This is a genomic window from Hymenobacter taeanensis (assembly GCF_013137895.1).
Lineage (GTDB): Bacteria > Bacteroidota > Bacteroidia > Cytophagales > Hymenobacteraceae > Hymenobacter > Hymenobacter taeanensis.
The window spans coordinates 650,273-707,943 of record NZ_CP053538.1 but is presented as its reverse complement, the minus strand read 5'-3'; the positions used below and the strand labels follow the sequence as shown (position 1 = coordinate 707,943).

43 protein-coding genes (2 of these 43 running past the window's edge) are annotated in these 57,671 nt (G+C 54.8%); 17 read left to right on the top strand and 26 right to left on the bottom strand.

All coding sequences use genetic code 11. The annotated features are described in order from the left end of the window. Positions 1-481: the 3' portion of an SGNH/GDSL hydrolase family protein gene (locus HMJ29_RS02965; protein ID WP_244678738.1), read on the top strand. It extends 251 nt beyond the left edge of the window; the window shows 481 of its 732 coding nt (coding positions 252-732); its start codon lies beyond the left edge, outside the window; it ends in the stop codon at positions 479-481. Positions 482-716: 235 nt separating this feature from the next. Next, positions 717-2,867: a beta-galactosidase gene (locus HMJ29_RS02960; protein ID WP_171590089.1), complete on the top strand. Its 2,151-nt coding sequence runs from the start codon at positions 717-719 to the stop codon at positions 2,865-2,867. 33 nt (positions 2,868-2,900) lie between these two features. Here HMJ29_RS02960 and HMJ29_RS02955 read toward each other — a convergent pair whose 3' ends face one another. The 14 genes from HMJ29_RS02955 to HMJ29_RS02890 all read right to left on the bottom strand — a co-directional run bounded on the left by HMJ29_RS02955 (position 2,901) and on the right by HMJ29_RS02890 (position 20,299). Then, positions 2,901-4,262 (bottom strand): lipopolysaccharide biosynthesis protein, encoded by a 1,362-nt coding sequence (locus tag HMJ29_RS02955; RefSeq protein ID WP_171590088.1) that lies wholly within the window; start codon positions 4,260-4,262, stop codon positions 2,901-2,903. A gap of 123 nt (positions 4,263-4,385) precedes the next feature. Further along, a complete protein-coding gene (locus HMJ29_RS02950; protein WP_171590087.1) occupies positions 4,386-5,171 on the bottom strand; it encodes a glycosyltransferase in 786 nt (261 codons plus the stop codon). A 56-nt stretch (positions 5,172-5,227) separates the two neighbouring features. Continuing rightward, positions 5,228-6,409, bottom strand: a complete 1,182-nt coding sequence (locus HMJ29_RS02945) for a glycosyltransferase family 2 protein (RefSeq protein WP_171590086.1) — start codon at positions 6,407-6,409, stop codon at positions 5,228-5,230. A gap of 87 nt (positions 6,410-6,496) precedes the next feature. Next, the gene (locus HMJ29_RS02940; RefSeq protein ID WP_244678737.1) at positions 6,497-7,384 is read right to left on the bottom strand and encodes a glycosyltransferase family 2 protein; all 888 of its coding nucleotides are present in this window, start codon (positions 7,382-7,384) and stop codon (positions 6,497-6,499) included. 75 nt (positions 7,385-7,459) lie between these two features. Then, positions 7,460-8,455 (bottom strand): WaaS/CpsH family glycosyltransferase, encoded by a 996-nt coding sequence (locus HMJ29_RS02935; protein ID WP_171590085.1) that lies wholly within the window; start codon positions 8,453-8,455, stop codon positions 7,460-7,462. 97 nt (positions 8,456-8,552) lie between these two features. Next, a complete protein-coding gene (locus HMJ29_RS02930) occupies positions 8,553-9,755 on the bottom strand; it encodes a glycosyltransferase (RefSeq protein ID WP_171590084.1) in 1,203 nt (400 codons plus the stop codon). 120 nt (positions 9,756-9,875) lie between these two features. Beyond that, entirely contained in the window at positions 9,876-11,078 is a 1,203-nt protein-coding gene (locus HMJ29_RS02925) for a glycosyltransferase family 2 protein (protein WP_171590083.1), read from the bottom strand. After that, positions 11,075-11,983: a glycosyltransferase family 2 protein gene (locus tag HMJ29_RS02920; RefSeq protein WP_171590082.1), complete on the bottom strand. Its 909-nt coding sequence runs from the start codon at positions 11,981-11,983 to the stop codon at positions 11,075-11,077. The genes HMJ29_RS02925 and HMJ29_RS02920 overlap by 4 nt, the downstream gene beginning before the upstream one ends. Continuing rightward, on the bottom strand, positions 11,976-13,397 hold the full coding sequence (locus HMJ29_RS02915) for an O-antigen ligase family protein (protein WP_171590081.1): 1,422 nt from the start codon (positions 13,395-13,397) through the stop codon (positions 11,976-11,978). The genes HMJ29_RS02920 and HMJ29_RS02915 overlap by 8 nt, the downstream gene beginning before the upstream one ends. A 69-nt stretch (positions 13,398-13,466) precedes the next feature. Then, on the bottom strand, positions 13,467-15,596 hold the full coding sequence (locus tag HMJ29_RS02910) for a GumC family protein (RefSeq protein ID WP_171590080.1): 2,130 nt from the start codon (positions 15,594-15,596) through the stop codon (positions 13,467-13,469). After that, positions 15,593-16,333, bottom strand: coding sequence for a TolC family protein (locus HMJ29_RS02905; RefSeq protein ID WP_171590079.1), 741 nt, complete (start codon positions 16,331-16,333; stop codon positions 15,593-15,595). The genes HMJ29_RS02910 and HMJ29_RS02905 overlap by 4 nt, the downstream gene beginning before the upstream one ends. Then, the gene (locus tag HMJ29_RS02900) at positions 16,333-17,247 is read right to left on the bottom strand and encodes a sugar transferase (protein ID WP_171590078.1); all 915 of its coding nucleotides are present in this window, start codon (positions 17,245-17,247) and stop codon (positions 16,333-16,335) included. The genes HMJ29_RS02905 and HMJ29_RS02900 overlap by 1 nt, the downstream gene beginning before the upstream one ends. 79 nt (positions 17,248-17,326) lie before the next feature. Next, positions 17,327-17,704 (bottom strand): response regulator transcription factor, encoded by a 378-nt coding sequence (locus HMJ29_RS02895; RefSeq protein WP_171590077.1) that lies wholly within the window; start codon positions 17,702-17,704, stop codon positions 17,327-17,329. 540 nt (positions 17,705-18,244) lie between these two features. After that, on the bottom strand, positions 18,245-20,299 hold the full coding sequence (locus tag HMJ29_RS02890; RefSeq protein WP_171590076.1) for an ATP-binding protein: 2,055 nt from the start codon (positions 20,297-20,299) through the stop codon (positions 18,245-18,247). 204 nt (positions 20,300-20,503) lie between these two features. Here HMJ29_RS02890 and HMJ29_RS02885 point away from each other — a divergent pair, with 204 nt between their 5' ends. The 3 genes from HMJ29_RS02885 to HMJ29_RS02875 all read left to right on the top strand — a co-directional run bounded on the left by HMJ29_RS02885 (position 20,504) and on the right by HMJ29_RS02875 (position 27,962). Next, positions 20,504-21,508, top strand: coding sequence for an MBL fold metallo-hydrolase (locus HMJ29_RS02885; protein WP_171590075.1), 1,005 nt, complete (start codon positions 20,504-20,506; stop codon positions 21,506-21,508). Positions 21,509-22,022: 514 nt separating this feature from the next. After that, entirely contained in the window at positions 22,023-24,803 is a 2,781-nt protein-coding gene (locus HMJ29_RS02880; RefSeq protein WP_171590074.1) for a TonB-dependent receptor, read from the top strand. A gap of 315 nt (positions 24,804-25,118) precedes the next feature. Further along, on the top strand, positions 25,119-27,962 hold the full coding sequence (locus HMJ29_RS02875) for a TonB-dependent receptor (protein WP_171590073.1): 2,844 nt from the start codon (positions 25,119-25,121) through the stop codon (positions 27,960-27,962). A gap of 197 nt (positions 27,963-28,159) precedes the next feature. Here HMJ29_RS02875 and HMJ29_RS02870 read toward each other — a convergent pair whose 3' ends face one another. Further along, entirely contained in the window at positions 28,160-29,164 is a 1,005-nt protein-coding gene (locus HMJ29_RS02870; RefSeq protein ID WP_244678735.1) for an OmpA/MotB family protein, read from the bottom strand. A 334-nt stretch (positions 29,165-29,498) separates the two neighbouring features. Between HMJ29_RS02870 and accD the strand changes: the two genes are divergently transcribed. The 4 genes from accD (at position 29,499) to HMJ29_RS02850 (ending at position 33,377) form a co-directional block, all read left to right on the top strand. Then, on the top strand, positions 29,499-30,389 hold the full coding sequence (gene accD / locus HMJ29_RS02865) for an acetyl-CoA carboxylase, carboxyltransferase subunit beta (RefSeq protein WP_171590072.1): 891 nt from the start codon (positions 29,499-29,501) through the stop codon (positions 30,387-30,389). A 214-nt stretch (positions 30,390-30,603) separates the two neighbouring features. Then, positions 30,604-31,341, top strand: a complete 738-nt coding sequence (locus HMJ29_RS02860; RefSeq protein ID WP_171590071.1) for a YiaD family glycine zipper/OmpA-like lipoprotein — start codon at positions 30,604-30,606, stop codon at positions 31,339-31,341. A 444-nt stretch (positions 31,342-31,785) separates the two neighbouring features. After that, positions 31,786-32,493 carry a YiaD family glycine zipper/OmpA-like lipoprotein gene (locus HMJ29_RS02855; RefSeq protein WP_171590070.1) on the top strand — a complete coding sequence of 236 codons (708 nt, stop codon included), beginning with the start codon at positions 31,786-31,788 and terminating at the stop codon, positions 32,491-32,493. A gap of 122 nt (positions 32,494-32,615) precedes the next feature. Beyond that, a complete protein-coding gene (locus HMJ29_RS02850) occupies positions 32,616-33,377 on the top strand; it encodes an endonuclease III domain-containing protein (protein ID WP_171590069.1) in 762 nt (253 codons plus the stop codon). A gap of 9 nt (positions 33,378-33,386) precedes the next feature. Here HMJ29_RS02850 and HMJ29_RS02845 read toward each other — a convergent pair whose 3' ends face one another. Beyond that, entirely contained in the window at positions 33,387-33,881 is a 495-nt protein-coding gene (locus tag HMJ29_RS02845; RefSeq protein ID WP_171590068.1) for a hypothetical protein, read from the bottom strand. Between the two features lie 245 nt (positions 33,882-34,126). On the opposite strand from HMJ29_RS02845, the gene HMJ29_RS02840 reads away from it, so the two are divergent. The 3 genes from HMJ29_RS02840 to HMJ29_RS02830 all read left to right on the top strand — a co-directional run bounded on the left by HMJ29_RS02840 (position 34,127) and on the right by HMJ29_RS02830 (position 36,400). Further along, a complete protein-coding gene (locus HMJ29_RS02840; protein WP_171590067.1) occupies positions 34,127-35,110 on the top strand; it encodes a radical SAM protein in 984 nt (327 codons plus the stop codon). Between the two features lie 99 nt (positions 35,111-35,209). Continuing rightward, positions 35,210-35,734 carry a gamma carbonic anhydrase family protein gene (locus tag HMJ29_RS02835; RefSeq protein WP_171590066.1) on the top strand — a complete coding sequence of 175 codons (525 nt, stop codon included), beginning with the start codon at positions 35,210-35,212 and terminating at the stop codon, positions 35,732-35,734. Between the two features lie 144 nt (positions 35,735-35,878). Next, complete coding sequence (locus HMJ29_RS02830; protein ID WP_171590065.1) at positions 35,879-36,400, top strand: hypothetical protein; 522 nt, start codon at positions 35,879-35,881, stop codon at positions 36,398-36,400. A gap of 123 nt (positions 36,401-36,523) precedes the next feature. On the opposite strand, the gene HMJ29_RS02825 is transcribed toward HMJ29_RS02830, so the two are convergent. Continuing rightward, positions 36,524-37,855 (bottom strand): hemolysin family protein, encoded by a 1,332-nt coding sequence (locus HMJ29_RS02825; RefSeq protein WP_171590064.1) that lies wholly within the window; start codon positions 37,853-37,855, stop codon positions 36,524-36,526. 218 nt (positions 37,856-38,073) lie between these two features. Between HMJ29_RS02825 and HMJ29_RS02820 the strand changes: the two genes are divergently transcribed. Together HMJ29_RS02820 and HMJ29_RS02815 are read left to right on the top strand one after the other, a co-directional pair. Next, the gene (locus tag HMJ29_RS02820; RefSeq protein ID WP_171590063.1) at positions 38,074-40,299 is read left to right on the top strand and encodes a protein-disulfide reductase DsbD family protein; all 2,226 of its coding nucleotides are present in this window, start codon (positions 38,074-38,076) and stop codon (positions 40,297-40,299) included. Positions 40,300-40,906: 607 nt separating this feature from the next. Then, positions 40,907-41,371: an AsnC family transcriptional regulator gene (locus tag HMJ29_RS02815; protein ID WP_171590062.1), complete on the top strand. Its 465-nt coding sequence runs from the start codon at positions 40,907-40,909 to the stop codon at positions 41,369-41,371. Between the two features lie 77 nt (positions 41,372-41,448). Here HMJ29_RS02815 and HMJ29_RS02810 read toward each other — a convergent pair whose 3' ends face one another. Next, positions 41,449-41,757 (bottom strand): hypothetical protein, encoded by a 309-nt coding sequence (locus HMJ29_RS02810; RefSeq protein ID WP_171590061.1) that lies wholly within the window; start codon positions 41,755-41,757, stop codon positions 41,449-41,451. Positions 41,758-41,906: 149 nt separating this feature from the next. Here HMJ29_RS02810 and HMJ29_RS02805 point away from each other — a divergent pair, with 149 nt between their 5' ends. Next, on the top strand, positions 41,907-42,869 hold the full coding sequence (locus HMJ29_RS02805) for an energy transducer TonB (protein ID WP_171590060.1): 963 nt from the start codon (positions 41,907-41,909) through the stop codon (positions 42,867-42,869). Between the two features lie 90 nt (positions 42,870-42,959). On the opposite strand, the gene trxA is transcribed toward HMJ29_RS02805, so the two are convergent. From trxA to dnaE, 3 genes are all read right to left on the bottom strand, one after another. Next, positions 42,960-43,289 carry a thioredoxin gene (gene trxA / locus HMJ29_RS02800; protein ID WP_135431734.1) on the bottom strand — a complete coding sequence of 110 codons (330 nt, stop codon included), beginning with the start codon at positions 43,287-43,289 and terminating at the stop codon, positions 42,960-42,962. A 126-nt stretch (positions 43,290-43,415) separates the two neighbouring features. Further along, positions 43,416-43,886, bottom strand: coding sequence for a hypothetical protein (locus HMJ29_RS02795; RefSeq protein WP_171590059.1), 471 nt, complete (start codon positions 43,884-43,886; stop codon positions 43,416-43,418). A 56-nt stretch (positions 43,887-43,942) separates the two neighbouring features. Further along, positions 43,943-47,626 carry a DNA polymerase III subunit alpha gene (gene dnaE, locus HMJ29_RS02790; protein ID WP_171590058.1) on the bottom strand — a complete coding sequence of 1,228 codons (3,684 nt, stop codon included), beginning with the start codon at positions 47,624-47,626 and terminating at the stop codon, positions 43,943-43,945. Between the two features lie 210 nt (positions 47,627-47,836). Here dnaE and HMJ29_RS02785 point away from each other — a divergent pair, with 210 nt between their 5' ends. Further along, complete coding sequence (locus tag HMJ29_RS02785; protein WP_171590057.1) at positions 47,837-48,943, top strand: DUF4249 domain-containing protein; 1,107 nt, start codon at positions 47,837-47,839, stop codon at positions 48,941-48,943. 165 nt (positions 48,944-49,108) lie between these two features. Further along, positions 49,109-50,185: a DUF4249 domain-containing protein gene (locus HMJ29_RS02780; protein ID WP_244678733.1), complete on the top strand. Its 1,077-nt coding sequence runs from the start codon at positions 49,109-49,111 to the stop codon at positions 50,183-50,185. Between the two features lie 283 nt (positions 50,186-50,468). Here HMJ29_RS02780 and HMJ29_RS02775 read toward each other — a convergent pair whose 3' ends face one another. The 5 genes from HMJ29_RS02775 to HMJ29_RS02755 form a co-directional block, all read right to left on the bottom strand. Further along, complete coding sequence (locus tag HMJ29_RS02775) at positions 50,469-51,176, bottom strand: LysM peptidoglycan-binding domain-containing protein (RefSeq protein ID WP_171590055.1); 708 nt, start codon at positions 51,174-51,176, stop codon at positions 50,469-50,471. A 124-nt stretch (positions 51,177-51,300) separates the two neighbouring features. Then, entirely contained in the window at positions 51,301-53,457 is a 2,157-nt protein-coding gene (locus tag HMJ29_RS02770; RefSeq protein WP_171590054.1) for a LysM peptidoglycan-binding domain-containing protein, read from the bottom strand. A 270-nt stretch (positions 53,458-53,727) separates the two neighbouring features. Further along, positions 53,728-56,682, bottom strand: coding sequence for a TonB-dependent receptor (locus HMJ29_RS20590; protein WP_171590053.1), 2,955 nt, complete (start codon positions 56,680-56,682; stop codon positions 53,728-53,730). A gap of 125 nt (positions 56,683-56,807) precedes the next feature. Further along, positions 56,808-57,452 carry an O-methyltransferase gene (locus tag HMJ29_RS02760; RefSeq protein ID WP_171590052.1) on the bottom strand — a complete coding sequence of 215 codons (645 nt, stop codon included), beginning with the start codon at positions 57,450-57,452 and terminating at the stop codon, positions 56,808-56,810. A gap of 42 nt (positions 57,453-57,494) precedes the next feature. Next, positions 57,495-57,671, bottom strand: partial view of a YDG/SRA domain-containing protein gene (locus HMJ29_RS02755; protein ID WP_171590051.1) — the final stretch only. The gene runs 276 nt beyond the window's last position; the window shows 177 of its 453 coding nt (coding positions 277-453); the start codon falls outside the window, past its right edge; its stop codon occupies positions 57,495-57,497.

The window sequence follows — 57,671 nt, the reverse complement described above, 5'->3', positions numbered from 1 at the left end:
GCCGGATATCATTGCCCGCACCGGGTGGACCACGGCAGAGCTACAGGCTGCCATTAAAGCTGCCAACGTTCAGCAGACCTACGGCCTGGTTTCCTTGCTGATTGGGGTAAACAATCAGTTTCGAGGACAACCCCTGACGACGTACCGCACGGAGTTTCGGGAGCTGCTGCAAACGGCTATTCGCTTTGCTGGTAACCGCCCGGGCCGGGTACTGGTACTGTCCATCCCGGATTGGGGCCAGACGCCTTATGCCCGCGGTTACGACCAAGCCCGCATTGGCACCGAAATAGACCAGTTTAATGCCGTAGCGCAGCAGGAGTGCCAAGAAGCCAAAGTGGCCTACGTCAACATCACCGACCTTACCCGCGCCGCCGCTAACGACCCCACGCAGTTTGCCCCCGATGGCCTTCACTACTCCGGTAAACAAATGCAGCAGTGGGCTGATAGGGCGCTGCCTGTGGTGCGCACGTTGCTGCGCTAAGGTTGAGTAGCAGAAAGCCGCATACGCGAACAGTAGAACCCGCAGCGAGTGGCTGCCGGGCAAGAGGTGGGCACGGCCCCAGTCATATGCAGTAGCGCTAGGCCACTCGCCCGAGTGCCACGGGGCAGTGATGGTTGTGGGCACCGATGACGTGCCAGAACTGCGTGCGTTTGTAGTAGAGGGTGTACTTTGGTGCCGGCATGTGCTTACAAGCACAAAACGCTCATCCGCTCCCGTGAAACCCACCTCCTCGTTCACCCCGCCAGTAATGGGCAAAACCCTTCTGAAAATAGTTGTGCTCGTATGCCTTGCTGGGGGTGTGCTCTTTGCCGTAGTGCGCTGGGGGCGCCTGTTTGGGCAAGAGGCAAGTAGCGGCGTAGGAGCTCCGGCCACATTAACCAGCAACACCAACGAAGCCGTAGAGGGCGCCGGGAAAATTCCTATTGATCCGCAACGCTGGTACCAGCTCACAAATGCCCCCGACGGTATCCCGGCCCTGTTTGATGGCCTCACCAACGCCAATATCTCGCGGGGGTGGGGCAAGCTGCTTGATCAGTATGAAGCATATTACCCACTGCAGAAGGGGGAGTCGTTTGTAATTGAAAGCGTGAAGATGTACGATGGAGAAGGCACCGGCTCTGGGGCCCCCATGGTCTTATCTATTATTACCGAAGCCTGGGAGCAGATTCCAATTGCAACATTTACGGGCAGCGAGTACCAGCAGTGGGTAGGCCCCGACCCAAGTGAGCCATCAGCTTATGCGCTGGGGCAGCCTATTCGTAATGCGCGCTACCTGGTTATTACATCAGGCAGCATATATCCCACCGAGATTGAGCTGTATGGCTCCTACAAAGCCGCCAAAGTGCCGGCAGCCCCTAGCGCCAGCACGCTGGCTATGCAAAAAGGTGTGAAGCTGCGGCAAATGTTTGGGGTGAATGCGTTTGAGTGGAATCTGGAGGACGGTAATAACCCTTCGGTAGTAGACCCGGCCCGGCTGAAAGGGGTGAAATATTTCAGCGGCATTCGGCATTATCTCGATTGGGAAAAGCTAGAGCCCACGCCAGATAGCTACACGTTTAATCCCTCGCACAACGGCAGCTGGAACTATGATGCCATGTATAGCCGGCTCAAGCAGGAAGGCGTGGAGGTGTTGGTATGCCTGAAAACTCTGCCCAAGTGGCTGCAGGAAACCTACCCAGCTACTGAAAGAGACGCCGAAAATGTGCCTGCCTCATTCGGTAAAGACCGTAAGGCCCCCGCATCGTACGTGGAGCAGGCCAAGATGGCGTTTCAGTTTGCCGCCCGCTACGGCCGAAACCCGGCAGTGGCGCGCAAGCTGGTGAAGGTGAGTACCAGCCCGCCCCGCTGGACGGCCGACCCGGTAAACGAAGTCAAGACTGGCCTAGGCCTCATCCGCTACATGGAGTGCGACAACGAGCGCGACAAGTGGTGGAAGGGTCGCAAAGCCTACCAAACAGCCGCCGAATACGCCGCCAACCTCTCGGCGTTTTATGATGGACACAAGAACACGCTGGGCCCTGGAGTAGGCGTGAAAAATGCTGACCCCAAGATGCAGGTGGTGATGGGTGGCCTGGCCGCCCCTACCCCCGACTACGTGAAGGGCATGGTGGACTGGTGCCGGCAGCACCGCGGGTACAATGCCGATGGGAGCGTAAACCTCTGCTGGGACGTGATTAACTACCATCTCTACTCCAACGATGCGCGCACTTCCCAGGGAGGTGAGCCCACGCGCGGTGCAGCGCCCGAGGTAGCAGAAGCAGGAAAGGTGGCCCAGGCCTTTGTGCAGATGGCGCACCAGTACGCCGGCAATATGCCCGTCTGGATTACCGAAACTGGTTATGATCTGAACCAGGGTAGTCCCCTGAAGGCCATTGCCATCGGAAACAAATCAGTGCAGGAGACGCAGGCCGACTGGATACTGCGCACCTCACTGCTGTATGCCCGGTGGGGCGTGGAGCGGGTGTTTCTGTATCAGCTTTATGATGATAATGCCCAGAACCCAACGCGGTTTGGCTCAATGGGCCTGCTCAACGACGACAAAACGCCCCGGCCCGCGGCCCAGTACATCAGCCAGGCCAACAAGCTCCTGGGCAGCTACACCTATAAGCAAACCCTCCACTCCGACCCTATAGTGGACCGGTATGAGCTGCAGGGGCGCTCAGCCTATGTGCTGGTAGTGCCCGATGAGAAGGGGCGCACGGTGCCTTACACCCTCAACCTGGGTGAGGCCGCTTACGCTGAGGTGTACCGGCCGGCCCTCGGGAAAGAAACCATGGACAAACAGCGCGTACCGCTGACCAATGGCAAGCTGAGGTTGCAGGTGACGGAAACACCCGTATTTGTGCTGCTACCAGGCGCCAAATAGCATGAGCAAAAGAGGCCAGATATCCACCCTGGCCTAGGCGTTCTGGACGCGCTTAAAGGCCCCCAGGAACTTAGCAACTATGGCTTTGCTCTCAACTAGGCCCACCTTCATCATATCGGTTAAGGACAGTGAAAGGTCTTTGCGCAGCAGCAGATACCCGAATAAGAAGCCCGAAAGTATGGTGGGGAAGCTGGCAATGGCCACTCCGTAAATTCCCTTAAACAGGTAAATGCCTGCAAAGTCGCCGGCTACGTTTATGGCCAGCATCATGAACACCTTGATGAGGTTAAGGCGGGGCTTGTTGATTACCTCGAGCGTGATGCCGGTAAAACGGTCGATGGGGAACAGAATGGCCATGGCCATAAAAATGCGCAGCAGGTTGGCCGCCTCCGTCCCGATGTACTTGCTGCCGCCCAGAATGTAGATAGGAATTTCGGCCAGCAGAATAGTGCCTCCCACTATAGGCAGCAGCGCCCAGGTAAGAATGCCTACGTTCTTGGTCAGAATGCTTGTCAGTTCCGCTTTATCGTGCTTGTTGTAGGCCACTGAAAGCATAGGCATAGCCGTGGCAATAGAGCTGCCCACCAGCAGCTCAATGATAATCATGAAGCGCTGCGCCAGGTTATACACGGCCAGTGCCGCCGGCCCCAGCATGAAGTTGATGATAAACGTATCGGAGTTGCGGAACAGCGTGGCACCGATCTGGCTGCCTACGCTGTATTTGCCGAAGTGAGCTAGCTCTCTCATGCACTCTGCGCTGCGGTGCCTAATGTCGCCGAAGCGGGTATACCCCGCAATGAGGGTTACAAAGCTGGTGAAGGCGCCCGCGAATAAGTTGGTATAGACAACATTGGTAACATTTACTTTCTGCAGCAAAATCAGCCCAAACAAGCCCAGTACAGATATTCCCAGCTGCATAGACCGCAGATACAGCAGCTTATCAAAACGCTGCTCGGCCTGAAGCACACACATGCCCACAAAGGAGGGCAGCATGAACAGTAGCGTTAACCCCGACCATTTAATGAACAGATTCAGGCCCTCGTTGGCCAGTGGGTAGCTCAGCAGATAGGCCCCAATATTGAGCAGCCCAAACAGCAGGGTAATGGCAATGCTGATAACCCAGGTAGAGCCCATTACCTCGGCGGCGCGCTTGGCGGCGGCACCGCAGTACCAGCGCATAAACGCGGTAGTTACAAAGCCCGCGCGTAGAGAGTCGGCTAGGCCTAGAACGGAGTTAAAGAACACGTAGGCCCCCAGCTCCTCTACTTTCATGTAGCGAAAGAGCAGGCCGAAGTACACGATGTTAATTGCCTGTACCGTCATATTGCCCGTAAGCGACATCAGATGCTTGTTGCTCAGGAATGAGGCAATTTTATTGGTCAGGCTGTTTCCCATTGTATTGGTAGGGTGCCGCTTCAGGTGCTGGAAATGGTGAAGCGGCAGAAGAGTAAAAGGTCGGGTTAGATACGGGCGGCACCCGCTACACGGCTGAGCTGTTGCAACGCATACGCCGTGAGGTTAGGCACTTTTCACCTTAGCTCCCAGGTGCAGGTCGTAGTTGTACTTGATCTGCCGGAACACCATTCTGACGCAGGCAACTAGCAGGTTGTTGCTATTGCGCCAGTTGCTGCGCGTAACGGTGCTGGGTTCTTCCTCAGAGTTTTCCTGCGTGAATAAGTCGTTGAATTTATCGTAAAACAGCCCTTTGCCGTGGTTCTGAATGAACGATAGGCACATCAGGTACTCGGTTCGGTCGCTCTTGATGCCCTCTTTGTAGCGGCCAAACTTCTCCATAAAAGAGCTGCGCCGTAGGTGCGGATGGTCGCTGTAGTGGTAAATCTTGGTGGTATTGAGGTACCAAGGTTTATACAGCATCTCTGAGAACCCCTTGCCGTAGGGTTTCAGATAGGGGTAGGCGTAGTAGGCGTAGAACCGCACAATGTCAATATCCGCGGCCTGCTGCATTATGGCGTAGGCATCCTGGAAGTGCGGCGTAAACTCCGGGGAGGGCACAAAATCCTCCTGCACATACAGTGTGTAGGGGGTGGTAACGGCATCCTGCCCCTTATTGAGGTTATTGCCCAGGCCCTTATTAACGGGAGTGGTAATCAGCCGGAACTGGTACTGCTTCTGCAGCTCCTGCAGCGCCTGTTGGTGCACTGGCTTGCTGCCATCATCCGAGACAACTATATCCCCAAAGGCTACTCCTAGCTTAGTAAAGTTCCGTAACAGCCGCTCAATAGACTTGCTGCGGTTGTAGTGGGTAATCAGGAGTGTAACCTCAGGGAAGCTAGCCGTTGTCATCAGGGAAAGGGAGGAATAGGAGAAATCGAGGACGGAGAGAGTTGGGTAAGAGTGGCCTAGATGGTAATGGTAGGAACCGCTACGGCCCGCTGAGCCTTATCCCAGGCGGCAGGCTGCGCGTTGCGGATAAAGCGCCCGAAACCCCGGAAGGCTGCCACGTTCATCATCGTGAAATAGAGCGGTACCAGCGCCGCTCCGGCCTTGCGGCCTCGGGTAGCCATTAGCCAGCCAGCGCCACTGGCCACGTAAAACAGCACCTGCAGCGCCAGCAATACCGTGTAGATGCCCTGGTGCGTGTAGGCCAGGTAAGCATTAAGCGGCAATAAAAGCGCCAGCAAGGCCGGGGTCAGGCTCCAGCGCAACACCCGGTGCGAGATGTACAGGAACGTGACCAACGGCTGCCGGAGTGGGTTCAGCAGGAACGTGAGACGCGACATGGCTTGCCAGCCACCGGCGCAAATCCGCACTTTACGGCGCATCTCTTCCTTCAGCGAGGCCGATGGCGGCTCCATGGCGTAGGCCTTTGGCTCGTATACCACCTTATAACCCGCTCCCACAATGCGCATTGATTGAATGAAGTCGTCGAGGATCACGTCTTTCTCTAAGGGGTCAAACAGCTCCGTCCGGAAGGATACCAGCTCACCGGCCGCTCCCATGAGGCTATAGATTTCAGAATCGCAGCGCTTCAGCAACGACTCGTATTTCCAATATAGGCCTTCTCCTGAGCCGGAGGCGGTGCCGTCGTTGAGCACATGCTTTTCCCCGGAAACGGCTCCCACGCGTGGGTTCTGGTAGTGGGTAACCATGGCCCGCACGGCCTCGGGGTTTAGCAGCGTGTTGCAGTCAGTGAAGATGACGTAGGGCGTGGTAATGTGCTGAATAGCCCGGTTTTCGGCCAGCGACTTACCACCCCGCTCCGGAATGTGCAGGTGCTGCACCTCGGGGTAGGCCGCTAGCACCTCACCAGAATTATCATTGGAGCCATCCGTGATAAACATCAGCTGCAGCTTATTAGTGGGGTAGTCCAGCTCTTGGCAGTTGCGCACTTTGGCGGCCAGAATATCGGCCTCATTGTAAGCGGGCACCACCAGGGTAACCTCCGGCTCAAAAGTAGAGGAGAGGGGTTTGGGTGTGGCCGTTTTCCGAAGTACATAAGCCCAGGCGGCTACCAGCATACCGTACCCCACATAGGTGTAAAACACAATGCCCAGGAAAAGCCAAAAACAAAATACAAGCATGAGCAGGAAGCTAGAGGATGCAAAGCAAGGAGCGCACCTGTGAAATGCCACAGCAGCATTCCAGGGCATTTATCCCGATCTTAAAATTTAGTCTTGAACTTTAATTGCGGGCCCGGTAATGTATTCTGACATATACTTCGTGTGAAGCTTCAGGCGGTTAAAGAAGGCTTGCAAAATGCTGCCGTCCTGCAAAAGCTTTCGGTTAGAAGTAAAAACAATAGCTCTGGGGTCGGTTACCTGTTTTAGATTCCCCCTTGTTTTCAAACGGATAGCCATTCGGCCGTCCTCTGATTCTTCCACATTCTCGGCATTATTGAATGTGCGGGCGGTGTGGGTTTTGAATCCGCCGGTTTCACGGCCTATTTGAGTTATCAACCCCATATTAAACCCTAGCACATTAATAAACTCGCGGTGCTTTCTCCTTATTTCAATTAAAATATTGCCAATTGTTTCATACACAAATAGCCCCTTACGGCTTGCTCCCTCTGATGGTAAAAATGCATAGCGGCCATATACACCAGTAATTCCGGCTGAGTTGCGCATAGGCGCCGTCATAAGCTCAATCCAGTCTGGTGGATAAAAGGTATCGGCATCAGCACACAATAAATATTTGCCTTGCGCCTTATATAGGCCTAGCTGCCGGGCATACGTAATACCCTGCATAGATTCAAAATAACTGGTTACACCCAGCGTGTCTAATACTTCCTGGGTTGAATCGGTGGAGTTATTATTGATAACGATTATTTCTACTCGCAAAGAAGTTGTATTAGCTGCTAGCGTGGAGAGGGTGCGGTAAATATTATTGGCTTCGTTCCAAGCGGGTATTACCACCGATACGTCAGGGTTGGGATGCTTGAACTTGCTCAGGCGCGTGCGCAGGTCTTCTACTTCAGCCGGAGAAAGGTCGGCAAAGCCCTTGTCTAAGAACAAGTGCTGCTGAATCCAGTTGGGTACAGAAAAGGGCGGCATATTCATGGTAAGGCGTATTATGCCCGAGGCTCAGGCTAATTCCGGATTTGGCTTAGGAAGGAGAAGGGAGGCTAATCAGGATCAGGCGAAGATGTTCTCCAGCCACTTATCGAGGGAGTAATCAGCCGTGCTGGCTTCTATCTCTTTCTCCAGGAAAGAGGGCGGTAGCTCAATATTGTTTAAATCAATAATGGCTATCTGATCTGGGTTAAAGCTGGGCTCTTTTGTGACCCATTTATTGGTTGTCAGTACTTTTTTACCGGTGCCAATGGCATCAATAACGCGCATGGCCAGGCCAGTTTGCTTTGCGTTGCTGACATCAACAATGGCTTTCGACTTATTAAAAAGAGCCAGATATTCTTTGCGGCTCATGGGTTTAAAGCTGATTAAGCTTTTATCAAGCTGCGTGCCCTTCAATCGTTCGATCAAATAATATCGATACGACATATAAAAATGGCTGTGCAACGTGTAGCCATGCTGGGCGGCATAATCCCGAAACTTAATTAGCCCCTTGTAGCGCTCAGGCAAGTATGAGCCGAAAAAGAAAAAATCAATTTTCTTGGGCTCAGTCTTTGTTTTGTTAGCTAATTCTTTTACCTCGTCAATGTAAAAAGTAGGGCTGTATTTTATCCAGGGATTTTGTTCTACATCCTGAAAATCGAAAGACAATACTTTGTCGAATTCGCCCGTGATATTATATCCTTCTTCCAAGTCTAGGAATGGACTGTTAATATTAGCGTCCCACTGGTACATAATACAGGTAATTCCTGGGTTCATGGCCTTTACCGCTCTCACAAAAGAGGCAGGCATGCGTAGGCCACGTATTACCAATAAGTAGTCGTATTTCTGATTCGCTATTTTTTTAAGGATAGAAGTGTAATGTTTCTGCTGATACGCATCGAGGTAAGATGGAAATAAACGGTTTACAATGCCGTACTTGATAGAGGTGTCTCTTTCCGCGAAAAAAGTTACCTCGGCACCATACTGCTCCATTTTATTTTTTATCTCCAGGTGGTATTCATAGAACGCTACGCCAATAAATAATACTTTTTTGTTGTTGAAAACCTCCTTTAACATGAGCGCTCTGTATTTGAATGATGGTGCCTAGAGTGTCGTTAAACGGGGTGGGTAAAGTAGGCAGAGAGTAAACCAAGTGGGGCCGGCAGACGGGGGGCTAGGGAGTAGCCGGTTGAAGTGAGGGCTCTAGCGCATCATAGATCTTAGAAACCGTGGCTTCCCAGGTGTGGCTCTGGGCGCATCGGATGCGGGCTTTGGCGGCGGCGGTGTCTTTATCAGCTAAGGCAGTTTCTAGTTGCGTAACCCACTCTTCATGGGTGCTAGCCACTGCCACGTGCGGCAAGAACATCTCCATAGCCTGCGTCTCGGTGGCTACCACGGGCTTGCCCATAGCCAGGTACTCATCTATTTTTAGCGGGTAGTTGCCAATGGTAATATCATTAACAATCTGCGGGTTGATGCAAACATCAAAGTGATGCACGTAGGACGGAAGCTGATCGGGGGTTTTGGTACCCAGGAAGTATACGTTGGGCAGCTCGTGTAACGCGCTTTTCTCGAAGGCCTCATCCTCGGGGCCTACCAGCACCAGGTTCCAGTGTGGGCGTTGCTGGGCAATGTAGAGCAACAGGTCAATATCCAGACGTAGGTCGGTGAGGTAGCCCGTATACCCGATGATGGGGTGGGCTACGGCGGCCATGTCGTCGGGCATGTCGTAGGGCCCATCAGCCTGGTATAAGGAGAGTACACACCCCTGACCTACATCGTGGCTGTGGGGGTTAAACTGGCGGGCGTAGTCGCGCAGATATACTGAGTTGGCTGTTACCACATCTACTCGTTTGATCAATTCAGCTTCTAGCCAGGGGCCATGCCGCTTGAAATATGGCTGGGGCAGCACAAAATCTCGGATGTTGAAGATGTATTTAATCGGCTTAAGCAGGTTAGGCAGCTCCAGGCCCGGATAAATTAAGCCATCCTGCAAAAAGTAATAAGAATCAAAGCCCAGGAGTTTAGCCGCTTTTTGAATGCTATAGGCCAGCATGCGGGCATTTAGCAGGTTGGCGGCCTTAAACAGTGGCCTAGAAGCAATCCAGTTGGCCGACAAGAAGATTACCCCCGTGTTATACACCCATATATTGGGTTCTACCTGCTCCATGGCTTCCGCCTGCCCCAACACTACCCGCAGCCGCTTCTGCACCTCGGGCTGCTGATACGAGTGCAGCAGCGTGTTCAGGTCGAGGGGCAGGTTGATGAACAGCACCCGGTTGGTCTGGCTGAACTCCTTGGCCATATTGCGGGAGTTCATGCCTATGGTGGTGTCCCAGGGTTGTTGAGATATAATGATGATGTTCTGGTCGTTCATGGGGCACACGTGAGTAGGCTGCTACCTTTTAGAAAAAACCTTCAGGCCTTTCCGGAGGCCAACAACAAAGCAGATCAGGGCTGGTAGCGCAATGATTTCCCAAGGCATACAGGTGAGTGCTTACGGCTGCGCAGCTCCGGCGCCAGGGGCAGCGTGCGGAGTAGGCAGGAATGAGGTTTTGGCCTTTTTGGTTTGCAGCAAAGCCACAACCATGGCCCCAAGTGCAATGGGCAAATGCCAAATGGCTTGGCCCACCTGGCGGTTATACATACGAGCAGGCAGCGAAATGAGTAGTGCCATTCCGGTGCCCAGCAGCAAGCCCGCCCAAAACAGAGGTGGGGGACCAACCGGCCACCCTGGCAGTGAAAGCAGCAGGAACAGGCCTAGTACGCCCAGCAGCAGAATGCGGGGCACTAATAAGGTTTGTAGCACCTTATCAAAAAACTCGCCATTACCGCGCCAAAGCTGCACCGGGCCCTCCCAGAAATATTTTTTCAGGAACTCCAGCTGCGCCGCAATCCAGCGGGTGCGTTGTGTGGTGAAGGCCTTGGAGTTGGGTATCTTCTCATCGAAAACGTAGGAGTGGGAGAGGTAGCCAATCTTTACCCCATCCTTCACAATCCGGAAATCCATTTCCTTGTCCTCGCCGGGAGTATCGCCAATATCCTGGAGTAGCTGCTTGAAATACAAGTACTCAAACGCCATTCCCGAGCCAATCAGCGCTGCCGACATGCCCAGGCTGGCGTGGCCCTGCCGAAAAATGTGGTTGTTGATTTCCTCATTGCAGGCATCGAGCACGGCGAAGGGAGAATCTACGTTTTTGGCGGTGCGGTGGCCCTGCACTACCCGGTAGCCCGCGGCAAAGGCCCGATTTACTTCCTCCAGAAACCCAGTATCCATCACGTTATCCACGTCAAGCACCACGGCTACGTCGTAGCTCTCAGCCGGGAGCGTTTCAAGGGCTACGAGCAGAGCTTTGCCTTTGGTGCTTTTCTCGAAGGCCACTTCAATTACCCCAATGCCCTGGCTGCGCAGCTTGGCTACGGTAACCGGCTGGAGGCCATCGGCAATAACGTGCACCTGCATGTGGCCAGAATAGGCGTGGCGTTGGGCAGCAGGGGCTGTCTCCAGAATTACGGCATCGGCGTGGTATGCGGGAATAAGTACGCACATCCGGCGCAGCGAAGCCGGTTTCTCAATTGAGACAGGAATGGATTTCCAGTGCCCCGCCAACGCAAAAAACAAGAGGTAGAGTACGTTGAACAGCAAGAAGAGGCCTACCGCGTACAGAACCAATGAAAGCAGAGTAAGGAGTAGACTCATCGTAAGTAATGGTTTTGATGAACGTTTTGTGGCTGTAGGTGCCATTTAAGCCCTCGCCACAAAGCACCCAGATACTTTTGCTCTAGCCGTAGGGCGTGCACGGCCACTTGTTTGGGCACGGCTACGAACAGAAAAAACAGCATGCCGCTCCAGAACCGCATGCCCGTGGAGTTGCGCCGGATAAACAGCAGTCGGTTGCGGTACATGTAATACGTGCGCATAACGGAGCCTTGGCCTACCGAAACAGACTCTTTGTGGTAGACGGTTGAGTTGCCGATATAGTGACACTCATAACCGCCCCGCTTAATCATCTCGCACCAATCCAGCTCCTCGTAGTACAGGAAATAGAGTTCAGGCATCAGGCCCACCTCTTTTATAAGGCGCATGGGCACCATCATGGCCGCACCGTGCGCTAGGGCAGTGGGGGAGGAGATGTTATGCTGGCCGTGGTCTTTTTCCATCAGCCCGTATGTTACGCTGCGGCCGGTCCAGGGGTTTATGCCCCCGCAGCCGGCGTACTGAATAAGGTTGTCGGTGCCGTAGAAGATGAGCTTGGGCGAGGCAATGCCGGCTTTGGGGTTGGTTTCGAACAGCTCTACCAACGGCTCCAAAAAACCAGGCTCTACCTCGGTGTCATTATTCAGAAAGAGCAGGTACTTGCCCTTAGCGGCGGCAATACCCAGGTTGTTGCCGCCGGCAAAGCCCAGATTCTCGGCCGAGCGAATAAGCTGCACCTCCGGAAACTGCTCCTGAATGGGCGTAACCTCTTCCTCCGGCGACGCATTATCAACAATAATAACCTCCACCTGCGGGTAAGTCACCCGCTGCAACGACGCGAGCATCTCGCACGTCACGCGGGCTTGCTTATAGTTGACGGATATGATGGAGACAAGTGGCCTAGACATGAGGAACTACTGCAGTAGAAGGGAGAGTATCGAGCTCAGGACCCTGAAATACAAAAACCCAGGACAGGTAAATGATCATTGCCGAGGGAATCTGGTTCATTACCTCGTTGCCGTAGCTAGCCACCAGAATACCGCTGTAGCCGGCCGTTAGGGCCAGGAGCTTTTGCCGGAGCAGTGGGTCGCGGATGCGCCAGACGATGCCGCAACACTTGCCCAGGATGTACACCATCATCCCGAACCAGATGATGAAGCCCACAATCCCGTATTCAGCCCATATTTTCACATAGAGGCTATCAGGCTCGATGGTAGAGATGTATTTACCAGGGTTAAACTCGTGGCCCCAGCGGCCAATAGTACCCACTCCCTCGCCAAAGGGTTTGTCTTCCAGGAATTTACGCAATTTCATTTGGTTGGAAAGGCGTAATTGGAAAGACGGGTCCTCGGGATCAAGGGATGAGCGTAGGCGCACAATATCGGGGTTGCTGCTCCCGATGCTGGTGTACTTTAGTACTCCAAAGCCCATACCAGCTACTATGCACCCCAGAACCAAAACCTTGATCTGTTTGCTGAGGGCCAGGTAAACAAAAATGCCGGTAGCTAACACAAAGAGGGCGCCCCGGGTACCCGAGATCAGCATGCCATAGAACAGTAGGCCACTGGCCACCGCAAATAAGCCGCGCTTCCACCAGGTAAAGGGCCCTAGAGCCAGCACCAGGCAGATGAGGCCTACCTCCGCCTGCGAAGCGCCAAACTGAGCGGCCTCACTGTAGTAGGAGAATACCCGCAGCTTGCCCCAAATGAGGTGGGTGCGCGCTTGCCCGGAGTCTAGCCACTGCTGCTCAGCGGCATCAAGGCCAATGAACTTCTGCTTCATACCGTAGAGGGCTCCCAATACAGAAAGTCCAATGATCAGGATCAGAAACAGGCGCAGGTCTCGGCGGGTGTTGAATACGAGGAAGCCTAGGGGCACCGCCAGCACCCAATAAAGCGTGAGGCTGCGCATTTCATACACCCACCCCGTAACACTCGCATCGGTGGGGTTAGCCAGCTGCAGGATGTTGATACTAAACCAGAGTAGCGCCAGCAGGCAAATGTCGTTCTGAATGCGCTTCCACTGCACTTCCTCGGGGCGCATGATTACGGCTACCCACGTAAGCAGCAGTATTCCGTCCATGCCAAGGCCTAGTGGTATTCCTGTGTCAAAGTGACGCCCAATAAACCCCAGCAGGAAGCAATAGAGCACGTAGGCCACCATGCCCGTCCGGGGGCTACGGAAAACCAAGTACAGGAAGAAAAAAAGCAAAGGCAGCGCAAGCAAAATGCCCGGAACTACCGGACCCGCAATGCCTGCCAGCCAACCTGCTCCCAGTGCCCCAAGCACGGCCGTAGGCAACAGCCAACGGGAATGCAGCATGGATTGGGAAAGAGGAGGGGTAAGTTTCATAAGCGCGGCAACAATGCGGCAAGGAGGGAAACGCTGTGTTTAGCTTAGCGCTTCTTCGCCATCATGCAAGGCCACCCCAGAGAGTACTACTTCAACTGGGGCTGTTGTGGAGGCCCGCAGGCGCTCCACGGTTTCGTGGTCGGTCATCCGCCAGGCCCGGGTAGCAGGTACTGTTAGGAATACCAGGTTAAGCTGGCGCAGTACCCCAACAGGCAAGGCCTCTTCGCGCAAGGCCGGGAACTCAATGAGTACCACCTGCACATTAGGAGCACTCAGCTCGGTCATGCGCTTAGGCACGGCGTGCTGAATCAGCTGATCAAGAGGCCAGCCTTGTACGGCCGCAGCCTCCGAGGGGTAGAATAGCGTAGGTGCCTCCAGGGTTTCGTCGTTTTCGTTGCCATCGGGGTAGAGGGCCAGGGTTTGAACCCCCATTTCGTGGCACCGCTGAGCCAGCGCCTGGCACAACGTAGTTTTGCCCTCCTGGCGCTGCACACTAAACACCCCCACCACAAAGGGCGAGGTGATAGGCGTGGAGTTAGCCTTGAGCAGAATATGGCGCACCAGCTGGTCGAGGCTGCGTTGCTGTGAGGCCTGCAGGAGTTTCGGCGAGGCATGGGTATCCAGCATCATACCGGCCACCGGTAGGCCTATGCGGCGGGCAGCCACGGTTGGGTTTCTCAATGACTTGTCCAGCATCCCGAGGCCAATAACCAGGCCCGTAACGAATACGAAGCCACCCACGCCGCTGAGCAAAACTAGCAGCATAAGCTTGCTGGTTTTGGGACGGGCGGGCAGGTTTGGCGGGTCAATGATTTTCAGGTTGGCCGTAAGCTGCGTGTTCTGCTGCGAAGCTTTGCTGGCGTTCAGGCTATTGAGTACCGTCAGATAATTCTGTTCTGCTAACTCAATTTCGCGGCCAATGCGCTTGAGGGTAGCACCTAACGGGGCCATGCGCTGATACTCGCGCTCAAACTCCTGCTTGCGGCGGGTCATTACCTCCAGCTTAGCGCGGCTAGATTCTACCTGCACCATATCCTGCACCCATTCAGAGAGCAGGTCCTGATTGGGAACACCCTCCGTAGAGTTACTATGAGCGTAGTAGTTGTCTACGTTGGCCTGAATGGCCTGTGCGGTCTTGTCAGCCTCAGCTTGTAACTGTTTAACCTTGGTGGCTGAACCGGGCTCCTGCTGCTGGCTGTAAAGCTGCTGGTCAGCAATTGCAGCATTCAGGCGGGCAAGCTTCTGCCGCTGCTTGATTACATCACCGTTACCCGCTACCAGGGCCACCTGGCGGCCGCCCAGTTTTGCGTTAATGGCGCGCAAAGCTGCCTGCGCCCCCGCGTACTGCTGACTTACGTGAGACAGCTCAGTGGCCAGGGCTTCCTTCTCCGTGGCAATGTTTTTCGATTGCTCATCGTAATTGATGATGTTATTGTCGCGGTTAAAAGCCAGGTTCTCCCCTTCGGCTTTTGCCAATCGGGCTTTGGCCTGCTTTAGCTCTTCTTCGTAGTACGCAATTACTGAGGAGGTTTGTCCCTCCCGGAGGTTTTTTGACTGCTCCAGAAATACATTGGTAGCGAAGGCCAGGGTGCTCCGGCATAGTTCCGGGTTGTAGCTTTCAAACTGCAGCTTAATCAGGTCACTGCTTCCAATGCGGGCGGCCGTCAGTTGCGTTAGCGCATCAATAGAATAGGTAGCATTGGTAGAGTTAAGGAGCTTGTAGAGGGTATTAGTATTATTGGCTTGGGCGTAGCGCCGCACATTCTCCAGCGTAGCCTCTTTGGTGGGCCCCGTTAACTCCTGCCGCAGTTTAGTAGGCACGCTCTCCCGCAAGGCATCATAGGGTGGTACGCTCAGCAGGGAAGGCTGCTGACTAGCCTGCCAAATATGAGTAGCCAGCAACTGATAAATCACCTCCTCTTTGGTAGAGCGAGATGTAATCAGGTTAACCAGGTTATCAAAGGCGTTGGAGGTCTTGTTGTAGTCGGCTTCTGCGTTGCCAGTCAGGGAATAACCCGAGGCAATACCGGTATAAATAGTAGTATCAGAAGCGTATACTTTTGGCAGCTTACGCGCAAAATAATACGTTGAGGCACTGAGCACCAATGGCACCAGTACCAGCAGTGGCCATTTCCGCGCCAGCAAACGGAGCAAGTCAGAAAGGTTCATTGAGCGGTCATTAGGGAGGAAATCTTGGTTCCTACGATTTCCTCCAAGATCATAAAGGCAGTATCATACTGGCTACGGGCGCTTTCCTGAGAAACGGAGAGCTCAGTCAGTTGATTGCTAACGGCCGATAAAGCCGGTAGCGTAATCTGGCCCTGCCGGAACTGCTTCTCGGCCAGCTGGTAGTTGGTTTGCACCGTCACTAGTGCTTCCTGGCGCAGCGCTAGTGTTTTGCGGGCCAGCAATACATTTTGGTACAGCTGAATCACCTCCCGGCGAAGTATATTCTCCTGCTCTTGGCGCAGGGCTTCCATGCGCTGAAAGCTAAGTTCCTCCTTTTTAATTCGGTTACTCCGGTTAACTATCTGCCCAAGTGGCAACCCCACGCTTATACCCGTGTTATAGCGGGGGGCACTCGTGGTTCTGAACTGGTTTGGGTTATCAATATCGGCCGTGGTGATGCTGGCTAGGTTGCCATAAGTGTAGCTACCGCCCAATGCAACGCTTTCCAGCAGGTTCTTTTTGGCTAATTTGATATCCTGCTGCCCAATTGATTTTTCAATCTCCATGGACTTAAGCTGCGAGGAGTGCTTGATGGCAGCAGCTGTCAGGAGGGGCAGGGCCGTACCCGGCGAATCGAAGAAGGTGCTCTGCCAGGTATCAGTTGACGTGGTTTTGGCCTGGCCTAGGGCTAAGGTGGTGTGTAGAACCAATAGAAGGCCGCCCAATAGTTTTTTCATTACACGTTCTCTTTCTGAAATAAAGCCGGGATTGTCTTGCAGACAATTTGTAGATCTTTCAACAAAGAGTAGCTCTTAGCATATTCTACGTCAAGCATTTTGCGCTCTTCAGCCGACATGTTTTTGTTGCCGCGCTTGCTTACCTGCCATAGGCCAGTGATACCGGCGGGGGCCATGAAACGAGCTGCAAACTCATCTGTAGTGATTTTTTCAGCCTCATATAGTGGCAGTGGGCGGTTGCCCACAATAGACATGTCGCCGCGTAGCACGTTGAACAGCTGGGGCAGCTCATCAATGCTGGTATTGCGAATGAACTGGCCAATGCGGGTTACGCGCGGGTCGTTGGCTATCTTCACAAAAGCAGCTTCCGCTTCCAGCTTCTTGGCTAGCTGATACTGGCTTTCGCAAATCACTTCGCCTTTGCTGTCAATCAGCTGTTGGCGGCAGGACTGGCCCTGAGTGCGGCACTTGGGGCAAAGAGGAGAAATGTAGGTGGTTTCCTGGTCAGCGGACTGATACTGGTTTAGGCCCTTCATGGAAGCCAATAGCTTGTCAGCGTCAGGCCGCATAGAGCGGAACTTCCAAAACTTGAAAATACGGTAGCCTCTACCTACCCGATAAGAGTAGTAAAACACCGGTCCCTTCGATTCTAAGCGGATCAGAAGAGCAACTATCAGAAAAAGAGGCGCCAGGCAGATGAGCGCCATTGATGCAAACAGCACATCAAAAATTCTTTTGCCTATTAATGATCGGGTATAAATAGTTTGCTCAGTGGCAGTGGGCTTAGGCTTAGGTGGCTCTACTGAATTAGATGAACCAGTTACGGGGCTGTCGTTTGCGGGTATAGGAACATGAGGCCTAGGCCGTTCCTTTGTTGCTTCTTGAAACAACAGATTGGTGATGCTGGCATTCATAAGCTCTGGATTTTGAGTGTTGCACGGCTCAAGGAGTAGGTGGTGGGAGCAGAATAGTGCAGATATTTCTTAGCAAAAGTCAGGCCCGAACTCGGTCCAGCAACTTTTTTACGCGTAAATCAAGCTCTTCAGGGTTAAAAGGCTTCACCACGTAATCATCGGCGCCTTGCTTAAGGCACTTGATTTTGTTACTGGTTTCGTCTTTACCCGATAGCATTACCAGCGGAGTATGCTGGTGAGAATGATGTGCCCGAACTCGTTTAATAAAGTCAAGCCCGTCCATAACAGGCATGGAATAGTCGGCTACAATGGCGTCGGGACTGTTGCCTTCTTCCAGCCAAGCCATTGCTTCAGAGCCATTTGATTTCAAAATTACTTGATAATCAAAATTGAAGTAGTGCTCTAAAATCAAGCATATGGAAGGCTCATCATCAACTATTAGTAGAGTTTTTCTCATGGGAGTAGGGGAGTAGCACAAGCAGTGAGTATTGTATAGAAAGCATAGAGGAGTATAGCTTAGTAAGCAAGGGTAAAATCAATGTGGTAATAGTGATAAAAATAAGACTTCATAACGGAATATCAAAATATATTTATTCTACGAGAATCTTTGTGTTTTGCCTCGAATAAAACAATATGGGCTAAATATAAGAATATTTTTTAGCGAGAACGTTAGCATAACAAAATTGTAACTTTGAAAATACAGACTTGATACGATGCTTAGGCACTATGGTTCATTATTTCTGTGCTTTTTATAGCTGAAATAGGCTTTAAAAGCTCCTAAGCACAATTTTTTGTTATTTATACGGATTAATTTGTATTTGCTCTAGTACGACTCTGATTGACGATTTAATCAGGAGTTTTAGCGCATATATAACGAAATGAAGTAGTTGCAATCGATTGCGAGCTGCCTAACCCGTTATATCTCTATAACATAGCTAAAGTGTAGTCGGAGTCAGTGACGGTCGGCCTTAAAAACCGGGCGTCTCAACATATAGGATTAAGACAACTGGATTAGCTCTTGAGCAAAGAGCTCTACAAACTGTTGCGTAGCCTTACATACGGCATTGCTCAATGGCGAAAGCTCGTGTTTGGGGGCCTGAAGCTCAGCTAGCTCCTCTAGGCGGCGCAAGTGGCTGGTTTCGGGCTGAATGTTTAAGCTACCAAAGGTAGACTTGAGGGTATGGGCCTCCCGGGCTACTGCCTCCCAGTCTTCTTGCTCAACGGCCTGCTGCAACGTTTTAACCTGACCCGGCACGCGCTCAATGAAAAGCTCAAGCATCTTACGGATGAACTCTTTGTTGCTGGCCAGCTTACCCAACATGTAAAAGTCGTAGCGTAGGCCCTCGGGCTGGGAGGCTACCGGGGGTGGGGCGGGTAAGGGGGTTTGCTGGCGTTGGCTGGTTTGGGCAAGCAGGTTGTACAGCTCGGCTTCAGAATAGGGCTTAGTCAGAAAATCAGTGAACCCCAGGGCTTCGTAAGATTCTTCGCTGATGCGGATAGCATCGGCCGTTAAGGCAATGATGGGTGTTTCCTGGTTGGGGTTGGCTTCCTGGCGCAGCCTGACCGTAGCGGCCAGCCCATCAAGCTGGGGCATCTGCACGTCCATCAATATAATATCATACTTGCGCTGCTGAGCTTTCAGGATGGCTTCTTCACCATTCTGCGCTAAGTCAACCTGAATCTGCCACTGGCCCAGCATGGTTACGGCAATAAGCTGGTTAACAGAGTTATCTTCTGCCAGCAACACAGAGAGCCCTTCCAGCAGATCCAGGGGCTGCGTGGTAGCGGGTTTGTGGCTGATAGTGCCTGTGCTTTCCTGGTAAGGAACGGTGAAGTAAAAGCAACTGCCCTGGCCCAGCTCACTGCGCACCCCAATCTGGCCCCCCTGTAGCTCCACGATGTTTTTACAGATGGTGAGGCCTAGGCCAGTGCCGCCATATAACCGTGGTATGCTGCTATTCGCCTGCTGAAAGCTGTTAAATATTTGATGCAGGTTATCGGGGCTAATTCCGATGCCGGTATCGGCTACACTAAACGTGACGGGCAGCTTACCGCCTTCCTCGGGGCGGGCATCAATGGTAATGGTGATGATGCCCTGCTGAGTAAACTTAATAGCGTTGCTGATCAGGTTCACCAGCACTTGGTGCAGCCGGAAAGGGTCGCCCTGCGCCTGAGGCAACTTATCGTTCAGGTTTACAATGTGCAGCAGCAGCCCCTTCTCCGCTATTTTGAAGCTGAGAGAACGGGCTGCGTCCTGCACCGTCTTGAGAATATCGAACGGAATGCTTTCCAGGCTAATGGTGCCTGATTCTATTTTAGCGTAGTCGAGAATGTCGTTAATGATGACCAGCAGGTTTTCCGTGCTCGACTGAATCATTTCTACATAATCTTCCTGCTCTTCTGATAGGGGCCCTTTACGGAGGAGTCCTGCGAGGCCCATCACGCCGTGCAAGGGCGTACGAATCTCATGACTCATAGTGGCCACAAACGTCTGCTTGGCCTGCACCGATTCTTCGGCAACGCGGTAGGCGCGCTTCAGGTCTGTGATGTCGGAGGAGTAGGTGAGCAGGTAGCGCGACCCATCACTGCGCACCAGGGGGCTTTTGGTGGTGTAATACCATACGGTTTGCCCGTCCTTTAGCTGATAGAACTCCTCATAGGAGGAGGAAGCGTTGCTAGGCCACTCGGTAGCGTGCTGGCTGGCCGAGATGCCGGGCTGCTTTTCCTCCAGGCGGTTCAGGTCAATGCGCTGGTTTTGTAAGTGCAGGTAGCTTTTATTGGAGAGCACACACCGGCCCGCTTCATCCTCTACATATATAAGGTTAGGGCTGTTATCAATAACCTGCCGGGCCAACCCCTGCTGGTCTTCGAGCTGCTGGCCCGTGCGTTTCAGCTGACTGATGAGTTCCGTTAAGCTCTCAACGGCGTTGGAGGGAATCCGAGCCGTGGCCAAGCTGGTTGAAACGGCTTCCAGTTGAGCGCGCAGTCGAATTACCTCAGCCTCGGCAGCTTCGCGCCGCCGCCGCTCAGCAGCTAATTTTCGGATGGTCATGGTAGGAAGGCAAAAAGGGCCAATCAGCCACAAAGTAGCACTCAGCAAATAAAAAACAGAAATGGCGCCGTGCCCGCCTGTATATGAGGGACCAACTGGGCCGTATGATGCTACTGCAACGGATTGCGACTACCAGGCTACTTAAAGTAAAGGAGAGAGTTAGGCGTCTGAGAGATAGTGCTGCCTAAGCAGCCTCACTCGTGCATGAAAACTCCCTCCCGCTTCAACGGTAAAAAATTCCTGAACACCGTCCCCACCAGCATGTCGGCTGACTATAGCAGTATGCTGCAGCGCTGGCTGACAGGTAAGGAGGAGCGGGTGCCGCGTCAGCCGCTTGGGCCGTTTAAAGCCGATGTAGCGGCGTTGCAGGAGCCAGTACCCACCGATGCCTTGCGCGTAACGTGGTTTGGGCATTCCTCTACGCTTGTTGAGATAGATGGCCTGCGGTTCCTAACCGACCCAGTATGGCGGCTGCGGGCTTCTCCCGTGGCTCTCGGCCCCAAGCGGTTCTTTGCGCCGCCCTTAACCCTGGCGGAGCTGCCACCACTCGATGGCGTAATTATCTCGCATGACCACTACGACCACCTCGATAAAGATGCTGTGCGCGAACTGGCTCGCACGGGAGTAACTTTCTTTTGCCCCGTGGGCGTAGGCGGACACTTGCGGCGCTGGGGCGTAGCCGCTGCGCAAATCACGGAGCTCGACTGGTGGCAGGAGGTGCGCGTAGGCCACTCCCACACGTTGGCCGCTACGCCGGCCCGCCACTTTACGGGCCGGGGCCTCACCCGCGACAATACGCTCTGGGCCTCGTGGTGCCTTATTGGGCCGCAGCACCGCGCCTTCTTCGGCGGCGACTCAGGCCCCTATGAAGCAGGTTTCCGGGAAATAGGAGAGGCCTACGGACCCTTCGATTTGGTGATGCTGGAAATAGGGGCCTACGATGAGCAATGGGCCGACATTCACATGGGCCCCGACCACGCCCTGGCCGCTCACCGAGCCTTGGGCGGTGGGGCGCTACTACCACTGCACTGGGCAACTTTCAATCTGGCTTTTCATAGCTGGCACGAGCCCGCTGACCGCTTAATAGCCGCAGCCGGGCCAGATGTGCCGTTGTTGCTGCCAGCACCGGGGCAGCGGGTGGTGGCGGCAGCTGGGCCGATGACGAGCTACTGGTGGCAGAACTACCTAGAGGGGGGGCTGCTGGGCTAGCACCAGCATCGAAATAACGCAAAACAATTTGCCTGGGCTGGTAGTAGTTGGGAGCACATTCCGGGTGCTAGGCCACTGCCTGCCCGGGCTATTTACTTTTGCCGCGTGAAAAACTCTTCCTCAGCCGCCTCGCATTTGCCAGGGCCCCGGTTGATTGATGCCTCTCATTCTTCTGTCACTTTCATTTATTTGCTGCCGTTTGAGGCCGCTGAAGCAGCGTACCAGTGCTGTTGTTGGTAATGCGCTAGGCTGCCATAGGGCAGCGCGAGTGTAAGTACACCTTCCTTTTCCCTGTTTCTGAAGTTGTGTGATTCAGCTAGCTGAACACTACCGGCGTTTGCACACACGTGTGCGTATGCGTCAAAACAGGCGTTTGCACCAGTTTCTAAGCCAAGGCCACTAAGTAGTAAAACAGTGGTAGTTGGAAGCCTTAAGTTTTTTGAATTGCTCTAAGCCAGGCTGCTTTGCCTAGGCCAAAGAGTAGTGTAGTTGTTTTCTTTTTCGCTTACCTACTATGGAAAATCTATTCTCTGCTCGCGTAGGGCTGGTTGCCGCGTTGTCGCTGACCGGTTTTGCCGCCGTGGCTCAAAACATAACCGTTACGGGCCGCGTCACGAATACCACCGGGCAGGCGCAACCGGGCGTGACGGTGCTGGAGCGCGGCACTACCAACGGCACCAGCACCGATGCCGACGGGCGCTTCAGCCTGAGCGTATCGCCAGCCGCTACACTTGTAGTATCAGCCATTGGGTCTACCACCCAGCAAATTTCGGTGAGTGGCCGTACGAGCATTGATGTGCGGCTGGCCGATAATGAAACTACGCTGAATGAAGTGGTAGTAACGGGCTCCAGGGCCACGGAGGGCCGCTCCAACATCCTCACCACTTCCCCCGTCGACGTAATATCGGCCCGCGAAATCAAGGCCTATGCGCAAACCGACGTCACCCAGATTCTCACCTACATTGCGCCCTCGTTCCAGAGCACGCGCCAAACCGTAACCGACGGCACCGACTTCGTGGACCCCGCCACCCTGCGCGGCCTAGGCCCCGACCAGGTACTGGTGTTGGTTAATGGCAAGCGGCGGCATACCTCAGCGCTGGTAAATATCAACGGTACGCCGGGCCGGGGCTCGGTGGGTACCGATATGAACGTGATTCCGCCCGCGGCTATCAAGCGCATTGAGGTGTTGCGGGAAGGTGCCGCTGCCCAGTACGGTTCCGATGCTATTGCCGGCGTTATCAACATTCAGCTCAAGGATGATACCACCGGCGTGCAGGCCAGCAGTACTGTAGGCCAGACGGTGGAAGGGGATGGGGAGCTATTTCAGGCTGATGCCAATGCTGGCTTTGGGCTGGGCCGCCGCGGCTTCGTGGATGTGAGCGGACAGTTCAGCAACCGCAGCTACTTTGACCGTAGTGGCCGCGATACGGCTCCGCTTATCTATAAAGGCACCAGCGGCGGCAACTACCCCAGTGGCCTCTCCGATGACCAGAAGCGCGCCCTCAAAGCCGAAGATAATGCCCTCATTGCCCAGAACGGCTTCAACCGCCGCGACATTCGGGTGGGCGCTTCTGATACGCGCACCTACGGCGGCTTCCTGAACGCGGCCTATACGCTGGCACCAAGCAGTGGCCTGGAGGCCTACGTGGCCGGTGGCGTAACGCGGCGCACGGGCCGGGGTGGGGCACTGTATCGGTTGCCTACCCAAACTACCCAGGTCGACCTGAGCATCTATCCCAACGGCTTCTTGCCCTTCATCAATAGCACCGTCGATGACCAATCGATTATCACTGGCCTACGCGGCACAGTGCTCGGTTTCCAGGCCGATCTGAGCAATACCTTCGGGCGCAACAGCCTGCGTTACGATATCACCAACACCCTCAACGCCTCGCTGCCGTTGGGTACCAGCCCTACGGAGTTCTACGCCGGTACGCTGGTGTTTCAGCAAAACACCGTGAACCTAGGGTTTTCGCGCAAGCTGGTGAGCATACCGGTTATCAGTACCCTGAACGTGGCCTTTGGCGGGGAGTTTCGGGTAGATAACTTCCAGATCAAGGCCGGAGAGCCAGGCTCGTACGCCAACGGCCTCAATGAGCAGGGCCGCGTGGTTACGCCGGCCAGCGGCAATACGGCCGCCACGTATGCCTCGGCGGGCTCTCAGGGCTTTGCCGGATACCGGCCTTCCGATGCCACGGACCGCTCCCGCAACAACGTGGCCGGCTACCTTGACCTGGAAAGCGACATCACCGAAAAGCTGCTGGTAAGTGTGGCTGGCCGCGCGGAGCGTTACAGCGACTTCGGGAACAACCTAAGCGGCAAGTTGGCTGCCCGCTACAGCATTCTGCCCGATCTGGCCATTCGGGGCAACATTGGCAACGGCTTCCGGGCGCCTTCCTTGCAGCAGCGCTATTTCACCAACTCCAGCACCCAGTTTACCAGCGGCGAGCTGCGCGAAGTACTTACCACCAACAACGATAACCCGCTGACCCGCGCCTTCGGAATTGGGCCCCTAAAGCAGGAGAAGTCAAAGAACTACAGCCTGGGCCTCACTGCCCGCGTGCTGCGCACCATTACACTGACCGTTGATGCCTACCAGATTGATATTGACGACCGGATTGTGCTCAGCAGCCAGTACAACCGCGGCAACGCCACCGTCAACCAGATTCTGGGCAGCCTGCCGGTGCAGGGTATTCAGTTCTTTGCCAATGCCGTGAACACCCGCACCCGCGGCCTCGATATTGTGGCGAATGAGCGCCTGACCCTGGGCCCTGATAGCCGCCTGACCCTGACGGCCGCCGCCAACTTCAACGAAACCACCGTGCGCGGCTTCAATAGCTCGGCTATCATTGATGCGAATCCTGCACTGCAGAACACGCTCTTCGACCGCTCGCAGCGGGCGCGTTTGGAGAACGGACAGCCACGCAGCAAGATCAACCTGAGCGCCGACTACGGCTATAAGATCTTCAGTGCCAACCTGCGCACCGTGCGGTTTGGGGAGGTGCAGACCAAAGATGCTAACCCCGCCCGTTCCTTCATCGACCAAACGTTCTCTGCCAAGTGGGTAACCGACCTCGTGCTCAGCGCCCAGGTAATTAAAAACCTTAGCCTGAGCGTGGGAGTCAACAACCTGTTCAACGTCTACCCCGACCGTCTGTACCAAGATCCGAACAACAACGAGCAGAGTCTGAACTACTCTACGCTTGACGCTACCAACCGCGGGCGTTTCCTGTACAGCTCCAACCAGTTTGGCTACTCGGGCGCCTTCTATTTTGGCCGGGTAAACCTGTCGTTCTAAGCCACATTCTGCATAAGCTTATGCTAAAAGCTGCCTCAGCAACTGCTGGGGCAGCTTTTTTGTGCTTGCCTTGGGCATATCTGGTAGGTGGCCTGGCATGAAGGAGTAGAGCAAGCTGCGTTTTGCCCTGAGCTTCAATAGCATAGTGTTGGTCGAGTAAAAAGCACGTCTGAATAGTAATAACTTATATATTACTATTCACTGATTATATTGACCCAGGAGCTCTGACCTGCTGCCTGCCAAAATACCCACTAGTCGTTGAGTTTCACTTGGCATTGTGCCAGCCCATCTTTCCCCTACCCCTTACTTTTTTGTATGAAACGACTCTTACTATTTCCTGCAGTTGCCATTGTCATGGTCAGCCAGGCGCAGGCACAAAGCGTAACCGTCACGGGGCGGGTGTTAGGCAGCAACGGTGCGGCGCAGCCCGGCGTAACGGTGCTGGAAAAAGGCACTTCTAACGGCACTAGCACCGATGGCAGTGGCCGGTTTAGCCTAACCGTGCCTCCTACAGCCACGTTAGTAGTATCGGCGGTAGGTTCAGCCACTCAGCAGATTGCGCTAAACGGACGCACCAATCTCGACGTGCGCTTAGTAGATAATGAAACTGCCCTGAATGAGGTAGTAGTAACGGGCTCGCGCGCCACGGAGGGCCGCTCCAATATCCTTACTACAGCTCCGGTAGATGTTATCTCGGCCCGCGAAATCAAGGTGTTTGCTCAGACGGATGTATCGCAGATCCTGACGTATATCGCGCCCTCGTTTCAGTCGTCGAGGCAAGCTATTTCTGATGGCACCGACCACGTTGACCCGGCTTCTTTGCGTGGCCTGGGTCCCGACCAGGTGCTGGTGCTGGTGAACGGCAAGCGCCGGCATTCGTCGGCGCTGGTGAACATCAACGGCACCGTGGGGCGCGGCTCGGTGGGTACCGACCTGAACACCATTCCGAATGCGTCTATCAAGCGTATTGAAGTGCTGCGCGATGGGGCCGCCGCCCAATACGGCTCCGATGCCATTGCCGGCGTTATCAACATTCAGCTTAAGGATGACACCACCGGCGTGCAGGCCAGCAGCACCGTAGGCCAGACCTACGAGAGCGACGGCCGCCTGTACCAGGCCGATGCCAACGTGGGCGTTGGCTTGAATGGCCGCGGCTTCCTGGACTTGAGCGGGCAGTTCAGCAACCGCGCCTACACCAACCGCAGCGGCATTGATACGGCTCCGCTTATTTACTTAGGTGCCAATGGTGGTAACTACCCCAGCAGTGCCAACACGGAGGCCAAGCGCCGCGAGCTAAAAGCCCAGGATGATGCCCTGGTAGCCCAAAACGGCTACGACCGTAAAAACCTGCGCCTAGGCCAGTCAGAAGCCCGCAACTACGGGGGCTTCCTGAACTTTGGCTACAAGCTGGCACCCGCCATAGGCCTAGAGGCATACGTAACAGCCGGCGCTATGCAGCGAACGGGCAAAGCGGCGGGCTTCTACCGCCTGCCTAGCCAGGTTACGCAGGTAGATGCAACCCTGTACCCCAATGGCTTCCTGCCCTTCATCAATACCACCATCAATGACCAGTCCATCATCTCGGGGCTGCGGGCGCGGGCGTTGGGGTTTGATATTGATTTGAGCAACACTTATGGCCGCAATGAGATACAGTTTGATATCAGCAATACGCTGAATGCTTCGCTGCCCATTGGCATTAGCCCCACCAACTTTTACGCTGGCACCATTGCCTTCCGCCAGAACACCTCAAACCTCAACTTCACGCGGCGCTTTACCAATGTGGCAACTATAAGCACGCTTAACGTGGCCTTTGGCGGCGAATACCGCGACGATAACTACCAGATTAAAGCCGGGGAGCGGGGCTCATACGAAAACTATGGCCGCATTGTGACGCCGGGCACGCCTCCTACGTTTGCGGCGGCCGGAGCCCAGGTGTTTCCGGGCTATCAGCCCTCCGATGCCCTCAACCGCTCCCGTCACAACGTGGCCGGCTACCTCGACCTAGAAAGCGACATTACCGAAAAGCTGCTGGTGGGCATTGCCGGCCGCGCTGAGCGCTACAGCGACTTTGGTTCCAACGTGAGCGGTAAGCTGGCCGCCCGCTATAGTATTCTGCCGGATGTGGCCATACGAGGGGCCATTAGTAACGGCTTCCGGGCGCCCTCCTTGCAGCAGCGCTACTTCACCAACACCAGTACCCAGTTTGTGCAGGGTGCCCCCAATCAGGTACTCACCGTCAGCAACGATAACCCCATTGTGCGCAATGGCTTCACGCAGGGCGGCACCGGCCAGCAAGGCTTTGGCGTAGCGGCCCTCAAGCAGGAGAAGTCGAAGAACTACAGCCTGGGCTTCACAGCGCGTATTCTGAAGAGTGGCTCTCTCACCGTGGATGCCTACCAGATTGACATTAAAGACCGGATTGTGCTGTCGTCGCAGTTTAGCCGCGCCAATGCTACCGTAAACACTATTCTGGGGAGTCTGCCGGTAAGCCAGGTACAGTTCTTTGCCAATGCCGTGAACACCCGCACCCGCGGCATTGATATTGTGGCCAACCAGCGCATGCCGCTTGGCCCCGGCAACCTCAACCTGACGGTGGCCGCTAACTTCAACGAAACGAAGGTGCGCAAAGTCAACAGCTCACCTACCATTGATGCCGACCAGACTGGCCTACAAAATACCCTGTTTGACCGGCAGCAGCGCGGCCGCCTCGAAACGGCACAGCCCCGCAGCAAAATCAACCTGACGGCCGGTTATGCCCTCGGTATTTTCAGCCTGGAGGCCCGCACAGTGCGTTTTGGGGCGGTGCAGTATAAGGATGCCCGCCTGGGCAGCCCGGCGGGCAACCCAAACTTCCTGTATTCCTCCATCGACCAGACCTTCCGGGCCAAATGGGTCACCGACCTGACGTTGAGCGCCCAGGTAACCCGGCAAATTGGCCTGACGGTGGGTGCCAACAACATCTTCAATGTGTACCCAGACAAGTTCAAGGTAGATCCGCGCAACAGCGCCACCAACTTCTCCGTCGACCCGCTGCTGAACTACAACTCCAGCCTCGACAACACCAACCGCGGGCGTACCATCTATAACCCCAACCAGTTCGGCTACAATGGCGGCTTCTACTTTGCCCGTGTCATCGTGAACCTGCCTACGTCTAACTAAACACGCCTAGGCCACTTCAGCAACGAGAAAGCCCCGGCTCGTATGAGCCGGGGCTTTCTCGTTGAGCTGTACAAACAGTGTAATTCGCGCACTAACCGCTGACCATCGGCGGTACGGGCAAAATAGAAAAGGTGAATGTATTCATAAGACACGGTAGGCTAAAGAAATAGCTAGGGACACTATAGGTAAGTAGTGGCTTATTGCCCACCGGATGAGTTAGTGTCCAGGATCTTAAACAATTCGTCGAGCTTGGGCGTCAGGATGATTTCGGTGCGGCGGTTCAGGGCTTTGTTGGCGGGCGAGTCGTTGGGGGCCACGGGCACGTACTGGGAGCGGCCTGAAGCCGTAACGCGCTGGGGCTGGATGCCGCCATTCGTGAGCAGGCGGGCAATTTCGGTGGCCCGGAGTACGCTCAGGTCCCAGTTGTCCTGCATGGCAGCGGTAGGCCGGGTAAAGGCTACGTTATCGGTGTGGCCTTCTACCACTACGTTCACGTCAGGCTGGTTTTGGAGGGCGGCGGCCAGCTGCTTTAGCGCCTCCTGACCTTTGGGGTCAACTTTGGTAGAGCCCGTTTTAAACAAGAGCTGCTCTGAAAGCGACACGTACACTTTGCCATCCTTCATCTTCACCTCCAGATCGGTGCCTTTAAAGCCGCGCAGAGCATTGCTCACGCTGGCCTTCAGGTCATTCACCGCTTTGTCTTTTTGAGCCAGCGCCTTCTGCAGCTCCGCTAAGCGAGCCTCGCGGGCCGTTAGGTCGGCGGTGAGCTTATCAATATCGGCTCGGCTCTTTTTCAGGTTCACATCCAGTTCGCCCAGTTCAGCCTCCCGGCGGGCCAGATCTTTGGCTACCTTGTTGTAATCGGCATTCTTGTCAGCAATGGTACGGTCAGAGTTCTTCAGCAGCTTGTCGTAGCTATCGGTGAGCTGCGTATTCAGCTGGCGCGTGCGACGCAGGTTGCGGCCCGTTTCCGTGGAGTCGTCAATCAAGCGGCGGGTTTGTAGGCGCAATTCGGCCAGCTCATCGGTGGTTTTTTTCAACTCGGCCACTGCCTGGCGCTGCTGGCGTTCAATATCAGCGCGAGACTGCTCAGTGGCAGCTTGGCGGGCCTTCAGGTCATCGTATTTTTTGGAGGCTACGCAGCCGGGTAGGGCAGTAGCAGCCAGCAGGGCCCAAACAGCCAAAGAAGATAGTTTTTTCACAGAAAGACACGTTTCAGTCCGAAATTGAGCAAGCTAGGCCACTTCGCCTACTTTCCCCGTGGCAAGGTAGCGTACTCTGGCGGCATGTTACAATCAGACTGCCCCGGCAAGCCCGAGAAACGCGGAGGATACCGGAAATGGGGGTGATGCAGGAACGTTTGCACCCGTGTAGCCTGCATAACCGGTAACACTCTCTACCATTTCCCCGCTAACTATTTCACCACTGCTGGAATCTGCCGTAACTTGCACCTTAGAAAAAGCCTGAGAGTAGCTGCCCAGGGCGCGCTACGTCCCGGGCTTTTCTTCCCCCTCACGTCTCATTTAAGAAGAATATATGTCTTGGTTTAAGCGCGTAGAGAAAGGCATCGTCACCCCGACGGAGCAGAAGAAAGAGACGCCCGACGGCCTGTGGTATAAGTGCCCCGAGTGCAAAACCGTGGCTACAATGGCTGAGCACAAGCGTTTGCTGTCCACTTGCGCCAAGTGCAACCACCACGACCGCATTGACGCGGCCGATTACTTCGACTTTCTGTTCGACAACCAGGCCTACACCGAGCTGGATGCCGATATGCACTCCGCTGACCCCTTGCACTTCGTGGATACCAAAGAGTACCCGAAGCGTGTAGCGGCCACGGAGAAGGCCACGGGCCTGAAAGACGCCGTGCGCTCAGCCCACGGCCAGCTTAATGGCCTAGGCCTAGTAGTAGCCGCCATGGACTTCAAGTTTATTGGGGGCTCTATGGGCTCAGTGGTAGGGGAGAAGATTGCCCGCGCCATTGACTACGCCCGCCAAAACCGCCTGCCCTTCCTGATGATTTCGCGCTCCGGTGGTGCCCGCATGATGGAAGCGGGCTATTCCCTGATGCAAATGGCCAAAACCTCGGCTAAGCTGGCATTGCTTTCGGAAGCAGGTATTCCCTATATCTCACTGCTCACTGACCCTACCACGGGCGGCGTAACTGCCTCCTTCGCTATGCTCGGCGACTTCAACATTGCTGAGCCTGGTGCCCTGATTGGCTTTGCGGGGCCGCGCGTTATCAAGGAAACCATTGGCAAAGATTTGCCGAAGGGCTTCCAGAGCGCCGAGTTTGTGCAGGAGCACGGTTTCCTCGATTTCATTGTAGACCGGAAGGAGCTCAAGCAGAAGCTCACCAATCTGCTGACGATGCTGCAAAAAACTGAAGTGCCTGTTAAGAAGGATACTAAGGCCTCTACTACTGCGTAAAGAGCGCAGAAATTAACTTTCGGCAAGCTTTTTGGAAAAGGCTTTCTGCTGGGCCAAATGCCCCGGCAGAAAGCCTTTCTTGTTGTAGCTGGAAAAGTAAAGCCTCGGCTTGGTAATATAGACCAAACTATATTTGTCCAACTTTTTCCATTTAACTCAAGTAAAGAATCAACGCAACCGCACCTCTCTTTTCTCTTTACCAAATTCCAATCCGATGAAATCTCGTAATTCCATTCTGTCGTTGCTGATGGCGCTGGTGCTTTTCATGAGCTCGTGTGCTACCACCAGAAATCCTAATATTCCAGAAGCTGACACCAACGGTACGGGTCCCCGCAAAACCGGCATGAGCAAAACGGCTAAAGGTGGCCTGTTGGGCGCCGGTGGTGGTGCCGTAGCCGGCGCAGTATTAGGCCGTGTAATTGGCGGCAAGAGTGGTACCGCGGCTGGTGCTATCATTGGGGCTACAGTAGGTGGTGCCGGCGGTGCCCTCATTGGCCGCCGCATGGACAAGCAGGCCGAGGAGCTGCAGAAAGACATGCAGAACGCCAAGGTTGAGCGCGTAGGCGAAGGCATTAAAATTACCTTTGACTCGGGCATCCTGTTCGACACCAACAAGTCGGATCTGCGTCCGGCTTCGATGACGGAAATCCAGAAAATGGCCGACGTGCTGAAGAAGTACCCCGATACCAACGTACTGGTAGAAGGCCACACCGACAACACTGGCTCTGATGCCATCAACCAGCCCCTCTCTGAGCGCCGGGCTCAGGCCGTAGCTAACTACACCACCTCACAGGGCGTTGATGCGGCTCGTATCACTACGCGTGGTTATGGCTCTACCCAGCCAATTGCTGATAACTCTACTGCTGAGGGCAAGCAAGCTAACCGCCGGGTAGAAATTGCCATCTACGCCAACGAGAAAATGAAGAAAGCTGCCGAAGAAGGCCGCCTCTAATTCTCGCTTGCTGTACTAGTAACCAAGGGCCACCGACAACGGTGGCCCTTGGTGTTTTCAGGGGCAGTGCACCGGCTTACTTCTAATGGCAAATAACTCCGCGAAAACACTGCGGTGCCAGAGGTACGGGGCTGCATGAGCCACGTTGGGAGTAGTTACTGCCGGCTGCAAAATGAAATAGTTGTGGAGAAACCAGTGGGTTGGTAAGTGGAGAGAATAGCTCTACATGCGGAGTGTCATACTGCTGAGCTTAAGCCAAGACGGAGCCAGAGAAAAGAGAGGTAAATAGGCCGCCGGATAATTTTTCTACGGTTTTGGCGTTTTTGGCAAGGTGGTTGTAAAATGCCCTTTAGCACAGTAGCAGTTTTAGCTGATATTTGCGCCGCGCCAGTGTAGCGCTTCATAACCGAGCCTCATCACACCAATACACTCAACCCCTTTTTCATGAAAACCCTTCGTTCCTATTTCACTCTGTTGCTGGCTCTGCTGTTGTTGGGCAGCAACTTCGCTCAGGCTCAAACTACCACTACTACCAAGAAGCCCATGAGCAAGACCCTCAAGGGTGGCCTACTGGGTGCTGGCGGTGGTGCCGTAGTTGGGGGCGTGCTGGGCCGCGTAATTGGTGGCAAAAACAGCACCGCCGGTGGTGCTATTATTGGTGCTGCCGTGGGTGGTGCTGGCGGTGCCCTCATTGGCCGCCGCATGGATAAGCAGGCTGCTGAGCTGAAGCGCGAAATGGCGGGCGCCAAAGTAGAGCGCGTGGGCGAAGGCATCAAAATCACCTTCGACTCGGGCATTCTGTTCGCAAAGAACTCGGCTGCTCTGACCTCTACTGCCGAAGACAACATCAAAGAGCTGGCTAAAACCCTCGTGAAGTACGGCGACACCAACGTACTGGTAGAAGGCCACACCGACAACACCGGTACCGATGCCATCAACAACCCGCTCTCGCAGCGTCGCGCTCAGGCCGTAGCTAACTACGCTCAGCAGCAAGGTGTTGATGCTTCGCGCTTCACGGTACAAGGTTACGGCTCTACCCAGCCTATTGCCGACAACTCTACCGAAGCGGGCCGTGTGGCTAACCGCCGGGTAGAAATTGCCATCTATGCCAACGAAAAACTGAAGAAAGCCGCTGAGAAAGGCACTATCTAAGCTAGGCCTGGAATAGCTAATACGTCTTGCAAACGGCGGTGCTCACAGAGTGCCGCCGTTTTTTATGGCCTACGTGCTGGGGCCGGCCGTAACCTACGGCCGTGCCAGCCGGTAAATGGGCTATGCCCACCACCTACACCTCGCCGCCCGCCGAAAAAACCTGGCAAGATCATCTCATCCTGAATGAGTTCTTTGAGCCGCTTACTCTGGAACAGCCCCGCCGCACACCTATGCGGGAGCTGATTTCTACCATCCTGTCGCACCGCACTACCCACGCCGATGAAGAACTGGCCTACGACCGAATGCTGGAAGCATTCGGGGATTGGCAGGGGGTGTTGGATGCGCCCACGGCTGAGTTAGCCCATGCCATCAGAACTACACGCTGGCCCGACACCCAGGCACCGCGCATTCAGGAAGTGTTGCGGCGCATTAAGGCAGAGCGGGGCGAGTTTACGCTGGACTTTCTGGCAGAGTGGCCTACGGAGCAGGGCTTGCAGTGGCTGACGGATATGCCCGGCATCGGGCTCAAAACGGCTTCTCTGGTGCTGCTGTTCAACTTTCACAAGCCCATTCTGCCCGTTGATACGCACGTGCACCGCATTGCCCAGCGCGTGGGTATGATTGCCCCCAAGGCCTCCGCCGATAAAGCTCACAAAGTGCTGCTGGAGCAACTACCCCCAGACCCGTTAGTGCTGCTCAACTTTCACAAGCACAACTACTGGCACGGGCAGCGGGTCTGCTTTTTCACCAAGCCCGACTGTCCTCGGTGCCCACTGAAGGGGTTTTGTAATTACTATCTGGAGCACTACGGCCCGGCTACCCCCGAAGCCTTGGCCGCCACTCCCAAAAAGTGGGATACCGCCTGGGGCGCTTTGCCGCACTAACCCAGTGGCCTACGGGAGCTGATCAATGCGGGCGCGCAGGGTATCTGCCAATGGGTGCAGATAAGCCGGCAGATTACGCTTTTGCGTGTCAAGCAGCCAAAAGCTGCGCTTGCCCTTTTTGTTTACCTCCAGGTAATAGCCACCCCAGTCGCCGGCATCAGGCTGGCCAATAGGGCCATTAGGTTCTCGGAGTAACTGAGCTGGCACGTACTGGCCTAGGTCCTCGGCGCGGCGGTAGAAGCTGGTAGCCAGCGGTACAAACGCGCCTTCATACGGAGCCGTAGTAGTAGGGTAAGCATCTTTCGTGTCCTCCAGCAGCTCTTGATGGCGGGTGTCGAGCTTATAGATGTCAATGCAACGCTCACCAGAGCATTCCCCGTAGAACTGGCCAAAAACCAACTCATCAGCGGCTGGCTCCACAGGTGGATTTTCGGGGGAGCAACTGCCTGTGCCAAGGGCAGCTAGTAAAAAACTGCCAGAAGCAGCCAGGGTAACAATACGCATAAGGGTAACCGGAAAGAGTAAGCAATATGTCACTAACAGGTATAGCTAACCCCATTACAGGGGCTAGTCGAACTCCTGTGGTAGCGCAGGAGTTGCGGTAGTTTTTGAGCCCGAAGGCCTGTTGGGTAGCCTGGCGCTAAGGGCTAATAAGAAGAATAGCAAAAGTAGTATAAAGTTGCATGGCAGCTTGCGTATAAAAGTGAGCTGAGCCCGGAGTTGCGGCAGTGCAGTACCTTTACCCGCCTATGCGTCTTGTTCGTCATCCGGTTCTGTGTAATTACTACGTCACCTATCGGTGCAATGCGCGGTGTTCTTTCTGTGATATCTGGGAGAAACCCTCGCCCTATATCCAGCTGGAAGACGTAGCCCAGAACCTGCGCGACTTAAAGCGCCTGGGCGTTTCGGTGATTGACTTCACGGGCGGCGAGCCTCTGCTACACCGTCAGATTCATGAGTTTATTGGCCTGGCCCACGACATGGGCTTTATCACAACGCTCACTACCAATTGCTTGCTCTACCCAAAGTACGCAGAACGGCTGCGTGGCAAAGTTGATATGCTGCACTTCTCTCTGGATGCTTCGGAGAAAGAAGTGCATGACAAAGGCCGAGGAGTGGCCTGCTATGACTTTGTGCTGGAAAGCATTCGGGTGGCGCGGGAGTTGGGTGAGCGGCCTGATATACTATTCACCGTATTTCGGGAAAATCTCCACGATCTGGAGGCCGTGTACCACACCATTGCGCAGCCCAACAACCTGATGCTGATTCTCAACCCGGCATTTGAGTACAACACCGTAGAAACCGGGGAGCAGCTCACCACCGCAGAGTTGGATTACCTCTCTAGCTTTGGTAAGCGGAAGGGAGTGTACCTGAACGAGGCGTTCATACAGCTACGCCGCGACGGGGGGAACCATGTGGCCAACCCGGTATGCCGGGCTGCCAGCACTACCCTGGTTATTTCTCCCTCCAATGAGCTGGTGCTGCCCTGCTACCACTTGGGGGAGCAGAAGTTTCCCATTGAAGGCCGCCTGCACGAGCTATATCAGTCAGAGCCGGTACAACGGTTAGCGGCATTAGAAGGGCGCTTGCCCCAGTGCGAAGGCTGTACCATCAACTGCTACATGCAGCCCAGCTTCGCCGTAGAAACCAGCAAGTATTTCTGGCAGGCGCTACCCAGCACAGTGAAGTATAACTGGGAGAAAGGTACCTGGAAGCGCATGCTGACGCGCTAAGCGGGCAATTGAGATGGGTGAGGAGAAACACGGGTACCGGCTTATGCTGTTACTTTGGTGGCAGCTTACTACGCCATTACCTTTTCACCACCCACAACTATGCCTGCTCTCATTCTGCCCGTTCGGGGCAACACCCCTCAACTAGGCCCCAATTGCTTTCTGGCCGATAATGCTACCCTGGTAGGGGAGGTAATGCTCGGGGCTGACTGCACCGTGTGGTTTAACGCCGTAGTGCGCGGCGACGTGAACAGCATCCGGGTTGGCGACAAAACCAACATTCAGGACGGAGCCGTGATTCACTGCACCTATGAAAAAGCAGCCACCACCATTGGCGCCCGGGTAAGCATCGGGCACAAGGCCATTGTGCACGGCTGCACCATTGAGAATGACGTGCTAATTGGCATGGGCGCTATCGTAATGGATCACGCCGTAGTAGGCCAGGGCTGTATAATTGCCGCCGGCGCGGTAGTGCTGGAGAATACCCAGTGTGAGCCCGGTTACCTCTATGCAGGTATACCCGCTCGAAAAATCAAACCCGTAACGGAAGAACAACAGGCCACCATTCAGCGCACTGCCGATAATTATGTGTTGTACGCTAGTTGGTTACGGGTAGAAGGTGAGTAAAGAGATGTTGTCTATTTGATACTATAGCAGTTAAGTATAATTTCGACAGGCTTATCTTCAGAACACGCGTGTGGCAGTTATCAATTAGTTAGCCAAGCCGACAGCAAATGAAGAAGTCGTGTACATCATTTTTCAAGTTTTTTTATGAAAAAAATCTACACCTATTTAGCAGGTGCAGTAATGGCTGCAGCTTCGCTGGCTTCATGTAGTAGCAATCATTTTGCCTTCGCGCCTAGCGCTTCTGCGTATCACAGTGTGGCGGTTCATGCACCAAGCAGCACTACTTCTACAGAGGAGCTATCGGCGGTAAACTCTGCTGAAAGAGCGGCAACAGCTCCTAAGCCAACCGTACTTACCGAACCACAATCTGCAAAGCACTTGAAGCAGCAACTTATAACGGCTACGCCGGCTGCTGCACCTCTGAGTGCGGCAAAGCGCATAGTGGTTGCTAAAGTTGCCAAGCAGTTGCACAAGCATGCTGAAGTGGCGAAAGCTAGCCAAGAACAGTCTCGGGCTGGCCGGGCCGGGCTTGTAATTGGTATAGGTGCTGTCCTGATTCTGATTGGTGGCCTCATCGGGGGAACCAACATTGTGGCTACTATCGGCGGTATTGCCTTCATAGTGGGCCTGATTTTGTTGATTATAGCGCTAATAAGCGGCAAATAGCACACTGCTCGCCTTGCTTGCAGTGTAGTAGGGCATGTAGCTATACTAGCTTACAAAAGAGGCCTAGCAATTTGCTAGGCCTCTTTTGTAAGGGGTAAGTTGAGCGGAAAGCAGCTGCCGTACTTACAGGCTTAGCTCTTCATTATCAGCAGTTGCTCGCTCTTGCTGCGAGGTTACGCGCAGTTGTACCAACTCCACAGCCCGGCGGGAGCGTTTCAGAACCCGGAACTCATAGTTATCGAGCACGGCTACATCACCAACTTCCGGAATGTTACCGTAGATGACGTTCAGTAGGCCACCCACCGTTTCGTAATCGTCGCCCTCAGGGAGAGGATAGGGCAGATATTCGTTGGCGTCGGGAATGGGGGTAGCGGTGTTCACGCGGTATTCGAGGTCAGAAACCTTTTCCACCACCGGCACCTCGTTATCATACTCATCCTGGATTTCGCCTACCAGCTCCTCCATAATGTCCTCGATGGTTACGATGCCCGATACGCCACCAAACTCATCGCTCACTACGGCCATGTGCATGTGCTTGCGCTGAAACTGGCGCAGCAAGCGGTTGATTTTTTTGGTTTCCGGCACGAAATAGGCGGGCCGCATAATCTTCTGCACGAGAATGGGCTCATTCCGCCGAATAATTTGCAGCAGGTCCTTCACGTACAGCACCCCCACAATATTATCGATGTTGCCCTCGTACACCGGAATGCGGGAGTAGCCCTCGTTGTACACCGTTTCCAGGAGCGCATCCTGAGGTAGGTTCACGTCGATGGCGGCAATTTTGGTGCGGGGCACCATAATCTGCTTCACCATCCGGTCGTTGAACTGAAACACGTTTTCAATCAGCTCGTGCTCTGAGTCCTGAATTTCTCCGCTCTGCTTGCTCTGGTCTAGCAGCAGCCGCAGCTCATCGGCAGAGTGGGCCTCGGGGCCGTGGGTTACGTGGCCCCCAAACAAACCGGCTACCATGTTGGAGAGCTTGTTCAGAATCCAGATGAACGGCTTCATCACCCAAGCAAAAGCATACAGCGGCACCGCAATAGCCACGGTAGTGCTTTCCGGTTTTTGAATGGCCATTACTTTGGGCGCCTGCTCACCTAACACAATGTGCAGCACCGTGATAATAGAAAACGAGGTAACAAGGGAAATCTGGTGCACTGCTACCGTCGACAGCGTGATGTGGAACTTGTCGATGATGGCCATCACTATTTCGGCCACTACGCTTTCGCCAATCCAACCCAGGGCCAGCGAGGCCAGCGTAATACCGAGCTGAGTGGCTGACAGGTAGAAGTTCAGATCCTGCAGCATCTTCTGCACCAGTTTGGCCAGCCGGTTGCCACTCTGCGCCTTTATCTCAATCTGCGAGATACGAACCTTAACGAAGGCAAACTCCGCCGCCACAAAAAAGCCGTTCAGCAACACCAGCAGAACGGTAAATAAGATATTTAAGATCATAGATGCGGGGCACGGCTCGACCGGCCTGGCTCCCTTTATGTAACAAAAGTACGAGAATCCGGGCAAGCGGTTCGGGTAAGGGTGCTCTAGGCCACTAGTTGGGAGGCTAAAACCTGCGACGGCTGAGCCGGTTGGTGCAACGTAAGGTGGGAACTATGCCGGGTACTGGCGTACTTTGTGGGCTTGAGGCTACCTTACTCGTCCTTCTTCTTTTTTGCATGCAACTCTTGAAAATATTTCGGCTGACCGTGGTGCTGGTGCTGCTTAGCGCCTACAGTACCCTTGCTCAGGTTACCACGCCTACCAAGCTAAGCACCACAGTAAGTAAAACAGACCTGAAAGTGGGCGATGAGGTAGAGCTCATCGTGAACGCCCGCATTCAGGACACTTGGCACCTCTACGCCACCAACTTCGACCCTGATCTGGGGCCTACCGTTTTTACCTTTAGCTTCACCAAAAGCCCGGCTTACGAACTGGTAGGGACCCCTAAGTCGGTGGGAGCGCAGAAGCATTATGACGATGTGTTCAAGGGCGACGTCACGTACTTTGAAAAAACCGGGGTTATTAAACAGCGGATTCGGGTGCTACAGCCCGGCTCCCTTACCATTAAGGCAGAGGCGGAGTACCAGAGCTGCACCGATGTAGATGGGCGCTGCATTCCCGGCAACGACCCGCTTTCGTTTGGCCCCCTGGAAGTAACCGGCGTAGCCATAGCGCCCTCCGCCACGCCGGCCAGCCCCAGCCAGGGCGCGCAGGGTACCACCACGCCGGCTCCTGCTACCACTGCTGCTTCAGCTACTACTGCCCCCCAACCCGCTACTGCAGCAACCCTTTCTGATACCGCAGCCCAAGCCGGCACTACGCCAGCCGTAACGGCAGATGCCGCCGTAGTAGCACCAGATGCCACTCCGCAGGGCGCGGTGGCCAGTACGGTTCTGCAAGACACTAAGCCCGCCGGAACTGGCCTAAGCCTCTGGAAGTACTTGCTGCTGGCCTTTGGTGCCGGTTTGGTGGCTGTGCTAATGCCCTGCGTGTACCCCATGCTACCCATGACGGTATCGTACTTCACCAATAACAGCCGCAGCCGCAGCGAGGCCATTACCAAGGCCCTGGTTTACGGCCTGTCTATTGTGAGTATTTACACCGGAGTGGGCGTAGTGCTTAGCCTGCTGTTTGGGGCCGATGCGGCTAACCTTATCAGCTCCCACTGGCTCCCCAACCTACTCTCGTTCGTTATCTTTATCATCTTCGGCATGTCATTCCTAGGCCTGTTCGAGATTAACGCCCCCAGCAGCCTGGTAAATAAAGTAGACGCGCAAGCAGACAAAGGAGGCTGGTCGGGGCTGTTTTTTATGGCCGCTACGCTGGTGCTCGTGTCCTTCTCCTGCACGGTGCCCATCGTAGGCTCGGTGGCTATTGCCGCCGCTACTGGAGAGCTGCTGCGCCCCACGCTGGGCATGCTGGCCTTTTCTACTGCCTTCGCGCTGCCGTTCTTTCTGTTTGCCCTTTTTCCTACCTGGCTTAAGTCAATGCCCCGTTCGGGAGGCTGGCTGAATACTTTGAAAGTGGTGCTGGGTTTCGTAGAGCTGGGCATGGCCTTCAAGTTCTTGAGCTCCGCCGATTTATCGTACCACTGGGGCCTGCTGCCGCGCCCGATATTCCTGGCCATCTGGATTGTGCTGGCTGGCCTGCTAGGCCTGTACCTGCTCGGCAAATTCCGGTTGTCTCATGACAGCGAAACCACCCATGTAAGTGTACCGCGCCTGCTAATGTCGGCGGTGGCTTTCTCGTTTATGCTCTACATGGTGCCGGGCCTGTTTGGTGCTCCGCTCAACGGGCTCTCAGCACTAGTGCCACCCGCCACCCGCCAAGACTATGCGTGGCTAAGCGCTAACGCGGCCCCTGTAACGGCTACAGCAGGGGCAATGGAGCTATGTAGCACGCCTCGCTTCGCCGAGACGCTGGAACTACCTCATAACCTCTCAGGGTACTTCACGCTGCAAGAGGCGCTGGCCTGCGCCCGCCAGCAAGGCAAGCCCGTGTTTGTAGACTTCACGGGGCATAACTGCGGCAACTGCCGCGTAATGGAAGCCACCGTCTGGAGCGATCCGCGCGTGCTGAAGCGCCTGCAAAACGACTTTGTGCTGGTGGCTCTCTACGCTGATGATAAGACCGAGCTGCCGCCCAGCCAATGGTACACTTCTCCGCGTGACCAGCGCGTAAAGAAGACCATAGGTGAGCAAAACCTCGACTTCCAGATCACGCGCTTCAACATGAATGCCCAGCCGTATTACGCACTGCTTGACCCCAGTAGCACGCTGGAGAAACCCATCACATTAGCCCCGTCGGTGGCCTATGAGTCGGATGTCACCAAGTTTGTTGCGTTTCTGGATGCTGGCGTAGCGCGCTACAAGCAGCAAGCCCAGGCCGTAGCTCAGCAGTAGGCCACTTGCTGATGGGGTTACGCGGCTGAGCATGTTGGACAAAACCCAACTCAGAAGCTAAGCACTCAAAGCCCGCTTGTAAAAGCCAAATCCCGCTAGGCCACCAACAGGCCTAGCGGGATTTTTTATGTGCTTGCGGGCATAAGGCCATAAAAATGGCGTTCTTTGCACCCGATTTAAAAAAGGAGGGTGCGTTAGAAAAACAACCGCCCCAGAAAATACAAAAAAACAAAAGGCGGCACCCACCCAGATGCCGCCTCTCAAAATAGGAACGCACCCACCCAGATACGTCCCGTTTTCCCTCCTCACGTTTATCCACCCAAAGAAGAAAAAGCTGTAGAAGAAGGATTCGAACCTCCACGGAGTAGTTAGCCGGCCGCCGGACCAGTTTTTCCCGAATCTCCACCCTCGAGAGAGGAGGGCATGTCTGCCAGTTTCATCACTCTACATTGTATGAAATTGCTCCGCTGCCGTCTGCGTTGGATTATGACAAATGTAGGCTCTTCATGATTATTATAAAATAATTTCAGACATTTGGATTAAAATTTACATAGTTTTTAATAATGAATCTTCTGGATTGAAATATATTCAATCAACTTACTGAAAAATGGCCCGCAATTACGAACTTGACGACACCGACCGCAACATTTTAGCCTTGCTTATTGAAGATGCTAAGATGCCTTACACAGAAATTGCCCGTAAGGTGCACGTATCCGGTGGTACAGTGCATGTGCGTATGGCTCGTTTAGAAGAGCTAGGCATTGTACAGGGAGCAACGCTGAAAATTGATTACCAGAAGCTTGGGTATGGTGTTCGGGCTTTTTTGGGTATTTATTTATTAAAAAGCTCCGTGTATAATAGCGTAGTAGATCAACTGCGCCAAATTCCAGAAGTGGTTAGCATTGACTTCACTACCGGAGCCTATGGCATATTTGCCCGCTTAATTTGCCGCGATACTAATCACCTGCGCGATGTGCTACACGGCCAGATTCAGCTGATTGAAGGCATTGAACGCACAGAAACATTGATATCTCTGGAGGAGGCATTTAACCGGCCAATTCAATTACTGTAGCAGATCAGTTTACGCAAAAAAGCCCTGGCATTAGTTGTCAGGGCTTTTTTGCGTGTAGGCCAGTAAGAAGCTACAAGTTATTTCTTAACCGCAGAATGGGTAGTAGTGGTTTTATTGACTTTGTACCGCATATCGCGCGTGCCATCGGCCTTCTTGGGCCCCGTTACGGTGGTAGTCTTGGCCACTTTGTTCTGTGCGTATCTTCTGTCAGGAGTACCGTCAGCTTTAGTAGGGCCCGTGGTTGACTTTACGGTAGAGGTATGCGCACTCGTGCGGGCCGCCGTAGATGTAGTAACCGTGCTGCTAGTGCGGGAGGGTGCTGTTTGAGCCTGCAGCGTTAAGCTGGATAAAGCTAAAAAGTACAGACAAACAAAGAAACTTTTCATAGAAGGGCAGGGAAAAGAGTGGGTGATAATTGTCTGAGATACAGGAAATATAGTATTTTTCATGATTTAAACAAATTGTGCTTGGGCCAGACAGCAGGAGTAGGTATATTTCGTCGGAACCCCTACGTAATTGGTCTAAGCTAATAAGTATGAAAGGCCTTGTCAGTGCTTTACTCGTGTTGGTCAGTTTTCCGTTCTGGGCGTCGGCTCAGAGTTTGCCGGCCATCTATCTGAATGATCATGACGAGGTTACAGTACCGGATAGCGCTACCCATTACAGGGTTGTAGACCGCAAAAGTGAGCTGTTGGGCACTTATACTATGCAGGAATATGCCCTCAACGGTACGTTGCTGTTACGAGGAGTGCTGTCTTCCATTGACCCACCCGTTCGCAACGGCTTGTTCACGTGGTATCACCCCTCAGGTACCAAGGCCGGGCAAGTACATTACCGCGACGACGAAGCTAATGGCTTGTACGTGGGCTGGTATGAGGATGGCCGGGTAAGCCAGCGCGGAGAGTATAACGACGGCCAGCGCGTAGGCCGCTGGATTAGCGTGCACCGCAACGGCCAGAAACGCTCTGAGGGGCGCTACCACACCGGCCGGCTGGTTGGGGAGTGGCATTACTACTACAACACGGGCCAGCTTAGCGCTATTGCCCTGCCAGACCGCCAAGGCAAGCCCCTGGCTCTGGCCTTTTTCAACCAGGATGGCTCGCCTTACATGGGGAAAGTGCAGGTGCGGCAGCTACCCCAATTTCCTGGCGGACAAGAAGCCCTGCTGAACTACGTTGCTCGCAATACCACGTACCCAAAAAACTCGCGCCGGAAGGGTATTACGGGTACGGTGTATGTGAGCTATACCGTGGGCGAGGATGGCCGCGTAGGCCAGGTACGAGTGGTGCGGGGCCTCTCACCCGATGCCGACCAGGAGGCTTGCCGGGTAGTAGCAAGCTTGCCTGCTTTCGAGCCCGGCCGCGAGTATAACCTCCCAACGGCCATGACCTTTACCATGCCCATAAACTTTGCTCCCAGCTTTGCGCTGCTCAAAGGCGTGCGCCCCGTACAGGTGCCCCCCACGGAGGCCCGTGCCACCAACCCCGACGACGAATAAAGGGTACTGGCCTACGGCCTATAGAAAACGCCCCGCCGTTCTCACGTAGAGAAGGCGGGGCGTTTTCTATAGGCCGTAGGCAGGGCTTACTTACGCAGTAACCTGAGCATCGAGCTTTTGAGCCAGCACGTGCTTCGGAACGGCACCTACTTGCTTATCTACAATCTGCCCGTTTTTGAAAACAAGCAGGGTGGGGATGCTACGGATACCAAATTTGGCTGAAGTCTGAGGGTTAGCGTCTACGTCAACTTTGCCAATAACGGCTTTGCCTTCGTATTCACCAGCCAGTTCTTCTACTACCGGCCCTACCATGCGGCACGGACCGCACCACTCGGCCCAGAAATCCACGAGCACGGGTTTGTCGGAGTTGATGATCTGGTCGAAGTTAGCATCGGTAATTTCGATGGCTTTATGTCCCATAATAGTAGGGGGTTTGTTGAAATGTGTGTGCTGTTTACGGTCAACAGGACCGCAAGGTAGCAGATTGCGTTTCAACAAGCAGCGAGCCGGAAAGTTCATTCGGCCATAGTGGCAGTTTTAATGAACTTAATTCTGCCTGTTTTTTCTGTATTTCCTGTCTTGCCTTATTCCCAGCCACACCGTCACAACTGCGCCTGCTAAGGCTATGTAGCCCGCGAGTGTTTCTTTGCCCCGATATTCCTCCTGATTCAAAACGATTTGGTTTCGCTTCGTAATCTGATAGGTATTCAGGTTAGGCACATCCTGATCAGACGAGTGCCTATACCAGATCTTAAGTGTGTCGCCTACCTGAATTGAATTCAGCAGGAACCTGTACTCCTGACCCGGATAATAAACTGCCAGAAGCTGAGACAAGCCCGAGAGCTTAACGAAGAATAGCGTTGAAGAAACCCGTAGGCCATTAGCTGCTCTGGATTGGTGAGGCATTACTCCACGTTTTTCTACTACCCCTTCCCCTATATCTAATCCAGATAAATCAGCAGAAGAATTAGAAAAGGCTAGAAAAGACCCGAACAGGAGAACAGTAGTAAACCACATGCACCCCAGGATATGGCCAACTCTGCTGGTCTGTCTCGAAAAGCGCATCCTGCTTGTTAAATCAGCTGGCAGGCGTCAATTTCCATTTCGCGCATCTTCCGAATAAACTCTTTCGGCTCAATGCGGTACCGGCGCGAGTAGGTGTCTACGGCCAGATGCTCATGGGGCTCCGCAAACTTAATTTCCAGCTTCTTAGAGCCTGCGCAGCCTTCCACGGCTTCCATAAAGCGGTCCATGAACGGCTCCGTGATGGTGCGCAGGTCTAGTTGCACCCGCACCCCGTTGGCCAGCTTTTCAGCCACGTTAAACAGGGGCTCCATAGTCAGAATCTTAAACTCAAACTGGTCTGAGTCGCGGAAGCGCTGGGCGTATTTGCCCCGGATGAACATGGGCGGCACCTGCTCCTTATCGTAGTTACGCGGGTTAATCAGGGCCGAGAACTTGGAGTAGTCGTCGCGGAAGAGGGCCAGGTTCAGGCTTGATTCGTAGTCTTCAATGTTAAAGCTCACGAATGGCTGACCCGTTTTGGTGGTCTTGAACAGCACGTTTGAAATCAAGCCGGCCACCGTTACGTCGCGGTTCTTGTAGTTCTCCACCTTATCTAGGCCACAGGTGCAGTACGAGTCAATTTCCAGCTTGAAGTCATCGAGCGGGTGGCCTGACAGGTAGAAGCCAACTACCTCTTTCTCGCGGCGCAACTTCTCGGTGGGGCTCCAGGGCTCCATGTCCACAATCTTGGGCATGGGGATGGCCATCATATCACCGCCGCCGCCAAAGAGGCTCTGCTGCGCCGACTCTTTGGCGGCCTGGTGCTGCTGGCCTACGCGCATGGCCTTCTCAATAACGTTCTGGTCATTGGAGGGCGCCTCAATGTACTGGCGACGGTGGTAGCGCTCAAACGAGTCGAAGGCACCGGCCTGGGCCAGGCTCTCGAAGGTCTTTTTGTTCACGGCGCGTAAGTTCACGCGGCGTGAGAAGTCGAAAATATCGGAATAGGGGCCGTTTTTATCGCGTTCCTGCACAATCTCCTCCACGGCCGCTTCACCGGCGCCCTTCACGGCCGCCATCCCGAAACGAATCTGACCCTGGCTGTTCACATTGAACTTCAGGATGGATTCATTCACGTCGGGGCCTAGTACGGCCACGCCTTGCTTGCGGGCTTCCTCAATAAAGAACGTCACCTTCTTGATGTCGCCCATGTTGTTGGTGAGCACGGCGGCCATGTACTCGGCGGGGTAGTGGGCCTTGAGGTAGCCGGTCTGGTAGGCCACTACCGAGTAGGCGGCGGAGTGGGAGCGGTTGAAGCCGTAGGCCGCAAACTTCTCCATCACGTCGAACACCTCGTTGGCCTTCTTGGGCTTGATGCCGTGCAGCTTCTCGGCGCCTTCGCAGAATTTCTCCCGCTCCAGGGCCATCTTCTTCATGTCCTTCTTACCCATAGCCCGGCGCAGCAGGTCGGCGCCACCGAGGGAGTAGCCGGCCAGAATCTGGGCCGTCTGCATGATCTGCTCCTGGTACACCATAATGCCCTGGGAGTAGTTCAGGATGGGCTCCAGCAGCTCATGTGGGTATTCTACCGGCTCCTTGCCGTGCTTGCGGTTAATGAAGTTCGGGATGAACTGCATCGGGCCCGGGCGGTACAGGGCGTTCATGGCAATCAGGTCCTCAATGTTGGTGGGCTTGAGGTCCTTGAGGTACATGCGCATGCCCTCCGATTCAAACTGGAACGTACCAATCGTGTCTCCGCGCTGGTAGAGCTCGTAGGTTTTCTGGTCGTCAATCGGAATAGCGTCAATATCGATTTTGACGCCGTGGTTCTTCTCAATGAGGTTTATGGCGTCCACGATAATCGTGAGCGTTTTCAACCCCAGGAAGTCCATCTTCAGCATCCCCGCCGACTCAATTACTTTGCCGTCGAACTGCGTAACGAGCAGGTCCGAGTCCTTGGACGTGGAAACGGGGATGTACTTGGTAATATCGTCGGGAGCGATAATAACACCGGCCGCGTGGATACCCGTGTTGCGCACCGAGCCTTCCAGCTTCTCGGCGAGGCGCAGGATCTGGCCGCGCAGGTTGTCGGGTGCATCATCGCGCCGGATCATGTCCAGCTCCTGATTCTCCGCGAAGGCTTTCTGCAGCGTAGTACCTACCTGATCGGGCACCATCTTCACCAGGTCGTTGGCTACCGGCAGGGGCAAGTCCATGGCCCGCGACACGTCCTTGATGCTGGACTTGGCGGCCATGGTACCAAAGGTAATAATCTGGGCTACCTGGGTCTTGCCGTACTTATCTACTACGTAGTCAATTACCCGCTGACGGTTCACGTCGTCGAAGTCAATATCAATATCGGGCATGGACACCCGCTCCGGATTCAGGAAGCGCTCAAACAGCAGCGAGTACTTAATCGGGTCAATGTTGGTGATACCAATGCAGTAGGCCACTGCCGAGCCCGCCGCCGAGCCCCGGCCCGGGCCTACGGCCACGCCAATGTTGCGGCCGTGGTTAATAAAGTCCTGGGTGATGAGGAAGTACCCCGCGAAGCCCATGGTTTCAATCACGCGCAACTCGTAGTCGAGGCGCTCCTCAATCTCGGGCGTCCGCTCCGAGTACCGGGCTTTAGGCCCCTCGAAGGCGCCTTTGAAGGTAAGGTGACGCAGGAAGGCGTCGGCGGTGGGGTGCTCGGGAGGGAGGGGAAAGTTGGGAAGTAGAATATCACGCTGCAGCTTGGGCGGCGTGATCTTATCTACAATCTCGTTGGTGTTGTCCACGCTTTCTGGCACATCGGCGAACAGCGCGTTCATCTCCTCCTGGGTCTTGAAGTAGAACTGGTCGTTGGCAAAGCCGAAGCGGGCCCGCGGCTTGGGGCTTTGCGCTTCCTCATCAATGCGCTGCAGCTGCCGCCGGATGCTGGCATCCTGACCCGACAGGGGACGCAGGTTATCGAGGTGGTCGTAGAGTACCTTGTTGTCCTGGGAAATCAGGCGGAAATACTGCGTCTGGAAGTCACCAACCGGGATGCTGTGCTCTTCCCCGGTGTTCACGCAGAGCAGAATATCATGGGGGGCGAAGTCGGTCTGGTCAACGTAGTGCGAGTCGTTGGTGCAGATAACCTTCACGTTGTATTTCTTGGCCAGGCCTAGCAGCACCTGGTTTACGTCTTCCTGGCTCTTGCCCGTGCCATCAAAGTTCATCAGCCCGTGGCGCTGAATCTCGATGTAGTAGTCGTCCTCAAACACATCCAGCCACCACTTCAGCAACTCTTCGGCTTTGGCCTCGCTCTCAAACAGAATAGCCTGCGGAATCTCAGCACCAATGCAGCAGGAGGTAGCAATCAGTCCTTCATGATACTTGAGTAGTATCTCCTTATCGATGCGGGGGAATTTGGAGTACACCCCTTCGATAAAGCTCATGGAGCAAAGCTTGGCCAAGTTGTGGTAGCCGGCCTGGTCTTTGGCCAGCAGAAGCTGGTGGTAGCGCTTGTCCCGCTCGCCCTTCTCGCGGCTGAAGGCCTTTTTGTGCCGGTCTTCCACCATATAGAACTCGCACCCTACAATGGGCTTCACGTTATATTTGTTGGCTTCCGCTACAAAGTTGAACGCCCCGAACATATTACCGTGGTCGGTGAGAGCAACGGCAGGCATCCCATCGGCCTGGGCCTTTTTCATGAGGGCGCCGATGCTGGCCTGGCCATCAAGAAGGGAATATTGCGTGTGAGAGTGAAGATGTGAGAAGACGGGCATGGGCAACGGGCTTCGGGCCGTTAGGGCAAGAAGCGGAAAGTAAAGTTACCGCTGGAGAAGGGGAAAGGAAAGTTGTAAAAGCACTCCTTTTTACGTAATCAGATTAAGGCGCTTGTAGCAGCGCTAGGCCTGTTTTGACGAATAGCTGATAAAGCTGAGTTACTACGTATATTTAGCATTCTATATAGGGGGTTGCGTTAGCTTACTGATATGAACATATGGTTACGCGTGTATGCAATTATGCTGGCGTTGCTGGTGGGAAGTTGCATTGAGCCGTTTGAGCCGAAAGTAGCGGATGCCCCGAGTAGCTACCTGGTAGTAGACGGTGCTATCAGTACGCAGGGGGTGAGCACCATTCGCTTGTCGCGCACGCTAGGCCTAGGCCAGGGTGGCAAAGCACCGGTAGAAGGCAAAGCCCGAGTGTATATTGAGGAAGCAAGTGGGCGTCAGTACCCGCTTACTGAAGGCCCCGTAGGCACTTATAGCTCGGCTGCTCTATCCTTGACAGCAGAGACAGGCGTACGACTGCACTTTACTACATCCAGCGGGCGGGAGTATGTCTCTGACTATACGCCTGCCAAGTACACCCCACCCATTGACTCAGTTTCCTGGAAAATCGGTGACCAAGGGCTGCAGATTTATGTGAATGCGCATGACGAAACCAATGCCACGCGCTACTTCCGCTGGAGCTACGAAGAGACGTGGGAATTTCGGTCTCGGTATGCCTCTTATCTGGAATACAAAAACAAGAAGTTAGTTGACCGCCAAGAAGATATTAATCACTGTTGGGGGCAGGAAGCCCCCTCAACTATTACGCTGGGCAACACTGTAAGGCTGAGCCGCAACGTGGTATCGGAACAGCCCATTACGCTACTACCAGAGAGGTCTACTAAGCTGATAACTAAATACAGCATACTAGTCAGGCAGTATGCTCTCTCCCTAGAGGAATACACCTATTGGGAGGCCTTGCGCAAGAATACAGAAAGCATTGGTACCTTGTTCGACCCGTTGCCTACTCAGCTCACAGGTAACGTGCACAACCTCACCGATGCTTCCGAAGAAGTTCTAGGGTTTGTGGGCGCTCAGTCGGTAGTCGAGCAACGTATCTTTATTGATCGAAGCGACTTACCGCCCAGCTGGCCCCGCGTTACGGGTTACGAAAGCTGCCCGTTGGATACAGCAACTAGTGAAGATCTTTTCGCGGACGGGAAATACACTCCTATTGCTATGGACAAAGCGGGAATATATTACTCAACTACTGAGTGCATAGACTGCCGCAAGCGTGGCGTAAATGTGCGCCCAAGCTTTTGGAAGTAAGAGCCGCCTTGGCAGTTCTTATCTATTACTATCTCCACCGTAAGCATTGCTTGCTATCAGTACCTCAAGTTAATTATGAGACCTAGTTTATTTTTGCGCAACTGCCTTTGTGTAGGGGCCGGATTATTTTTACTAACAAGCTGCATTGAGCCCTTCGAGCCAAAAGTGGCGGATGCTGTCAGTAGCTATCTGGTGGTTGATGGGAGCATTAACTCCAGTGGAACAACCACCATTCTGCTCAAACGAACTACCAGTATTGGGCAAACGGGGCCGGCACCAGTAGAAGGCAAAGCCAAGGTGTTTATAGAGCAGGAGGGAGGCCAGCGTTACCCGCTAACGGAAAGTCCTGCGGGTACTTATACCTCCGCTGCACTTTCGCTGGCGGGCAGTAAGCCGGTACGCCTGCGTTTTACCCTGGCAAACGGGCGGGAGTATGCCTCTGACTTTACACTAGCAAAAACCACCCCCGCTATTGACTCTATCACCTGGCGGCCAGGTAGCGACGGACTGCAAATATGGGTGAATGCCCACGATGATACGCAGCAGTCGCGTTACTACCGTTGGAGCTACGACGAAACCTGGGAATTCACCTCCGCTTTCCGGTCTACCTTAGAGTACAGGAATGGGGGCTTGTTTGATAGAAAAGAGGATATCTATAACTGCTGGGCGAGGGAAGCTCCATCGGCAATTATAATAGGCACTAGTGTAAAGCTGGCGCAGGACGTAATCTCACAGCAGCGGCTTGCGCTCTTACCCCGCAATACCGTGAAGCTGCGCCAGAAATACAGTATTCTGGTAAAGCAATACTCCCTCACGCCTGATGAATATGCCTATTGGGAGACGCTGCGCAAGAACACCGAGAATATTGGCACCCTCTTCGACCCATTGCCTTCTCAACTCACCGGAAACGTGCACAACGTTACGGATGCGAGTGAAGATGTTATTGGGTACGTGGGAGCGCAATCGGTGAGGGAGAAGCGCCTCTTTATCACGCGCGACGAATTGCCCAGCGACTGGCCCCGGGTTACGGGCTACGAGTATTGTAAGCCCGATACTATTCCGCAGCCGAAAGACCCCATGCCTCCTACAGAGCGAGAAATTTTTAGTTTTTTCTCCTCGGGCTTCCCCGTTCCCATAGCACAGCTTCCTCCTTACTTAGGTGGCGGCTACTTATACTCAACCGCTGACTGCCTTGACTGCCGTAAGCGCGGCACCAACGTGCGGCCCAGCTACTGGCAGTAAGAAGGCTAGGCCACTTTAGCCAGGAAACCTAGTTGCGTGGTACCCTACTTTCTGATATAGTACACTAAACTTGTAGCTACTAAGCAACGTGGGCTTGTATGCGCGTGGTGCAGTAGGCCCCAGCTTGGGCCTTATTCAGAAGAACAATCTTTTATGGGGCATAGCGCACGTAGGAGAAGAGCACAGGCTACACAAGCTTTATTAGGGCTTATAATAACAAACGCCACTCCAAAGAGTGGCGTTTGTCATGCGGTATACTGCAGTTTTTCCGTGGTATAGGCAGTTACTTGGTAGCGGCTTCCAGCAGCAATACCTCCCCAATCCGGACGCCGGTATTGGACTTGCCATTCCACTGCTGCAGCTGCGTGGTGGATACTCCGTAGTGCTTAGCAATGCTGAAAAGAGTTTCGCCCTTCTGTACCGTATGCTGGTTATGCGCCTCCTGGGCTGGTTTCGGGGCGGCATCTTTGGGTGCTGTTGGCATCAAGCCCATGGTAGGAGCGGCCGGGCTGGCAGTTGCTGCTACGGGGGGCGCCGGCGCGGGAGCAGGCAGTGGGCTTCCTACAAAGCCGGTGGCCTTAAGACGCGTGGCGGCGGCTTGCAGCGCCGGGTTTTTGGCCGCCCGGGCATCAAAGCCTCGGAACTGAGGACTCCGCAGCAGGGTGCGCAGCTCAACTTGCCAGGGCTGCTGACGCAAGCGCTTGGCCAGAGCCTGCTGCTGCGCCGGCGAAAGGCTGGTGGTATAGTGGCTCAGGCGCTGGTTAAGCGCCGGAATATCCTGCAGAGCCGTCTCGATCAGCTGAGTTGCCTGGGCATCGTTAGGCTCGAAATAGATACCACGCAATTGACGCACACTAGTTTGCACCAGCCCCGACATTACCCGCACAGAATCTTCGGAAAGAGGGGGTAAGGCCGGAGCCTTTTGCGCGTGTGCGGTGAGGGAGCCAAGCAACAGGCCGGCAAAAAGTTGCGCGCTAAAAAGGAAACGCATTCGTACAGTGAGTAGAGTAAGGAAATAGGATGGAGTTGGAGGGTGGAAGGGTGAGGCCAAACAACGCGTAGGCCTCTCGCCCAGGCCAGTATGTAGGTGGCCTGGGCGAGAAGACGCCGTCATCTTATGGCTTGCTGGTGAACTTCACTACCAGTACCTCACCAATTTTGACGCCGGTATCAGGCTTGTTATTCCATTCCTGCAATTGAGCCGGCGTAACGGCGTAGCGCCGCGAAATGCTATACAGGGTTTCGCCTTGCTGTACTGTATGGCGAATACCCTCAGTGGCCGCCGGCGTAGCAGTCGTTTGGGCCGGCGCAGAACCTGCAGCAGGGGTTGTTGCTGGTTCTGCGGCCACGGGAGCAGTGAGCCGCAGTACCTGCCCAATACGCAGAGAGGGGTTTTGCGGTAAATTGTTCCAGGCTACAATATCAGCAGGGCGCAGGGCAAAGCGGCGCGCTACGGAGTACAGGTTTTCCTTTGGCTCCACCGTATGCAGGCCACTTGCGGGCACTGGCTGCACAACCGTTGGGGCAACGGGTACCACCGGCTGGGTAGGCACCGCAATTGGTGCATTTACCACCGAAGGAGAGGCCGCAGGCATTGCTACTGGTGCCGGAGTTGCTGCCGGCTCCGATTCAGTTGCTTCTTCAAGAGGCTCATCGGCAATGGGAGCAGAGGCGGGCAGGGGCTTTCTGGGGGCTGGGGCTGATGAAGCAGAGGCAGCGGCTGTGGATGTGCTGTTACTATTCTGCGGAGTGTCGGAAGCCACTTTAGTCGGGGCCGGTGGCAGATCATTCAGATTCTCGGTGTGCTCGTCGGTGGCGCTGTCTGGCTGCACTACGGAGGTGCCGGGCGCCGGGGAGGGTGCCGGAGCAGTCTTGGTTGCCGGAGCACGACTGGTAGTGGGCCAGCCTACAGCGGTACCTTGTTCCTGGGTGGGACTGGGCTTTTCTGCTTTTGCCGAAGCAGGAGCGTCAGCGGAAACAGGGCGCTCAAATGCGGCCAGGGCCGGCGCATTGTTGCCGTCGGCGTACTCAATGGGCACACTTTTGGGGCGGGTGTGCTGAAGCCACAGCACGCGGCCTGCCCGCAGCTCCTCATTGCGGGCCATCCGGTTCTTGCTCCAAATGGCTTTTGCCCTGATGCCGTACTTCTGCGAGACGGTAGCTACGCTTTCGCCCGGCCTTGCCACGTGGTACTCCACGGCCGCCTTGTCGCGCTTTTTCTGCACGAAGTAGGGCTGGCCCGCTACAATGTTATCGAAGGCAAACAGGTCATTGTATTGCAGGAACTTGCGCATCTTCAGCTTACCACGCTGGGCCAGGCTCTCCTTGGTGTCGCCGGGCAGGGCAATTAGGGCCCGAAGTCCGTTTACGCGCACAAAATCGGCGTTTTCAGGGTCGGGCTGGGGCTTGTTGAGCAGCTGGCCACTGGCCGCATTTTTCTGCTGAGCCGCCAGGGCAGTAAGCTGCAGCGGGTCAGTAATGGGCACCAGCATGGAGTACACGCGGTCGGTGGGTACCGTGGGGGCCAGCAGCCAGCGGTTGTATTTCGCCAACTCAGTGGGGTCCTGCTGCATGGCCTGGGCCATTACAGCAAGAGGCTGGCCCGCCGGGGCCGGAAACTCCTGCAGCATCAGAGGCGGCTTTGTATTCAGGCCAATGGCCGGCTCAAACGCTACCTTGTGCGCCAGAAACGTAAGAATGTAAGGGTTCGTCTGCTCCGATATTTCTACGTTGGTGGCATCGTAGTCGGTGGGTAGGGTATAGGGCTTGGTACCCGTGAGGCCCAGGTTATAGCTCAGCAGCGAGTTAATCCAGTTGTGGAAGGTTTTGTTGTTGCGCAGCAGGTATTGCGCCGCCGCCTTAGAAGAGGCCGTAATGTGCTTGCGCTCATCCACGGCATCGGTCATGACCAAGCCAAAGTCTGCGGCCGACTCCCGCTTAAACTGCCAGTAGCCCACCGCATCATGAATGCTCTGGGCATCACCCTGTAGGCCACTTTCCTGCAGGGCCAAGAAGTGGAAATCAAGCGGCAAGCCCTCCTGCTGAAATACCCGGTCGATGAGCGGAAAATAGGCGTCGGCCAGCGTCACGCGCGACTGAAACGAGGCCTGATGCCGACGCAGGGCATCTACTTTTTGCTGAACGGCGGTGCGGCCGGCGGGGGTAAAGCGCAGGTGCAGGCCGGCTACATCTAGGGTATTCGGAACGGTAACCGACTGCGCAGTGGCCAGCCAAGGCAGCAGGCCGCACAGGAAGAATACAAGTCGTTTCATGGAAAGCAAGCAACATGCAGGGTGGCCTATAGTGGCCAGGAAAGCCCTGCTGTTTACAAAGAAGGGGAAAAATTTAAGCGAACCGGTGCCCGCCGGCCGCAAGTACAAAAGAAAGGTAGAATACTACTTTCCTTTTACCTGCGCACCAAACAAAAACTGCTGCAAGAGCAAGTAAACGGCTAGGCCACTCCCAGCGAAGCCGCCAGCCCCTAAAAGCAGTAATGCCACCAGCAACAAAGCCAGTGGCATTAAATATATGCAGGAAGTGGCCTACATACCCCCGCCGGGGCGGCCACCGGGAGGGCCAAAGCCACCACGGCGCGGGCCATCGGGCCGCTCATCGTCAATGGGAAGGGCATTGTTGCCGGCACCCCCAAAGTTGCGGATGTTGTACGTAAACATCAGCATGAAATAGCGCTGCAGGATGTTGGTTCGGGTGGTTTCGAGGTAGGCTGAGGTGGGGTTCACACTGAGGCTGTTGTTCTGCTTGAGCAGGTCAAAGCCATACAGCTTGATTTCACCCTGCTGGCTGGCAAACACCTTTTTGCCGATGGAAGCATTCCAGAGCACGAAGTTCTGGTTGAAGCCGCCGGCCAGGCCAGTATACAACTGGTGGCTGACATCAGACTGCACGGTTATGCCCTTGGTAATGATCCAGCTCAGGCGCAGGGCCGTGTTCTGCCGGGTGTAGGCGCGGTCAACCTGGTTGGGCAGGCTATTGCGCACATAGGAGCGGTTGGTGTTCGAGGAAACAGTGAAATCTAGCTGGGGGCTGATATTGCTGCTTAGTACCACCCCGAGTCCAGCGCTGGGAGTACGGCTGTAGTTCAGCTCATTAAATACAAGGCCCGGCGTTTGGGAATAGGTAGCGTTGGCATTCAGGTTCAGGTTTGACTTAATAAAGGCCAGCGGCAGGCTGTAGTTCATGAAGGAGCGCAGACTGTACTGCTGATCCAGGTTAACGGGGCGCGTGAGCTGCCCACCAGCCGGAATCACAATGCCATCTACCACAACCGGGCCGCCCGCCGCGTAAATGGTGCTGTTGGTGATGTAGTTGTTGGTGTAGGAGCCCCCAATCAAGGCGAAAAATGACCGCGACTTTTCGGGCACCGCCGAGGAGTACCGGATGAACAGGTTGTGCTGGTTCTCCTGGCGCAGGTTGGGGTTGCCGGTAGTGAGCTGCAGCGGGTTGGCATTGTTCACCACTTCCTGCAGCTGGCTAATGTTCGGTGAGTTGGTGCGCATCTGGTAGTTCAGGCGCAGGTTTTGCTGCCGCGAAAAGTTATAGCGCACCATAGCGTTGGGCAGCAAGTTCAGGAAGTTGCGCTCCGTGAGAGCTGCCCGCGGATACTCCTGGTCGCTGCGCAACTGGGCGTACTGCACGGTGGCACCCACATTCCACTGCAGCTGCTGATTCTGGAAGCGGTAGGTGAGCCCGCCCGCATTGGTGAGGTAGCGGCTCTGAAACACGCTGCTCAGCGTATCGTTGAGAATAGTGTACGACTGCTCGCCGGGCGAGAAGTTGTAGGTCTTCTTATCAGAATCATTAGGCGTGTACGAAATGCGGTACTCAGCCTGCAGCTGGCTGTACTGGCCTAGCGGCTCGGTATAGTTCAGGTTGCCATTCCAGGCCCAGCCCTGCTGCGTCAGCTCCGAAAACTGGTTGAGGAGCGCCGTTTGGGTAGTTCCCGTCGTGTCAACCGACGAGGTGCTGGAAAGCAGGTTGTTGTCGCCGGTTTTAGAGTTGTAGGTAGTGTTGAGACCTACCGAAAGGGTGCGGCGGCGCGTCAGGAACCGGTGGCGGTATAGCAGCTGGTTGCCTGCCGTAATGCCCGTGAGGGCCGAGCGGTAGTCGCTGAGGTTGCTGCCCAGGCCTTGTTGCTGCTCCCCAGAGTTTACATCATACGTGCGCCCATTGAGGTTGCTGTTGCCGGTGTTGCGCTGCACCGAGAGGCTGGGCCGCCACAGAATGGAATTCAGAGAATCAAACTTGTGGTCGAGGCGCAGATTGAAGCGGTTGTTGATGTTGCGGCTCGTAGTAAGGGAGGTTTCATTGTAGCGCAGGTCGCGGGTAGAGCCTGCCGGCGCTATGTAGTTGCGCAGTAAATCGGTGAGGGAGGTGTTGTCGCTGAGGTTGAAGAAGTAGCTGCCCTGCACATCGGTTTTGGTGCCCCAGGTGTCAGAGTAGTTCAGGCCGATGGCGTGCGTTTTGGAAATGCCGCCCTGCTGGTTCACCAAAAAGTCGCCGGCGTTGTTGCCGCCCTGATTGCCTCCACCGCCTCGGCCGCCGCCGCCTACGCGGCCTCCGCCCTGACCGCGCTGGCCGCCCCCGCCGCCCTGGCGCGATGAGCCTACCACCCCCAGCAGATCTTCGGTGCCAAAGTTCTGCTCATTCACGTTGTTGCTCTGCGCTACCACCGAGAGGCGCTGCTTGCCCCTAAAAGAGTTGAGGTTGCCACTCACGCGGTAGCGGTCGTCCTGGGGGCCGTAGCCGGCCAGCACGCGGCCAAACTGCCCGTTCCGGAATTGAGGCTTGGTAACGATGTTAATGGTTTTCTGCTGGTTGCCATCGTCAAAGCCCGTAAACTGGGCTTGATCGGAAGCGCGGTCATACACCTGAATTTTATCGATTACTTCGGCCGGAATGTTCTTGAGCACCGCATCGGGGTCGTTGCCGAAAAACTCTTTGCCATCTACCAGCACCCGTTGCACCTGCTCGCCCTGGGCCTGCACCTTGCCCGAAGTGGGGTCAACGGTTACGCCGGGCATTTTGGTAATGAGGTCCTGGGCGTTGGCGTCGGGGTTAGTTTTGTAGGAGCCCGCATTAAATTGCGAAGTGTCGCCCTTTTGTACTGCCGCAGCCGCCTGCCCTACTACTTCCACTCCTTTTAGGGTAACGCCACCGGTAGCCAGCGGCAGCGCTCCCAGCGCTAGTGGCTGGCCCGCCAGCGTAAGCTCGCGGCGCAGGGTTTGGTAACCAAGGAAGGAAATGCTCAGCTCATAGCGGCCGTTGGGTAGGCCAGTTACGGTGAAGTTGCCGTCGGCGTCGGCAGCGGCACCACTCTTTACTGAGTCAGCGGAGAGGCCGCGCACCAGCACGTTGGCCCCAATCAGGGGCGACTGGTCAGCGCCGTCCACCACGCGCCCACTCACCGAGGACTGGGCTTGGGCTGCTCCCAGGCTCGCCCACACTAGGGCAAAAAACAATAGAAAACGTTTAGGCATACATCAGGCATAATGAATCACTGACGCAATAGACGCAAAACAAAGCCCGACGTTTAGTTGGAGTCAGAAAATACCCTGATTTATAGATATACTATTTCTAATATTTGGCTCGCACGGCATGTGGCCTAGCGCTTCCGAACCAGCAGCAATCCGTCGCGGAGGGGCAGAAACACATTTTCCACCCGGTCATCAGCCTGTACCTTGTCATTAAAGGCCCGCACGGCGTGGGTATCTTTATCAGAGGGCTTAGGCGAGTAGGAGGGAAGTACCTTGTCGCCCCACAGTACGTTGTCAATCAGCAGGAACCCACCGGGGCGCACCTGGGGCAGCACCAGCTCGTAGTAGGTGTCGTTATTGATTTTGTCGGCGTCGATGAACACCAGATCCCAGGTTTCGGCCAGGCCACCCAGTACGTGGCGGGCATCACCAATGTGTACTTGAATTCGGGCTTCGTGCCCCGCCTCCTGCACGTAGCGCCTAATGCGGCTTTCCAGCTCAGGGTTCTGCTCAACGGTATGCAGTAGGCCATCATCGGTTAGCCCCTCAGCCAGGCACAGCGCTGAGTAACCGGTAAACGTGCCCAACTCCAGAACTCGCCGGGGCCGCACCATGTGGCTCAGCATGCTCAGCAGCCGGCCCTGGGCGTGGCCCGAGAGCATCCGGGCGTGCAAGAGCTGCACGTGGGTTTCGCGGTTGAGGCGCGCCAGTAGCGCGCTCTCAGGCGTGGTGTGCTGGTCGGCGTAGTGCTGCGCTTCGTCGGTGAGGTACATAAATGAAGAGAAATAGGCGCTAGGCCACTGCGCTGCACATAATCAGGCTGTAGCTGTAAAAGGAACCAGCCGAAATTTCCAGACTTTAAACCCAGATTTTCCGGACTCAAAAGTAACGCCTGCCACCCGATATAATCCTTCGTACCGATACACCATCTCTCCCTCGTGGGCCACTTTGCGCACCACGCGCACGGGCTGACCGGTGGTGTGGCTTTGCAC

Excerpts from the sequence above, each read along its gene's own strand:
- HMJ29_RS02805 (WP_171590060.1), top strand. The coding sequence starts at position 41,907 with ATGAAAGGCCTTGTCAGTGCTTTACTCGTGTTGGTCAGTTTTCCGTTC.
- HMJ29_RS02840 (WP_171590067.1), top strand. The coding sequence starts at position 34,127 with ATGCGTCTTGTTCGTCATCCGGTTCTGTGTAATTACTACGTCACCTAT.
- HMJ29_RS02835 (WP_171590066.1), top strand. The coding sequence starts at position 35,210 with ATGCCTGCTCTCATTCTGCCCGTTCGGGGCAACACCCCTCAACTAGGC.
- HMJ29_RS20590 (WP_171590053.1), bottom strand. The coding sequence starts at position 56,682 with ATGCCTAAACGTTTTCTATTGTTTTTTGCCCTAGTGTGGGCGAGCCTG.
- HMJ29_RS02820 (WP_171590063.1), top strand. The coding sequence starts at position 38,074 with ATGCAACTCTTGAAAATATTTCGGCTGACCGTGGTGCTGGTGCTGCTT.
- HMJ29_RS02880 (WP_171590074.1), top strand. The coding sequence starts at position 22,023 with ATGGAAAATCTATTCTCTGCTCGCGTAGGGCTGGTTGCCGCGTTGTCG.
- HMJ29_RS02860 (WP_171590071.1), top strand. The coding sequence starts at position 30,604 with ATGAAATCTCGTAATTCCATTCTGTCGTTGCTGATGGCGCTGGTGCTT.
- HMJ29_RS02910 (WP_171590080.1), bottom strand. The coding sequence starts at position 15,596 with ATGAACCTTTCTGACTTGCTCCGTTTGCTGGCGCGGAAATGGCCACTG.
- HMJ29_RS02900 (WP_171590078.1), bottom strand. The coding sequence starts at position 17,247 with ATGAATGCCAGCATCACCAATCTGTTGTTTCAAGAAGCAACAAAGGAA.
- HMJ29_RS02775 (WP_171590055.1), bottom strand. The coding sequence starts at position 51,176 with ATGCGTTTCCTTTTTAGCGCGCAACTTTTTGCCGGCCTGTTGCTTGGC.
- HMJ29_RS02885 (WP_171590075.1), top strand. The coding sequence starts at position 20,504 with ATGAAAACTCCCTCCCGCTTCAACGGTAAAAAATTCCTGAACACCGTC.
- HMJ29_RS02935 (WP_171590085.1), bottom strand. The coding sequence starts at position 8,455 with ATGTTAAAGGAGGTTTTCAACAACAAAAAAGTATTATTTATTGGCGTA.
- HMJ29_RS02815 (WP_171590062.1), top strand. The coding sequence starts at position 40,907 with ATGGCCCGCAATTACGAACTTGACGACACCGACCGCAACATTTTAGCC.
- HMJ29_RS02955 (WP_171590088.1), bottom strand. The coding sequence starts at position 4,262 with ATGGGAAACAGCCTGACCAATAAAATTGCCTCATTCCTGAGCAACAAG.
- HMJ29_RS02915 (WP_171590081.1), bottom strand. The coding sequence starts at position 13,397 with ATGCTGCATTCCCGTTGGCTGTTGCCTACGGCCGTGCTTGGGGCACTG.
- HMJ29_RS02930 (WP_171590084.1), bottom strand. The coding sequence starts at position 9,755 with ATGAACGACCAGAACATCATCATTATATCTCAACAACCCTGGGACACC.
- trxA (WP_135431734.1), bottom strand. The coding sequence starts at position 43,289 with ATGGGACATAAAGCCATCGAAATTACCGATGCTAACTTCGACCAGATC.
- accD (WP_171590072.1), top strand. The coding sequence starts at position 29,499 with ATGTCTTGGTTTAAGCGCGTAGAGAAAGGCATCGTCACCCCGACGGAG.
- HMJ29_RS02875 (WP_171590073.1), top strand. The coding sequence starts at position 25,119 with ATGAAACGACTCTTACTATTTCCTGCAGTTGCCATTGTCATGGTCAGC.
- HMJ29_RS02920 (WP_171590082.1), bottom strand. The coding sequence starts at position 11,983 with ATGTCTAGGCCACTTGTCTCCATCATATCCGTCAACTATAAGCAAGCC.
- HMJ29_RS02925 (WP_171590083.1), bottom strand. The coding sequence starts at position 11,078 with ATGAGTCTACTCCTTACTCTGCTTTCATTGGTTCTGTACGCGGTAGGC.
- HMJ29_RS02845 (WP_171590068.1), bottom strand. The coding sequence starts at position 33,881 with ATGCGTATTGTTACCCTGGCTGCTTCTGGCAGTTTTTTACTAGCTGCC.
- HMJ29_RS02895 (WP_171590077.1), bottom strand. The coding sequence starts at position 17,704 with ATGAGAAAAACTCTACTAATAGTTGATGATGAGCCTTCCATATGCTTG.
- HMJ29_RS02770 (WP_171590054.1), bottom strand. The coding sequence starts at position 53,457 with ATGAAACGACTTGTATTCTTCCTGTGCGGCCTGCTGCCTTGGCTGGCC.
- HMJ29_RS02810 (WP_171590061.1), bottom strand. The coding sequence starts at position 41,757 with ATGAAAAGTTTCTTTGTTTGTCTGTACTTTTTAGCTTTATCCAGCTTA.
- dnaE (WP_171590058.1), bottom strand. The coding sequence starts at position 47,626 with ATGCCCGTCTTCTCACATCTTCACTCTCACACGCAATATTCCCTTCTT.
- HMJ29_RS02785 (WP_171590057.1), top strand. The coding sequence starts at position 47,837 with ATGAACATATGGTTACGCGTGTATGCAATTATGCTGGCGTTGCTGGTG.
- HMJ29_RS02830 (WP_171590065.1), top strand. The coding sequence starts at position 35,879 with ATGAAAAAAATCTACACCTATTTAGCAGGTGCAGTAATGGCTGCAGCT.
- HMJ29_RS02950 (WP_171590087.1), bottom strand. The coding sequence starts at position 5,171 with ATGACAACGGCTAGCTTCCCTGAGGTTACACTCCTGATTACCCACTAC.
- HMJ29_RS02850 (WP_171590069.1), top strand. The coding sequence starts at position 32,616 with ATGCCCACCACCTACACCTCGCCGCCCGCCGAAAAAACCTGGCAAGAT.
- HMJ29_RS02795 (WP_171590059.1), bottom strand. The coding sequence starts at position 43,886 with ATGTGGTTTACTACTGTTCTCCTGTTCGGGTCTTTTCTAGCCTTTTCT.
- HMJ29_RS02825 (WP_171590064.1), bottom strand. The coding sequence starts at position 37,855 with ATGATCTTAAATATCTTATTTACCGTTCTGCTGGTGTTGCTGAACGGC.
- HMJ29_RS02940 (WP_244678737.1), bottom strand. The coding sequence starts at position 7,384 with ATGAATATGCCGCCCTTTTCTGTACCCAACTGGATTCAGCAGCACTTG.
- HMJ29_RS02855 (WP_171590070.1), top strand. The coding sequence starts at position 31,786 with ATGAAAACCCTTCGTTCCTATTTCACTCTGTTGCTGGCTCTGCTGTTG.
- HMJ29_RS02760 (WP_171590052.1), bottom strand. The coding sequence starts at position 57,452 with ATGTACCTCACCGACGAAGCGCAGCACTACGCCGACCAGCACACCACG.
- HMJ29_RS02890 (WP_171590076.1), bottom strand. The coding sequence starts at position 20,299 with ATGACCATCCGAAAATTAGCTGCTGAGCGGCGGCGGCGCGAAGCTGCC.
- HMJ29_RS02945 (WP_171590086.1), bottom strand. The coding sequence starts at position 6,409 with ATGCTTGTATTTTGTTTTTGGCTTTTCCTGGGCATTGTGTTTTACACC.
- HMJ29_RS02905 (WP_171590079.1), bottom strand. The coding sequence starts at position 16,333 with ATGAAAAAACTATTGGGCGGCCTTCTATTGGTTCTACACACCACCTTA.